The sequence below is a fragment of the Loigolactobacillus jiayinensis genome (assembly GCF_003946445.1).
Taxonomy (GTDB): domain Bacteria; phylum Bacillota; class Bacilli; order Lactobacillales; family Lactobacillaceae; genus Loigolactobacillus; species Loigolactobacillus jiayinensis.
This window is the reverse complement of record NZ_RHOF01000024.1, coordinates 1-57,348: the sequence shown is the minus strand read 5'-3', so window position 1 is coordinate 57,348 and position 57,348 is coordinate 1. Positions and strand designations below refer to the sequence as shown.

The window sequence follows — 57,348 nt, the reverse complement described above, 5'->3', positions numbered from 1 at the left end:
CTAGTAAGTGTTGCACTTGGGTTGACAATTCGGGTATTTTTTTGTTTGTACCTGTTTACTTAAGCATCTATCAGCTATGACTATTTTTGTTCAGTTCCTAAAATTTCAGTTTTTTGATAGTACCACATTTTGATTCGATCTAAAATCAAGGTTGCCAGCACAACGATGACCAGCACTGCTAACAGCCAGGGCCAACTAACTTGAGTGGTTACAAAACCAGTCAAGGCCATGATCGTCGCCAAAACAATATCAAGTAGCACCACCCAACCCACTGATTTGCTCGGGGCATATTCCCAAAAATGATCACGGGTTCGCGTCATGATGATTGTCGTCATCGCACTGTAAATCAAGTAAACAAACATCAATGTGCTAATTTCCCCTGCATTTAATTGCGCGACGGCTAAATAATACCAAAACATGGCTAGGCCAATAACGACCCACGCTACCGCAAAAATACCAGCAATTTTAGCTAGTCGGCCTAGATTCCAGCGCTCTGGAACCCGAGTTGGCCACGCACGGTCCGTCCCTAAAGTCAGGGTCACACAATCATTCATGATCACAATAAAAACAATTAGATTTAATGAAACTGGGAAAAAGCCAGCAAAGATAAATCCTAAGGTCAGCAGTGCAGCCAACTGTGCTGTCCGTGACAACTTGGTAATCGTCCAAGTCATCATCCGCCGATAGACACGGTGCCCGCTGTCGATCACTTTGACGATATCGGCTAGGGTTGCACGTGTTAAAACAACTTTAGCCGCTGACTTAGCGATATCCGTAGCATTAGCAACTGCGATACCAACATCGGCGCGCTGTAATGCTGGTGCATCGTTAATGCCATCACCAGTCATACCAACGACCAGGCCTAATGCTTGTAATTTTTTGACGATAGCTAATTTATCTTGCGGATAAACATTCGCAAAGCCGTCAAAAGCAAGTGGGTCCGTTTGGGCGTCTGTCAGCGTTCCAATCCGTGAGCCAATGCCCACTTGGGTTGCGACAGCTTGTGCCGTGACCGCTGTATCACCTGTTAATAGCATAATTCTTACGCCACGGCTTTGAATAGCTTTGATTGCCGCAACTGCATCAGACCGCGGTTGATCAACTAATTCGATCAAGCCAACAATTTCTGGTAATTCGGTTGTTTGTAGAGCTACTGCCAAAACGCGCGCACCATGACGAGCCAGACTAGTGAGTTCCTGCTGAAAGTTGGCCGGAACCGTCGCCGTTGCCGCAACAACATCCGGTGACCCTAAAATAACCTGCTGCGGCTGACCATTTTCTAAATAACTGGCCTTGGCCGTCTTAGTTGTAGGATCAAATGCAGTAAAATCGGTGCGCTGAAGTGGCGTTATTTTTTCAGTCATCGCTGCGTTAGTCACCGCTACACTAACTGAATCGGCAGCCGTTTCATCCGTTGCGGTTAGCGCAAAGCGTAAAATTTGTTGCTTTGAGAAATGCTGCAATGCTTTAATTTGACCAACTGCTGGCTGATTATCCGTAATTGTCCCAGTTTTATCGATCAATAAAACCGCCATATTTGCGGCTTCCTGAATACCCGTTAGTCCAGTGACTAACACTTTTTCTTGGGTTAAGTGCTTAGCTTCAAGTGAATTGGCAACCGTAAAGCTAGACGGCATCGAAATCGGAATTGTGGCAATAAATAAAATGACTAGAAAGGGCAATAAGTCTTGCCAAGCAGTCCCACGAAATACAGCCGCAATAACTAGCATAATGGCTAAAACAACATCCACATAGGCCAAATAGCGCACAATATTAAACAACAGTTGCTGCAAACGCCCAGGTGCGGTCTCGGTCCGTGATAATTTGGCGGTTTTCCCATAAGCACTATTAACGCCGGTTTGGGTAACGCGCCCTATCGCTTCGCCGTGAACAACTGTTGCTGCAGAATAAAGCGTGCCGCCATTTTCTTTTAAAATAGTTTTGCTTTCACCGGTTAGTACCGCTTCATCAACCTCAACCGCGCCACTACTGATTACCAGGTCAGCTGGCACAATATCGCCTGCACGAACGTGGACAATGTCGCCTGGCACCAAAACTCGAGCTGCTTGAAATTGCCATTGCCCATTTCGTAATAGCCTGGCCGTCACGTTTAGTTGCCGTTGTAACGTGCCGACAGCTTTTTTGGCGCGTTGCTCTTGAATCTCACCATCAACGGCTGAAAATAATAGTAAGGCGAACACGAAAAAAGCTTGCGTGCCTTTGCCTAACAATAGCTCAAAAATCATTGCTGCTTCCAATAACCACGGCGTTGGTCCCCACATTCTCTTCAAAACCCCAACTAACGGTTGCTCGCTTGTTGTCGGAATTTCATTGTAGCCGTGCTGTATTTGGTACTGCTGAGCAGCTCGATCACTTAGCCCCGATCCAGTATAAGCCGCTTCAGACTGATTGCTTTTAGATTGCTTCAATGGATCACACCTCCTAAACTAATTTCAGCACTTATTTGAAACCCATAAAAAAGAAAAGACGCCTACCTAAAGAGAAATTCTCCTTAAGTAGACGTCATCAATTACTCTAAGTAATAGTTTGCGAACGTCATCGCTGTTTACATATTTAAAATACCACTTACGCTCGCAAGTGTAAATAAAATTAGTTTATTGCATTGACCGCAGTTGCTTAGGTTCGCGTAAAATAAAGTGACCTAATACCGCGATCACCAAAAAGAGTGCCGCTACGCTACAAACGCCAGTCCAGCCAAAGTGACTCCACGCCAAGGTGCTAAACCACGTGCCTAGCGCCCCACCAAGAAAATAGCTGAACATAAAAATTGAATTATTCCGGCTGCTAGCTTCACGATTTAACGACTGCACAATGGCTTGATTCGAAACCTGACCAAATTGTGTTCCTAAATCCAGCAGAACGATGCCCACCATTAAGCCAATAAAAAAGTGGCCTAAGCTAGCAAAAATCAGAAAAGCGACGGCAGAAAAAGTAATCCCCAAACCAATCGTTATCCGTGGTGAATAGCGGTCAACTAAGCGGCCAATAACTGAAGCAAACAACACCCCAGTGATTCCTAGCAAGCCTAACAAGCCAGCCACATTACTGCCGAAATGATACTGATCAGCTAAGTAAAAAGCCAAGGTTGACCATAAAACATTGGAAACGCCGAATAAGCAGAAGCCATTAATAGCGGCACCTTGTAAATATTTTTCCTGCCGTAATAATCGCGGTAATGAGCCCAACACCCGCCCATAACGTAGATCCTGCTGGGCCCGCAAATCACGGGGTAAATAGCGGTGCAAAATCAATAATAAAATAATCCCAGCCGCCGCGGCAATGAGATAAACATATTGCCAACGCATCACGCTACCCAGCAAGCCACTCACTGAACGTGATAACAAGATCCCAGTCAGCAACCCACTTAACACATTACCAAGCACTTTCCCTTGATGCAACGCTGGTGCTAATGAAGCCGCATAGGGAATAATGATCTGCGGTGCAACCGAAGTAATCCCAATTAACAACGAAGCGATACCGAAAATCGTTACAGTCGGCGCCCAAAAAGCAACCAATAAGGCAATGATCGATAAGGCAGACATAACTTGTATTAAGTGATAGCGATTGAAAATATCCCCTAAGGGCACGATCAGTAACAAACCAAATGCATAACCCAGCTGCGTTAACATTGCAACTACACCAACCGTTGCCTTAGATACTTGAAAACTAGCCGCAATTAAGCCTTCGATCGGCTGAATATAATTTAGATTGGCCACAATAACCCCAGCGGCGATTGCCATTAATAAAACAGTTTTACCTGATAATTCTTTTTCTGAATTCAAAATTAACCCTTCTTTTCAATTAGAATTTACCAACAATTTCAAAATTCTAATTATAGCGAAAAAGGATTTTCAATACGCATGATCAACCAATGAAATAAACGATTGTTTAACATGTTGCAGCCTCCATTATAGTCGCGCTAGCTTTAGTTAGGCGCTAACAGTAAAAGTAATTTTGCGACATATTTTAGTATAACGCAAGGTTGGTCACTATTAAAATAGTCTTACTGATTTGACGCTACTTTCATGAAATATTTGGGCAATATCTAGCTTTTCGTGCTAAAGTACCGCTACACAAAATTAAATTTTAGTGATAAACTAGTGCTTACATTATAGTTTTCACATTAATTTGTAACTTTACGGGAGGGGTTAACATGGATGAACTTTTAATTGGCTTATTTGCCATTTTTGGCGGTATGGCCCGCTATGGTGTTGACCAATTCGTTGTTTTTGGTCATTTACCGCTGGCCACTTTTTTGATCAACTTGATTGGTAGTTTTTTATTGGTTTTTTTGACCAATACTTTGGCTCAAATCGACGGTTTCCCGGCGCAGTTAACGCTGGGTATCGGGACTGGCTTTGTGGGTGCCTTTACCACTTTTTCTTCTTACATATTAGAGATCATGCAATTATACCAAGCCCATGCCTATTTGTTGGCCACAGGCTATGCACTGTTAAGCCTGATTGGCGGCGTTATCGGTGCTTATCTTGGTTTACGTGCTAGTCGCCTTGATCTAATTCATTTGACTAAGCGGGAGGCGAGCAAATGACAACTTATTTCTTAGTTGGCGGTGGCGCTGCTGTTGGTGCAATTTTACGTTATGATGTCACAAAATTGATTAAACGCTACGCTCTCAGCCGCTTCCCGTTTGCCACCTTGGTAATCAATCTACTAGCCGCGTTGATTCTGGGCATTTTAGCCAGTCATTTCGGTACTGATGCTAATGCTTACTTATTGCTAGGTACCGGCGCTTGTGGCGGCTTTTCTACCTTTTCCACCATGAGCTATGAAGCCTTGCTTTTACAACAAGAAAAATACGGTCGGCTAGCGTTACTTTATCTAGGCTGTTCCCTGATCGGCGGTATTATTTGTGTCGTGATCGGCTTAACGATCGGCCACCTTTTTTAAGACAGACTTTAACCCTTTTCAGCGGAAACGTGGTAGGATAAAGGCGTAAAATATAAAAGCAATGGTGTTTGCTAAAACCGCGTCAGCTGATAACACCTAGGTCTCTTTCTGTGGACCTAGGTGTTATTTTTTTAGGGGGAATCTAAAATGGCTGAACAACTAATTAGAATTACTTGTGGTACTGCCGATCGTACTGCACAAAAACAAAACTTACTCCAAGCCCTCAGTCAACTGCTACAACGTTATAATGTCGGCTTTACCATCCGAAAAAGTAACGCAAGTCTAGATCAACAGGATGACTTACACAACGATGAATTTGATGGTACCACCACAGATAACGCAACAGTAACCTTAGAAAGTATTGTTGCGGCACCAACTGCACAACAGTTGCAACAACCGCTCCAGCAGTTAATGAATCAGCAAGGTCAGTTCACCATCATCGACAGCGCCGCCACTGCCCCAGCCTATTTGCTAAAAATTTTCATCAAACGCACTCATCATTTTATCGGCATGGATGATGCTGACAAATTACTTCATTTACTCCAACAGCAACAGGTTGAATGGGCAACGGTTAGCCAGGCCATGGCAGGTTATAGTCGTGATCAAGTCGTTTGGCAAGCCAAAGTTGGCCATCACAATGCGCCACTGATCATTGAAGCAATTGTGCCGCAAGCTTTACGCGCAAAATTACAGCCACAGCTGGACGCGCTAACAAAAAACGGCGCCCTATTTTGGACGCCAGTTATGCAATATTAACCCATAAACCGCAAAAATGGCGCCCAGCACTGGACGCCATTAATTATTTAGTTTTTTCCATCGTCAAGCGATAACTGATCCAAGCAGCAAACAACCCGATGATCGCCAACACTGCGATCAACCAGTAATCGACCAAAGCCCCTTGCGCAGTACTCACACTTAAAGCAATATGTTTCAGTTGGAAAACACCAATAACCGCGGCAAAAATATTGGTGCCCAATGAGCCAGCATACTGCTGCGTCATATTAAATGTCGCGTTGATGTCGGCTTTTTGCTTAGGCTGTACTTGAACGCTAGCGTGACTGATCGTGTTACCAAACGCCATGTTGAAACCTAAACGTAGAATAAAGTAAAAGGCGATCAACAGACCCACCGTTAAGTTGTGATCATAAATAACGAACAACGCGGCCCCAATTAGAAAAATAGCGTGGCCGATCACAATTGGTAATGGCGTCTGCAAGCGATCCATCCAGCGGCCAGCTAATGGTGCGACAAGCACACCGAGTAAGGCCCCCGGCAATAAAATCATCCCAGCGACAAACGAATTTTGCCCAAGAATATATTGTGCTACTTGTGGAATAACAAATGCTAAACCGATATTGATGAATTGCAATAAGAAATAGCCTAATAAATGCCAGCTGACGATGCCATTTTTCAAAATCGAAAAGTCGATCAAGTGCCGGCTAGAATGCTGGTTATAAATATAAAAACCAAGCATCAATATAATGCTGACCAGTAATAAGCCCCAGAAATGCCAGCTGAGAAAGCCGACCTTAGCCGCACGGTTAAACGTATAGTCAACTAAGAATAAAATCAATGCCAGTATACCAAAACCCCAGAAATCAAACCGATCTTGGCGCGCCAATGGCTGTAAGTCCAAATTAAACAAACCAATAAAGAAAATGATCACGATCAGCGGCAGTAGTAACCAAAAAATCATTCGCCACGACCATGCTGCGGTCAGTAAACCGCCATAAGTTGGGCCTAACGCAGGGCCCAACGCAATCAGCATTGCGGCCATACCGTTATAAGTCGCTAAACGCCGCGGTGGTACTGACGTTAAAATAATGTGGAACATCAGTGGAATCGACAAGCCAGTTGAAAAAGCCTGAATCAAACGACCTAATAGGATAATTGGGAAACTAGGCGCTACTGCACTCAATAAATCACCCAGCGTAAAACAAGTAATTGCGACTAAAAATAATGTTTTAACCGGATAACGTTTAATTAAATGGGCCGACGCAATCATGGTTAAAGTCGTTAACAGTAAATAGCCAGTGGTCAGCCACTGAATCGTTGCCAAGTTAACGTTCATTTGCTTGGTCAAAGTCGCAAAGGTTACATTAAGCGATGTTTCCACCAAAGTTCCCATAAAACTCAATAATCCCGTCGCGATAATACTTAAAATTGTCGCGCGGGAAAGACGCTGTTGCATCATTCATCCCTGCTTTCAAATGTAAGTTTAACTAAGTATTTGAAAAAAAACGCCACACTCAACTCAAGTGTGACGTCACTAACTTATAGCAAATACTTATTTAATTAAGGGCATCCGTAAAGATACCTATGTTGTGTTGCCTGCAACGACTATCTTGTCAGTACAGCATTCCTTGCAAAATACTACAAGCAGTCGTTTGAGGCCCAAGTCAATACTAAGTAGTATAGCGCTAAGCTAATTAATCTTCAACGGGCATTGCTGTCTTAGCAACCATTTTTTTCGGTAAAATTTGATTCAGCACAATAGCCAATAACGCACTGACCGCAATTGGTGAGCTAAGTAAATATTGAATCATTTGCGGTGCTTCCTTGGTTAATTGACTTGGAATTAAAATTAATGCCAAGGTCATAATAATTGGAATTCCAAGAATATAAAGATCACGTTCAGCAAATTCTTGCTGGCGAATCACTTGCAAACCACTCAACATAATCGTTGAACAAATAATGGCGAAGACCCCGCCGATAACGGCAGCTGGAATTGCCGCTAGAAATGCCGCTAATTTACCAATAAAACTAAAACCGATAAACCAAACGCCGGCGGCAACAAAGGCTTTTTTACTGGCAACACCGGTAATCGAAACAACGCCGGCATTGGTTGAGTACCCCGTTACTGGTGTTGCGCCAGCCAAGGCAGCAATCAAGCAACTGATACCTTCGCCAATAATACCGCGATTCCATTGCTTATCTGTCATCGGTTGATGCAATACAGCGCTCATGGCGAACCACGTGCCTGATGTTTCCGTCAACAACACTGCATAAATAATGACCATAGTCAAAATCGCCGATAATGAAAAATGAAAACCGTAACTGGTCACCGCAAAATGCGGCAAACTAAACCATGGCGCAGCCGCCACTGTTTTAAAAGAGAAACGCCCCATCGCGGCTGCAATAATTGACCCACCTAACAACGCAATGATGATCGAACTCACCTTAAAAATACGTTCCAACCGCGGAAACCGCAAACTGATTGCAACGCAGGTAACTAAAATGGCAGCAGTCAACACACCTAGTAAAACATTCTGATTTAAATTACCACTTGCATGAAAAATATTATCGTTTAAAGCCGAAGGAATTAGTGATAAACCAACTACGGTAATGATCGTTCCACCGACTAATGACGGCACCAATTTACGAATGATTTTCTGAAAGAAACCAGTTAGGCCAAATAGAATCACTAAAACAGCGCCCACTAACAACGAGCCGAACACTGTGGCTAAGCCGTTGCGGCCACCACCATTAGCTAAATAAATACCCGCAATGGCACCAATTGGTACAAACGAAGGTCCCTGTGTCATAGGCATTTTCATAAAAAACTTAGTTTGCAAAATGGTTCCAATCCCCGCAGCAAAAAAAGTGGCTTGAATCAGACCCATTTTAGCATCCATACTCATTGCCAATAACCCAGCAATGATAAACGGTGGCACGTAAACATCCATTGCTAATACGTGCTGCAGCCCTAGCACTGCTGCAGTATGATTCTTCAGCGGTTCATCAGGTCCGATAATTAAATTTTTCTCGCTTGCCACAATGTTTTCCTCTATTCCACAGTATAAGGTTAAGTTATTAGCTAAGGAACGCTAATAACTTTTGATGTTCCTGATATTTAACCAAAAATCTATTTCAGAGCACTATCCAACTCGCCTAATCATTCGTTTATTACCCTAGTTTAAGTCGATAAATGATTTTACGTTCGTATTTACCGGCAATAGACGAACAAATAGGTTGAAAATAGTATAGTGCTACGATTAGGAATATTCAAGGCTGAATTTACATTTAATGTTCGTGTATTGGCTAAAAGCCATTGATATCAATAAAAACATTTTTTATTTTCTGAAAAAGCGCCACTAGCAAAAATGCCAGTGACGCTTACTTTGATTTTAAATAGATAGTTGTTACGAGAAATGTAAAAAAGCCCCAAAATCTGTTAAAACATCAGAAAAATCAGCCACTGTGCTAGCGCGATTCCAATCGCGTTGCAATTCACACGCTAGTTGCGGAATACTTGTTGGTTGTGCCCCAGCATTTTCTACCCGTCGCAATGCAGCATCGTGTGCAGTTTTAGTTGTGCCACCGACAGCATCGACTACTGGATAAACATCAAAACCTTCACGTAATGCATCCATTGCCGGGAAAGTTAGACAAGCTTCCGTCCATAGTGCAGCAATAATTAATTTCTTGCGCCCAGTTTTTTTAACCGCCGCATAAAATTCTTCATCCTCCCAAGCATTGATTGTTGTACGATCATAGCTGGGAACATCAGGCATCAATGTTTTAAGCTGTGGAATTGTATCGGGATTTTTATGCGTCTTAACATTAACTGTGGACAAAATAATAGGAATTTTGAAAGCTTGCATCAACCTAATCGCATAGCTCACATTTTTTACCATTTGCGAGCGATTCATTGAATTGATTGAATTAACTTGAATTGGTTGATAGTCAATGAGTAAAAAGGCAGCATTTTCCGGGGTCAATAAATCGTCCTTAAGTGGGTCACGGCGCTGTTCACTAGTCATAAGCTTTACTCCTTTATGATTTCTAAAATACAACAACCAGATTTGTTCTACGACAGCCATTGTTTTACTACAGTGATCATATAATCCTACAGCTGAAAAAATTATTGCGAAAGCGTTTGCTTCATTATATTACCATTGGGGCCACATTTGACGCTACTATCTTTGCTCGGAGCTAATGGACCAAACACCGAACTCAATATTTTAGCTTTTTCTATGCTATATTTAAAGTGTTCTAATGTGAAAGGAAGCTAACTAATGAATTTACAAACTGAACTAATGGCCCGTTTAGATGCCGCTGAAGCTGAAATGATCGCCATTCGTCGACATTTACATGCGCATCCCGAATTATCATTTCATGAGCAAAAAACTGCAGCTTACATCAAACAATTTTATCAAGACTTAGACTGCCAAGTACATGATTGCGGCACTGGTTATGGCATCGTGGTGGATATCGATAGCGGTCGGCCGGGACCTAAATTAGCATTGCGCGCCGACTTTGATGCGTTGGCAGTACAAGAAGACAACGATTTACCTTTTAAATCACAGAACCCAGGCGTTATGCATGCTTGCGGTCATGACGCCCACACCGCTTATTTACTGGTGCTGGCGAAAAATTTGATTGCACTAAAGGACCAATTGCGTGGCTCGATTCGTATTTTGCATCAGCCGGCTGAAGAAGTTTCTCCTGGTGGTGCCAAAAGTATGATTGCTGCTGGCTGTCTTGATGGCGTTGATAACGTGATTGGTGCCCATGTAATGACCTCGATGGCTACCGGCACGATTGGTTATCATTTAGGCGAGAGTCAAACTGGCCGCTCAAATTTTACCGTAAAATTCATCGGTAAAGGCGGTCATGCATCGATGCCGCAATTGGCCAATGACGCCATTGTCGCCGGTAGTTATTTTGTTACCGCGCTACAAACCGTAGTTGCACGTCGAATTGATCCTTTCGCAACGGCCAGTGTGACCATCGGCTCCTTCGATGGTGTTGGCAGTTTCAACGCCATTAAAGAAAGCGTCACGATCAAAGGTGACGTTCGCGTTATGCAGGAAAGCACGCGTAAATTAATTCGTGCGCAAATTGAACAAATTATTCACGGCGTTGAGGCCATGTTCGGCGTCACTGCACAACTGGATTACGACGACAATTATCCTGTATTAGTTAACGACCCCCAATTAACACAACAAGTTGTCGCTGCGCTAAACCAAGCTGCACTTCCAGAAATCAGCGCGGTTACCGATTATGGCCCCCAAGATCCGTCAGAGGATTTCGCCTATTACGCACAACAGGTGCCAAGCTGTTTCTTCTATGTTGGTTGTATGCCGACTGACCATCTTACTCATCCTCATCACAGCCCGAACTTTCTGCTGAATGAAAAAAGCATCCTGATTGCCGCCAAAGCAGCTGGCACGGTAACCCTAGACTACTTGCTGCATTAGTACTTTAGCTGTGTTATGACAGTAATAATGCTATGCTAGAGCTACAATTATATTAAGAAAGTAGGCGCTACTTATGCCGAACAAACCGACGACTTGGTTCGCACGACTTTTTCTCAATAATAAGGGAACCATCTATCTACTTAATATTTTATTAGGCTTAGTGGTGATCTGGATCGCCACTAAATTAACTTGGCTACTTGATCCGCTAGGTCAGTTTTTAGCGACGATTGCGCCGCCTTTTATTGTTGCTGGCGTTTTATATTACTTAATGGTGCCACTGGTCAATTTATTAGAACGCCGTTGGCACGTTAAACGTGTGCTGACGATTGCCGGTTTATTTATCATCTTAGTGTTGCTCATCAGCTTAGGCATGCGCCAATTTATTCCTGCAGTGCAACAACAGGTACAAAGTTTTGCTAGCTCAGCACCGCAATATTGGCGTGAGCTGACCAAAGTCGTCACTAATATTGCCGATGAACAGCACTGGCCTGACTTTATTGATATGAATGAGATTGGTAATGATATCACGAAATTCTTTGGTGGTAAAAACGGCAACTTGATCGACGGTACTTTTTCCCAGTTAGGCACGATCATTAATGCCGTTGGTAATATTGTGATCACGCTTGCTACTGCTCCATTTTTGCTTTTTTTCATGCTCAAAGACGGCCGTCATTTTCCAGATTATGTGGCTAAATTATTGCCTAGACGCTACCGTGCCACCTTGTTAGATCTACTCAATGAAATCAGCACTAAGGTCGGCCAATATATTCAAGGCCAGATCACGGTAGCCTTTTTCGTCTCCATTATTTTTATGGTTGGCTATAGCATCATCGGCTTGCGTTTTGCTCTAGTTCTAGGCTTACTAGCAGGCCCATTAAATTTAATTCCTTATCTTGGCTCCACCTTGGCCATGATCCCAGCCTTGATCATCGGTGGCCTAACTTCGCTGCAAATGTTCTTTGCTGTTATCGTTGTCTTCTTCATTGAATGGCTGTTGGAAACTCAAGTGATCTCGCCACTGGTGATGGGCAGCAATATGGCGATGCATCCAGTCACCATCGCAATCGTGCTATTAACTGCTGGTAAATTATTTGGCTTAGTCGGCGTTATTTTAGGCATCCCCGGTTATGCTGTCTTGAAGATCATTATCAGCCGCCTATTCAATTGGTACCGTAAACATTCAAGTTGGTACAATCCTAGGTCTAACGATGAGTCCTGAATGGGAAGTCAATGAGAATTTGCCTATAATTTGCTAAATCTACACAGAATTTACCCAACTATTTCTTTGATGCTGTATAATTTGGTAATGTAATTACGTGTTAACTATCAAAATGCGCTACCACGCGTTATTGGGAGCTATTAACTCGTATATTCTCAATATATATTGAACGGGTTATAACAATTAATTGGAGGCATTACTTATGGGACTGCGTGAACGCAAAAAAGCGCTCAAGCGGCAGGAGATCGTTGCTGTCGCGATGCACTTATTCGACGAGAAAGGCTTTGATAAAGTAACGGTTGCCGAAATCGCGAAGCAAGCCAGTATCGCACCAAAAACGCTATTTACTTATTTCAAAAGCAAAGACGATATTATGTTCAACAACGAAACCACGTTGCTTAGTGGTGTTCGTCATCTAATTCAACAACAAACATCCGTTGCTAACTTATGGCCAGCATTTCATCAATTCACTGAAACCTTGCCGACCGATGAAACCACGACCAATTTAATGCTGATCACGCGTGAACTTATGGCCAACGTGATTCGCAATCCTGAGCTTAGCAATCGTTTATTACAGATGTGGGCCACTTATGAGGCGGGTATTCAGGCAGCCTTGATCGACCAACGCTTAACTGATTCACTGACCGCGCAAGTATTAGCCCACCAAATGGTTTTAGTTCTAGAAATCATGTTTAAGGAAGAATTACCTGCTGATCTCTGGGTCACACGCGTCACGCGGGTATTTAACGCAACCAGCCAAGTTGCAAGCTTAACTAACGAAGTTGATATGACAATGTAATAACGATAAATTCAGAACTTGCTGCTATTCTTGGCAGAAGTTCTTTTTTTGTTCAGCGCTATCCGCTATTGCTTATTTTCACCGAAGACACGTTGAACGCTGAAATCAAGCGCCACTTGGAGAACATTTTTAGGAGTTGTTAAATTCAATTAACTGTTTTGACCAAAACAGCCCCTTCCCTTATACTTCAGTTATGCGAAAAAAAGACGAAAAAAAATATAACCAGATCATCGATAGTACCACTGAGTTGATTCTACAAGTTGGCCTAAGTGGCATTACAATGGCTAAGATTGCCGCCACTGCCAAAGTCTATCCGTCCACGATTTATATTTATTTCACCGATAAAGAAGATTTACTGCGCCATGTTTTCCAGCATCAACGCGCTGAGCTACAGCAATATTTGGCTGAAAAATTAAATTTAGTCTCAACTCCTGCGCAACAAGTACAAATCTATATGCGGGCACTTTATCAATTTACGCAGGACCAATCGCGCCAACTGGCAACCTTACAACAGTTTCTCGATTCACCATTGTTGGACCAATTATCAGTACCCGCAGCTGAACAAAACTTAATTTTTCCTGAATTACAAGCCGTAATTGAGCGAGGCCAAATGAACGCTATTTTCCGGCCGCTTCCTGTCCCATTAGCTATTTTATTGATCAACAGTGATGTGTTACAATACGCTCATGCTGTTCACATGCACCTAGTCGACCCAGTGGTACAACCACTGGATCAGTTGCTAGAACTAACGCTGACTTGGTTAAATAATCCTAAATAACTAGCCGCAAAACTGCATCCTGTTGCTCAGCATGGTACAATTTTAGACACACCCGCTTTGATAAAAGGAGCTTTTTGAATGAGTAAAGACGATAAACCAACTAGTCGGATGGCGCGGCACGCCGCCAAGCAAACCCGCGCCCAACGTAGTAACGCTAAGCAAACAACGCCACCGCCGCACAATACAAAACCAATTAGTGCCGTGCATGATCAACCACGCCAATCATTTATCACGCGTCATCGCTGGTCCCTGATCATTATCGTCGTGTTGATCGTCGCTTTCGGTGTTTACGCTGAATTTTCCAGTATTGCCAACGATAACCAAGCTGCAGAACCAACGACTGCGGTTGCCAGCGAATCTAGCAGTGCCGTAGCTAGTTCAAGCGAAGCAACCAGCCATAAAGCTAAATCAAGTAGCTCAACTACTGATAGCAGTGACACTACTACCGATAGCAACTCAACTGATAGCAGTTCAGCCGATAGTAGCGCTGACAGTAGCGCTGACAGTAGTGCTGGTGGCGATGGTAAAACCTTCTCCTCAACTAGTGAAGCTGTTGCCTGGGGACGTGCCAACGCCTCAACCTGGATGGCTGAAGGCTACAGTAATTTTACCGTCAGCCCCAATGGTGATGGCAGCTATACGATTGAATATACAAAATAAGCGGTGAACGCTTATTTTTTTACGGTAATAAATTGTGTACAATTAGAATTCGTGTTATGATAGGGCTATCAAATATAATGATGAGGTGAGTTAATTGAACGTTACAATGCATGGTGATCCCTTAACAACTGTTGGTACAGCTCCTGAAGTCGGTAGTCAATTACCTGATTTTAAATTAACTAATAAAGATGGTAAAACACTGACAGCAACAGACTTTACTGGTCAAACAACTTTGATTAGCGTTATTCCTAATATCAACACTAGCGTCTGCAGTGTCCAAACCAAACACTTTAATGGCGATGCTGATAAGGTGCCAAACATTCGCTTCGTAACCGTCTCCACTAATACTAACGCCGAACAAGCTGATTGGTGTGCTGCAGAAGGCGTTAAGAAAATGGAAATGCTCTCTGACGCCGAAGAAACATTTGGTCGTGCAATGGGCGTTTTCATTCCCGAAGCTGGTATTAATAGCCGTTCAATTTTCATCGTTGATGCTAACGGCAAAATTGTTTACCGTGAATTGATCAGCGAACAAACTAACGAACCTGATTACAGCGCTGCACTTGATTTCTTGGCAAAACTGTAACTCATTATAAAAACAGCTAGACCGCCGCAATGGTAGTCTAGCTGTTTTTTGTTACCGCCATGCAATAATGCTAAGCGGCTATTTTAGTACGTGTTTTCCGTATAGTAAACGGTGTCTAGGCCAAAGGTGTTATATAATTGGCTATTTTTTCCGTCAAATGTCGGATTTAATGCGTTCAACTTGGTTTCTTCATTGTTGACCTTTTTCGCTGGCAACGCCAATTCTTGTCGTAATTCACTGGACGTTTTATTTAAGGCTGCCGTTGTGGCAATTTGATAAGAGCTGCCATTGATCCAAGCATCAGTGCCTTGTAATTGCTTAGAGGAAATATGGTCCATGTTGTGGCGGTATTTTAGGCCCCCACGAACGAGTTGGCTAAATGGGACATCCGTCCGCACGTTAGGCTCTAGTGCTTTCATTAATTTCTGATAGCGCGCTAAACCATCCGTTGACGCCAATTTCTTAGCTACAGCACGAATCACAGCTTGCTGCCGTAATTGGCGCCCATAGTCACCCTTAGGATCGTCATAACGCATCCGGGCATAACTCAAGGCTTCCTTGCCGTTCAAATGGTGCGTGCCTTTTTGGATCGTAATATTATTAAACGTAAACGTTAAATTACTAGTGACGGTAACACCGCCGACAGCATCGACCATGGTTTCTAGGCCACCCATGTTCATGGTTAAATAATAGTCGATTGGAATACCCAGCAGCTTACTGATCGACGCCTTAGCCATTTTAGAACCGCCTAAATTATAAGCGGCATTCAGCTTTTGCATATTACGCTTTTTATCGCCAACCATTTCCGTCAATGTATCGCGCGGAATACTGTGCAATACCGTTTTATGCGTTTTTGGATTGACCGTCGCCACCATTAGCGTATCTGAGTTTCCTTTATCAATTCGACCGTCAGCGCCTGTATCGACACCAAGGATCAGCACGGAAAATGAGCGTCCGTTTTTGATGGCATTGGCGGGTGTTTGCCCATTAGTCGCGTACATCTTATTAAAACTCGTTTCGGTGACGTGATAAATGCGGTACACAAAGACACCACCGCTGACTAAAATAATCGCCAGTAGCGTTAGGATGGTCCAGCGTATCCAATGATGCTTTTTCGGCTTACTTCGTTGCATGCATTTACCGTCTTTCTTCAGAATAACTCATTACAGCCTACCACAATTAGTCCAGAAAACTCAAACGCGTTTTGGTTAAATTAGTGTAAAATTCACCGTTTGCGCATTATTCGGCCTAAGCCAACACTCAACAACATTAACAAACCAGCTGCACCTAGCCAGAACCAATCACTATATTGCAGCATGACGTAACCCACTATTATGATCACTACTACATAAAACAATACGGAAATTAAACGCTGCATCTAATCCTCATTTCCAGGCTTTTGCAAATAGCCCATTTCATTGAGCTGTTTTCGAATAGCTTTCATTGATTCAGCCGACGCGCGGTGACTTTTCTCCGTCACTTCAGTTACTGGTGCAACGGGCTTTTTAACTGCCGCTGCAGGCTTTTTTGTCGTTGTAGCAGCGACTGGATGTAGCTGTGTCGGCGTCAATTGATCCATCGTGCGGTTCAATGCTGCGTCAACAAAGACATTACCTGCGTTAGTAGCGTGCCCCTTAGTCCAGCGATAATCAAGATGCTTAAACTCGCGTAAAAGCTGGGCTAATTGTTGCCATAATTCCTTGTTGGCTAACGGTTGATTGCCGCTACGTTGCCAACCACGCCGCTGCCAGCCGGCTAACCAATTTTTAGTGATTGCATTTAGCACGTAGCGCGAATCCGCGATGACCACGATGGGCAAAGCAGTGCCCCAGGTCGCTTTAATTTTACGTAAGCCTTCGACTAGCGCGGTAATTTCCATTTTATTGTTCGTTGCACCAAACTCGCCAGCTGAATCACTAACTTGTTGGCCTTGGTACTCGATTAAATAGGCCCAAGCAGCCCTGTCGCCACTTTTAACGTGGCCGCCTTGAACGTTACCCGTATTACGTGAACCGCCGTCAGTGTAGATCTGAATAGCATTTGCCGGCAACGGCTGATTCTCTGTCGGTGCAGCCTTGGCTGCTTTAGCTGTTGACGCGCCTTCTTTCAACCACGCTTCAGCAGCTGTTTTGTCGGTAAAGCCTTTGTAACGCGCACCTTTGAAGCCTTCAACAAACCGCTTGGCTTCTGTCCAAGTTGTATAAAAGACGCCAGTTTGTCTACCTTTGGCGATGGCGTAATATTTTTTTGCTGCCATTTAAGTCATCCTTATCTAGTGAGTTTCGTCTAGTATCAGCCACCTAGTTGCGTGACCTATATCTATAGAATATCATCATTTTGCACGCAATAAAATTAATTTCTGGTGACTTATATTTCACAACAGTACTTAAAACATTGTGTTTGTGTGTTTCCGATACCCAACGTTCCCCGACGAATTACACTCACCAAAAAGGCGCTTATCATTCGGCAATACCAACTCACACGCCAGACAAAAACTCCTTTCTAAACAAACAGACCGTAATGATTGGTCTGCCTATCTACAAAGGAGTAGCGTCTAAAGCAACTATTCGATTACTTTTTCAGGCTTTTAAAGCAGTTCGAAGCCAGCCCCAGTCAACGCAGCTTTAACGCCAACTTCGTCTGTGGTAGCAACGTGCAATTCAATCAACCGAATATCCGCACGATCAGTGACCATCAACGTTAAAATATTGTAGTTATGCTCAGCTAGTGCATCGCTGACCTTGGCTAGGAAGCCAGCCACGTTTTGGGTCACTTTAATCGTGACGGTGGTGCCGCCTTGATCGTAGCCCGCAATATTTAGGAAAGCATCGAAAATATCGTTATTGGTAATGATCCCAACTAACTGGCCATTATCAACAACTGGCAGTACCCCAATTTTGTAATGACGCATTTGGTAAATTGCATCTTCCAAAACGGCAGCAGCCGGTATAGTCCGTACATCCTTTTCCATCACGTCAGCGACCGTGGTTTTATTCAGTAAATAATTAACTTCATACACTGATAAACTAGTGGCTTTTGATGGTAAAGCGGCTTGAATGATACCTTCCGTCACTAAACCGACTAATTGACCGCCGTCCAATACTGGCAAGCGATGAATGTCATTTTCCTTCATCAAGTCGACAGCATCGTTGATCCGCGTTTCTGGCCGCACAGTGATCAGTTTTTTCGTCATGTAATCTGCTACACTCATACTTCCTAACCCCCTAAGTAAGCTTTCTGTACGTCATTGTTGGCGAGTAATTCTTTCCCCGTACCACTCATCAAAATGTTGCCTGTTTGCAACACATAGCCGCGATCCGCAATCGCTAAAGCCTTGGCAGCATTTTGTTCGATCAATAACACGGTAGTACCTTGCTGCTGAATAACACGAATAATATCGAAAATTTCGTTGATAAAAATTGGGGCCAAGCCCATTGATGGCTCGTCTAACAAAATCAATTTTGGTTTGGCCATTAGCGCACGCCCCATGGCTAACATCTGTTGCTCGCCACCAGATAACGTGGCCGCATCCTGATTGCGCCGTTCCTTCAAAACAGGAAAACGATCGAAAACCATATCAAAATCAGTTTTAATACCATCACGATCTTTACGCAAAAAAGCACCCATTTGCAAGTTTTCAACCACGGTTAACCCAGGAAAAATATGGCGTCCTTCTGGTACTTGTGAAATACCTGCAGCAACAATTTTCTGCGACTTATATTTTTGTATTTCTTGGTCTTCGTAGGTAATCGTACCACCAGATGGTCGTAACAAGCCAGAAATCGTCTTTAGAATAGTCGTTTTACCAGCACCATTTGCGCCGATCAACGTGACGATCTCACCTGTATTAACTTCAAAATTAACTTTTTTTACCGCTTGGATCACACCGTAATTGACGGACAAGTCAGTCACTTTCAATAAGGCCATTACTCGCCACCTCCTAAGTATGCGTTGATCACGCGCTGGTTACCTTGGATCTCTTTCGGCGTACCTTCTGCAATCAATTTACCGTATTCTAAAACATAGATTCGTTCTGCTAAGTTCATCACTAAAGACATGTCGTGTTCGATCAATAAAACAGTAATATGAAATTCAGACTGAATTTGCTGGATCAACCGTGTCAAATCAGCTGTTTCTTCTGGATTCATCCCTGCTGCTGGTTCATCGAGAAATAAAATTTTTGGTTTGGTGGCTAAGGCGCGGACAATTTCCAAACGCCGCTGCGCCCCATAAGGTAAGTTACGCGCTAACGTATCCAATTGGTTTTCCATTTTAAAAATACTTAGCAGTTCAACCACTTGCTCGTGTAAGGCTGCTTCTTTCTTATAAAAACCCGGTAAACGGAAGACACTTTCTATGAACCCTTCCTTGTTTTTATCGGTCATAGCGATCAAAACATTTTCTTCCACAGTCAGATCCTTGAACAAACGGATATTCTGGAAGGTACGTGCCATTCCGGCTGCCGCAATTTTGTACGGTTTTTGTTTGTTCAACACTTGCAGACCATTGTCAGTCTGCAAACTAACTGTCCCCTCAGAGGGAATGATCACGCCAGTCAACAAGTTGAACAGCGTCGTTTTACCAGCACCATTTGGTCCAATCAAGGCAACTAATTCATTATTGTCTAAATGCATGGTGACATCGGAAACGGCAGCCAAGCCACCAAAGTTTTTGGTCAAATTTTTAACATCAAGTAAGGCCATGACTACGCATCCCCCTTCGCTTTTTTATGGGTAAATAACCGGCGAACGGAGAATTCCCATGTACCTAACAGGCCAGATGGTTTGAACACCATGATCAAGATCAGTGCTAAGGAATATAACACCATCCGTAACGTCCCAAAGTTTTGCAAAACCATGTCCAGCAAGCCCAGAACAAAGGCGGCCACAAAAGTCCCAGTAATACTACCGATCCCACCTAAAACGACGATGATCAAAATATTGATCGACTCCATGATCCCGAAATCAGTTGGATTGATCGTCTGAATATAGTTTGCGTGTAACGCACCACCAATACTGGCAATTGCGGCACCTAAGACAAAGGCGATGATCTTGTATTTAGTGGTATTGATACCGATTGATTCAGCGGCAATTTCATCTTCACGCACAGACATAACGGCACGACCATTACGGCTATGAACAAAGTTAACGATGATCAAGGTTGTAATAACCACTAATACATAAACCGTGCCCCAATTTGCTAACATGGGGATATTGTACAACCCAGCAGGTCCGTTAGTGATTTTCAAATTATTTAAAATAATCCGAATGATCTCAGCCGCACCCATCGTTGCAATGGCTAAATAGTCACCGTTTAACCGTAAAGTTGGGATCCCAACGACTAAGGCAACAATCCCAGAAACGATAATACCAACTAATAAACCAATTAAAAAGCCACCAACCGTTGGAATGGCCTGCGTTACTAACGCAGAACTATAAGCGCCTAACGCCATAAAGCCCGCGTGACCCAATGAAAATTGGCCGGCAAAACCAATGACTAAGTTCAAACTAGTCGCTAAGATAATATTGATGCCGATTAAAACTAAGGTTGTTTCACCAAACTGATCGATCACACCAACCATTTCTAAAGCGTAGATCAAGACATAGCCGACAACCGCTATGGCAAGCCAAATGGCATTGTATTTTAAATTCTTTTTCATCGCTGCCACCTACACTTTCTCTTTGATATTCTTACCTAAGATACCGGCAGGGCGAACCAATAAGATAATGATCAAAACAACATAAACCACCGCATCCTTGAAGGCGGAAAAACCTAACGCCTGCGTGGCTGTTTCCAAAATACCGATGACGAAGCCACCTAATGCGGCCCCTGGAATCAAGCCGATCCCACCTAATACAGCGGCAACAAAGGCTTTGATCCCAGGCGTCATTCCCATTAATGGATCAATTGAGTTGTAATATAACCCAATCATGACACCAGCAGCGCCGGCTAAGGCAGAGCCTAACGCAAAGGTAAAGGAAATGGTCCGATCAATATTGATACCGATCAATTGTGCTGCATCAGGATCAACACTGACAGCCCGCATTGCCTTACCCATTTTTGTGCGGCGAATAATTAATTGCAATAAGATCATTAATACAATGGAAACGACTAAAATCAAAACTTGAATATTGGATACTTTAATGCCAAACAAATTATAGCTTTTAACATCCATGACTTGTGGAAAACTACGTACGTTAGAACTGAACAAGTACGACATCCCATTTTCCAACAGGAACGAAACACCGATTGCCGTGATCAACGCGGCAATTCGTGGTGAATTGCGTAGCGGTCGATAAGCTAAATACTCGATGATCACCCCAGCTAAAGCACAAAAGACCATTGCTGACAATAAGGCGGGCCAGAAGCTAAAATGCCACTGATGAATGACGTAGTAGCCCCAGAACGCACCTAACATATAAATATCGCCATGAGCGAAGTTGATCAACTTGATGATGCCGTAAACCATGGTGTAGCCCAGCGCTAGCAAAGCGTAAATACTACCTAATGATAAACCATTCACCAGTTGTTGTAAGACTGTCTGCACAGGCAAGTCCCCCTTAATAATTTTAAAAACGATTATAATTATGAGCTTGTGATTAATTTACCCGTAATTAGATTACTAATTATCCATTAAGCTAAGAAACGCTGAAAATCATGCTTTTCAGCAATGAGTTTCAGCGATTCTTGAACACTACGATTAAAATAGTGATGCTATTATTTAACTGCCGTAGCGCTAACTTCTTTACCCTCTTCAACCTTAGAAATGATAACTTGCTTTTGCGGGTTATGTTTCTTGTCCATGGTGATCGTACCAGTAACACCCTTGAAGTTCTTCAAGTTAGCTAAACCAGTAGCGATTTTAGTGGAATCAGCTGATTTTTGATCTTCAATTGCTTGTTTGATCATGTAAGTTGCATCATAAGCTAAAGCATCAAAGGTCCCAGCTTGTTCGTGGTAAGTCTTCTTGTACAAGGCCATGTAAGCTGCTGCCTTAGCGTTATTGTTGGCCTTAGCATCAAAATGGGTCGTGTAATAAATGTTAGTCGCATTTTCTTTGCCGGCAATTTTAACTAATTTTGGATCAGCGAAACCATCAGCACCTAAAATTGGTTGCGTAATACCCATTTGCCGTGCCTGCTTAACGATCAAGCCTGCTTCAGAATAGTAACCAGGAACGAAGATGGCATCAAAGTTCTTGCCCTTCATTTTTGTTAATAAAGCTTGGAAATCTTTATCGCCAGCCTGATAATATTCAGTTTGAACAACTTGCCCCTTGAACTCTTTCTTGAAGGCTTTCGTTAATCCTTGACCATAATCAGTCGACTTATCAGCTAAAATAGCAACTTTCTTCAACTTCATATTGTTATAAACGTATTTAGCTAAAGCCTTACCTTGATAACTGTCTTCAAAACAAGACCGGAAAATATAAGGCTGCACCTTACCATTCTTTTGTACTGTTAAAGCATCTTGCGTCCCACCAGGTGTGATAAATGGTACCTTGGCTTTAGTCTGGTTAGGTAAAGCAGCCAAATCGGCACCAGATGTGATTGGGCCGACAGTAGCAACAACTTTACTTTGGGTTGTTAAGTTAGAGGCAACGGAAGCAACTTGTGAGTTATCGCTCTTATTGTCTTTTTGAACTAACTCTAGTTTCAGCTTCTTGTTACCGACCTTGACCCCACCGTCTTTATTGATTTGCTTGATGGCTAATTTAGTCCCACGTTGCATTGCTTGCCCATATGCAGCCGCGCTACCAGAAAGCTCAAAGTTACCACCAATTTTGATCGTATTACCTGATTGTTTGTTGCCGCCGCCTGCAGCACTCCCGCTGCCACTACACCCAGCTAATAATAAGCCAGTTGCTGCGACGGCGCCCAGCATGGCGAAAAATTTTTTACCTTTCATATGTCTCCATCTCCTATGTATTAATAAATTAGAATTCTAATTTGTTTTTAATAAACTAACATAAATTCACGTACTCGTCAACGTGAATTCTCATAATATTCACAAAAAGTTGATAGTAAGTCCCTATATATCAGCATTTAAGTTTTTTTGATTATTTTATTTTCTAATCAAATTCACACTTATAATTTGGAACGTTGATTTAGGGCATAAAAAATAAGTAAAGCGCAAAAGTTAGACTTTTTCTGCACTTTACTTATTTATTTAGCTTAATCTAGTTCTGCGCGCTTTTTGAAACTTAATGTGAGTAAACAACTGATCAATACGCAAACTGCTGCAATTAGATAGGTTGTTTTGATCGCCTGCAACGAGCCTAACTGTGTGGCTACCTTGCGACTATGCTGCGTCACCAATTGCGCGATATTATTTTTCTCTAAAACACTCATAATTCCGATCAATAAAGCTGTCCCAAACGAACCCGCAATCTGGCGAATCGTGGTGTACATCGCTGAACCGTCGGGGATGATCGCCTGCGGTAACGAATTGAACGCCTCAGTCTGAATCGGCATCGTCACCACTGACAGTCCTAACTGCCGTACAGCCTGTGCAGTCGTGATATAGGCAAAACTAGAATGCAAGGTTACACGGCTTAACATCAATGTTCCCAACAATAAAACTAGCGTCCCACTGAAGGCAAGGTATTTTGCGCCCCATTGATCGTACATGCGCCCACTGATTGGCGACATAACGGCAATGATTATCGCCCCAGGTAACATTGCCAAACCAGAATAAATAGCACTGTAATGCATGATATTTTGAATATACAATGGTAGCAGCAACATCCCACCGTACAACGCCATCATCAAAAACACATTAACGACGACAGCAATAATGAAATTATGACTTTTAAAAACATTAAAGTTCAGTAACTTGTTACTAATATGTGTTTGTTGGTAGACGAAGATCACGACAATGATCAGTCCAATTACACTGAAGCCTAACACGCTTTTTGATAAAATAGGTGCCCCACCAGCATTACTAAAGCCTAACAATAATGCGCCCAGACCAAGACTCGATAGAACAACACCACTCCAATTTAGCTTTAGCTTTTTACTTTCACCTAAATTGCGCAACATGAATGCTGCAAAAATAATGTCTAAAATAATCAGCGGCGCAACCAGATAAAATAGTGACCGCCAATTGTATTGGACAACCAAATATCCAGAAATCGTTGGTCCTAACGCTGGGGCAAAGTTCAAGGCTAAACCAACCCAGCCCATTGCGGTACCACGTTTATTTGCCGCATACATGTTCATGATTGAAACATTCATGAGTGGTGCAATTACCCCCGCACCAGCAGCCTGGATCATCCGGCCACTGATCAAAATCAGATAACTAGGTGCCAGCCCCGCAATGATCGTCCCTAGCGCAAAAACACTCATTGCTGCCAGATAAAGTTGCCGCGTCGTGAACCGTTGAATCAAATAGGCCGTTAGCGGCACCATGATCCCATTGACCAGCATATACCCATTGGATAGCCACTGCCCTTGAGCAGCGGAAATATTAAAGGAACGCATAATACTCGGTAAAGCGACATTCATCAAGGTCTGATTTAAAAATGCCAAAAACGTCCCCATAACCAAAACTAGCATTATCCGCTGGTTGCTCTTTGTCGTGCTCACTAATCGATACCTTCTAACTTTTTCAATAATGCTGTCTGCGTGGTCAAAAGTGCTGCTAACTTATCAGTATCCAGCTCGTTAACTGGGGCCAACTTTGCCCAAAAATCGGCATAAGTCGCCTTGTATTTCTGCATCCCTTTTTCGGTTGGACTAATATTGATCTTACGCTTATTCAACGGGTCACGTTCCTTCGTCACTAGCGCTTCAGCTACCATTCGGTCAACGATCCCCGACGTGGTACTGCTGCCAAGTCGTAACGCGTGCGCAAGGTCTTCAAGTGAGCTGGAATTTTTGGTATTTAATGCGCCTAAGGCAATCACCCAGTTCTCCGTCAATTGTTGTTTAGTTGCTTGAAAATAAAAAATACGCCGTGTTTCTTTGCGCAGCGAACGCAACGACAGAATCAAATCTTTAACTTGTGTTTCGTTTTTCAAATCAGTTCTCCTCACAATAGTTCGTATGCGAACATTTCGTATACGAACTATGCTACACGTTTTAACTACTGATTTCAAATTATAATTCCTTATTTCAGGATAAGAAATTTTGCTACAGTTCAGCCAGGCTACTTATTGATCCAGAATCTCATCTTGAATCAGTCCAGCAGCTTTCATAAACATATGAGTTACTACTGGTCCAACAAATTTAAACCCGCGATGTTTCATATCGTGGGCAACTTTACTGGCTAAACTTGAGCGCGTTTCAACTTCATCTGGCGTCACGTAAGTGATCAATAGTGGCACTTGCTCAACAAACTGCCAGAGATAATTGGCAAAGCTGCCGAACTCCTTTTGCACCATAATAATTGCTTGAGCATTGGTGATAGTCGCCTGAATTTTACGTGGATTACGAATCATTGCTGGATCTGCAGCGATTCGCTCCACATCGATTTCACTAAAGGCAGCTACCTTAGTAATGACCATACCAGCAAAATCACGCCGATAAAGCGGCAACTTACTGGCCGCTGCCTGCCAGCTTAGGCCAACTTGAAATACACCAACCGTTAGCAATTCAAATAAAATATGATCATCATGCGTCGGTGTCCCAAAATAGGCCGAATATTCAGTCACGCCGTTACCCGTCCAATCATTTTGATCGTTTTTTTGCATCATTATCGCCTCCTTAAAACACAAAAAAACCGCAGGCCTTGATGCAGCCTGCGGATCGATACTAGCGGAAGACAACTTCCGAGACCAATTTTCAGTGATTTAGCGCAATCACTATAGCTTTCGTGATAACCTGATCCCGCGATCAGCGCCGTTCGCTAGTTTCACCTAGCACGATACGATTCGTTACCCTAATTGCCTAACTAACTTAGCGCAACGCTGATTGTTTTTCTACGCAATCTCACGTTGGCGTCTACAGGTGACGACTAACTCGTCATACCTTGATTAGTCTCTCCGTCTTCCTTAATTTAAATATAGCAGGTCTTGCACTCAATTGCAAGCGATTACACCCAGCTAATCCTTTGCTGTTTTGCGTGTACTGGGATCAAATTTTTTCTCGAAGAAACCAAGCACTAAATCAGCGATAATTGCCATTAAAGCAGTTGGCAATGCCCCTGCTAAGATAATGGCACCACCGTTCGTCGCATTAGTCCCACGAATAATAATATCACCTAGACCACCAGCACCAACGAAGGAGCCAATCGCGGTGATACCGATAGCCAGTACCAGTGCATTACGCAGGCCAGCCATGATCACCGACAGCGATAACGGTATTTCAATCATCCGTAACACTTGTACACGCGTCATCCCCATCCCTTTACCTGCATCTAACACGTCACTATTGACGTTGACCATACCAGTATAGGTATTTTTGATGATTGGCAACAGCGCATAGAAGAACACCGTCACGATAACTGTATTTACGCCTAAGCCCAAGCCTAACATAATAATCGACAACATTGCTAAGGATGGAATTGTTTGAATCACATTGGCGATACCGATCACCCAACCACTCAGCTTGCGATTACGCGCAATAAAGATGCCGATTGGAATCCCAACAATTGCTGCCAGCAACACCCCATAAATTGAAATTAAAAAATGACGATTAAACTGCTCAAGCACATACATCCCATTATGCGCAAAATAATAGAAAAGTTGTTCTAAGATATTCATACTTTGCATTAATCGTCACTCCTTTCAAAATAATTATGTTTTTGTAAGAACTGCTTCGCAACAACTGCTGGTTCTTGCAAGTTATTATCGACTTGATAATTCAAATGCTGCATTGTTGTCACTGAAATTTTACCATTTAAACGATTCAAAATTCCTTTTAATTGTGGATGACGCTTCAAGGCCGAATCATTCACGACAACACTAGCATTGTATGGTGGGAAATAATTTAAATTATCTTTTAGTAGCTTTAAATTATAACTAGCGATACGCCCATCCGTTGAATAACCTAACACGGCGTCCATTTTACCACTCGCTAAGGCATTATAAACTAGACCAATCTGCATTGGGTACACGCGGCCAAAGCTGAAGCCGTAATCCTTCTTAAAACCAGCATAGCCGTCACCCTTACGATTCATCCAAATCTGATCGATCCCAACCTTCATGCTAGGGGCAACCTTTTTCAAGTCACTGACCGTATTCAAATTATGTTCCTTAGCAAACTTTTGCGTGACCATAAATTGATACGTATCGGCAAAGCCGTAACTCGGGAAATAAGTCATATGGTACTTACTTTTAAATTCTTTTCGCACCGTTTGGTCAACCTTGGCCGGATCAGTAACACCAGATTCATTTAATACAGTTTGAAAATCCGTCCCGTTATACCGAATAGCAGTGAGATCAGCATCGCCACGTTTTTGCGCATTGAAACTGACCGTGCCAGAACCAAGATTACTGATTACCGTCGTATGCAAATTAGAATAGTGTTCAATCAATTGTTGTAGCATTGCCGCCATGATCTGCTGTTCAGTCGTATTCTGAGCCGCAATTCTGACTGTATCTTTGCTGTCACTACTAAGACCAGGAAAACCGCAGCCTGACATAACCATAACCAAGGACAGAAAGAGTAGCGTTAATTTAAATAATTTAGATTTACGCATTAATTTCCCTCCTGTTTCGTTCGTGGCGTTAGCAACAACTCCAACCGACCAAGCAAGAAGTCAACAATCAAGGCCAAAATGATTACCGGAATTGAGCCACCTAAAATTAAATCTGGCCGGTATAAATTTAAGCCATTAAAAATGAAATCACCAAGTCCGCCAGCGCCAATATATGAAGCTAACGCAGTCCAAGCAATCACATAAGTAGCCGACAAACGCACACCAGCCATAATCACTGGTGCTGCCATGCGTAACTCGACGCGCATGATCGATTGTAGGTTACTCATCCCCATCCCCTTAGCTGCATCGCGCAATGTTGGGTCAACATTTTCCATACCCAAATAAGTATTGCGTAGAATTGGCAATAAAGAATAGATGAATAGCGCCACAATAGCTGGTAGTGCCCCGATCCCAAATAATGGAATCATCATTGCCAGTAAGGCCATCGCTGGCACTGTCTGCAGAACACTAGCCAAGCCAATGGTAAAGCCCGCGATTCTTTTATAGCGAGTCAGTAGCACGCCTAATGGAATCGCCACGATAACCCCTAAAAATAGAGCAATCGCCGAAATATAAATATGCTGCCAGGTTTTTAACAGTAATTGGCCGCCAAATTCTTGAAAGAATGCGATCACGCTTGATCACCTGCCTCGGCTTTATCCGGCTGATCCGCTTTTTCTGGTTTATCGGATTCACCCCAAAGCGCATCGTACACCATATCGACCAGCGTCGCTCGGGTTACGATACCAACCAAGTGATGGTCATGATCAATTACTGGTACGTTTTTAAAACCACGCTTCAAAATCCGCTCAACTGTATCACGAATAACTGAATCTTCTTTTACATAGAAGATGTTTTTATCCATAATATCGCCAATTTCTTTACCGGTGCCGTAATATTGGTTGATTTGTTCAATCCCAACGAAGCCGCGCAGTACGCCGTCATCATCAGTCACTAGTAGCGTATCAACACGCTTGTTATGCATTTCGCCTAACGCTTCTTTAAGTGTTTGCGATTCACGGGCAGAAACGGCCTTAGTCGCAACCTGACCGACAGTCGTAATACTAGGCCGCGCTTGGATCAAACGATCTTGACCAATCAAGCTTTCTACAAATTCATTAGCTGGATGACGTAAAATATTATCCGGTGTATCCACCTGAACTTGCTTACCATGCGACATGATCACGATTCGTGTCGCTAAAGTTAGCGCTTCGTCCATATCATGGGTCACAAAAATAAAGGTTTTGCCCAAACGCTCTTGTAGATCCTTAACTAGATCTTGCAAAGATTCACGTGTGATTGGGTCCAACGCACCAAAGGGTTCATCCATTAAAATAATATCCTGATCCGCTGCCAATGCACGGACAACACCAATTCGTTGCTGCTGACCACCAGAGAGCTCAGCCGGATAGCGATCCAAATAATCTTCAGGTAGTTCGGCCATTTTAATCATTTCTTTGGCCTTTTCGTTACGCTTTTCTTCGGGCCATTTTAATAATTTTGGTACTAATACAATGTTTTCCCGAATCGTCATATGGGGCATTAAACCAACGTTCTGAATCACATAACCGATTTTTCGCCGTAATTTTACCGGATCCATCTTGGCAATATCTTCACCATTAATTTCAATCGTTCCTGAAGTTTGATGAAGCATGCGGTTGATCATCCGCATCGTCGTTGTTTTACCTGAACCGGACGTCCCGATAAAACAAATAAATTCGCCTTTTTCAATTTCCATATTAAAATCGTCGACAGCCTTTGTGCCGCCATAAATCTTATTCAAATGCGACATTTTTAGTAATGTCATTTGCTCATCACCTTCTTAAAAATCTAAAATCACGCTTCTTATGGTAAACATATTTTCACTTTAATTGCAAAAATTTACGCGGCTAATGCCATAATTTAAGCCGTATCATGTTCGTTCATACTCTTATTATCAAGTAACTAATGGACAATTGCAAATTAGCACTCTAAATGTTTGAGTGCTAATTACTGGAAATCTGACCAACTTTGACTATAATAGAATTTGTAAGGTAATCAAATACCTACAAAATAAAAAAATAACTGGAGGCTTTTGTTATGGCAAATGATTTAATGAATCGGCAAAATGACTTAATGGATTTTGGCGCAGGTCGCTTCTTCAATCGGCTAGCGCATGGCTTCTTTGATGATGGCTTCCAAGACCCTGATTTCAGTGACGCAATGCGCACTGATATTAAGGAAAACGATAAAGCTTACACCGCAACCATTGATTTACCTGGTATTGATAAAAAGAATTTGCAGATCGATTATCAAAATGACATTCTCACCGTGAGTGCTAAAAATGAAAAGAAAACTGACGAGCGTGACGAAAACGATCAATTAGTTCATCGTGAACGGCGCTACGGTCAATTCTCACGGCAATATCAACTACCCGGTGTTGCTCAAGATAAAATTACGGCTAAGTACAATGATGGCGTTTTGACGATTACGCTACCAAAATCTGCTGAAGCCACTAAACATCAGATTGAAATTCAATAAACCTTGGTGCTGAAATAAGTTCATTTAACCTAATTCCCTGTGAGACCGTGATATAAGTCAATTTATATCACGGCCTCATTTTTGTTGGCGCAATTAAAAAAGATAGCCGCCGCTATCTTAATAATATGTAGTCATAACTCGCGTGCCGCACTAATGCTTGCCAGTAAAGCCCCTGCTGCAGTCAACATTAAGCTCAACCAATGAATCTCTTCTACATTATGCGGTAAACAAATAATAAACAAATTAATGAACACCACTGCCAGCCAAAAATCAAAACGCTTCAGAAATCGCATCGTGCCGCCTCCTGTTTTAATATAGTAAGTCCCGAAAACTATCGTGCCCATTCTAGCGCCAGACATGACGCCGCTTTTAATGGACATGCTAACTTTTATCGTTAGTTTTAGCTTAACAAAAAATTAAGTTTTCGCCATCACGCTTATTATTGATTTTCAGCTACGACTTTAGCATGAAACTAAAACATGCCTTGGCGGCTACTTTTGGGACCTATTTCTACTAATTCAATAGGTGCATATTGGCAATAGTCGGTTCAGCTACAGCTTAAAAACCATAGAAGTAGCGCAAAGTCTATGAATCCGCTAAACTAATGGTAATAGAATTTATTTACTGGAGGAATTCGTATGGGCTTACTTATTAATTGGCTGATCATTATTGTGGTTGGTTTTATTGCTGCCATTTTCGTGGCGGCTGAATTTTCCGTACTCAAAGTGCGACCATCTTACTTAAAAGGCTTGATTGACAACGGTAATCGTACCGCTAAAGTCACGCTGCATCTATTAGAAAAGTTAAACGATACGCTATCAACGACCCAAGTCGCAATCACCTTCACGGGTATCTTAATGGGGGCCATTGGGGAAAGTACGTTGTCGGAAACGATCGTCTTGCTTTTCGCCCAGTTTGGTGTTGACTTGCCGGAAAATTGGCTACTTTCAACTGTTAGTATCATTGTTTTAACCTATTTGGAAGTTGTCTTAACCGAATTAGTGCCTAAATCGATGGCCATTGATCGGCCTAACAAAATCGTGCTCTTGATCACCCGCCCCGTTAGTGGGTTTCAAAAGATTGCCTTTCCGCTAGTTTGGTTTATGAATCTCTCGGCCGCGGCTGTGTTGAAACTACTCGGCTATACGGTGGCAACCGAAAGCGAAGATATTTTCACTCAAGCTGAAATTCTTGGCATTACGCGTGAAGCTGTCCGCGGTGGTACGATCGATCCTGACGATGCAACCTTTATCTCCCGTGGCTTTGATTTCAATGACCGCGAAGCTAAGGATGTTATGGTCGATCGAACGTCCGCCAGCTTTATCAGCGATCAAAACGATGTTGCCGCTGCCTACCAACACTACTTAGAAACTGGCCTGACCCGCTTTCCAGTGATGGTTGAGCAAAACCGTGATCAAGTTCGTGGTTACGTCTACGCCTATGATTTGGCTAAACAAAACGCCGTCGATCCCAGTGTTTCCGTACAAAAACTGATTCGACCAATTGCGCGCGTTCCAGAAAATATGCTGATCAACGAAATTTATCGAATGATGGTACGCACTAAGTCACCATTTGCGCTAGTTACCGATGAATACGGTGGTACTGCTGGCATTGTGACCGATGAAGATATCAATGAAGAATTACTCGGCGATATTCAAGATGAAAATGACCGCGATAAAGATTATGTGCAAAAGCAAGCTGACGGCAGTTACCGCGTCAATGGCAAGATCACCCTTAGTGATTTTGAGGTTGCCTTCAAAACGCGTATTCCCTCGCTTGAGGAAAGTAATGCAGTAACGCTATCTGGTTATTTACTGGAAAAGCAGCCCACTATCGGTTTGCACGAAGAATTAACTGTTGCGCCTTTTAACTTTGTTGTTGCCGAAGTGGGTGACAATCAGCACGTTACCTGGGTCACAGTGACTCGGCTACCAGAAACTAACTAATTGTTTAGTTATTGCCTTGTGCTCAATTTATTTTGGGCCAAGGCTTTTTAATTTGCCTAGTCGCTTGCTCATCCGCTAGCTATACAGCAGTTTACACAAGCAGTTAAAGTTAACGCCTGATTGCTTGTTCGAAAGTGCGTCTATGGAATATTTTCTGATCACGTCTAGTTGCCGGCTTATTCACAATGAGTGCACACTGAATGGCCGCATGCTATACTTTTAATAAACGTTAAAAGGTCAGGTACCCACTATGAAAAAATATATTTATCTTTTCCTTGGCACCTTCACTTTTGGCCTCGGCACAATGGGCATTGTGCTACCAGTTTTGCCGACAACGGTTTTTTATTTATTGACTGGGTTTTTCTGGTGCCGCAGTTCACCAAAACTCCATGCTAAATTAGTAAGCATGCCGCTTTATCAAAAATACGCCACACCTTTTTTAGAAAAGCGGATGACTCGTGCCGCCAAACAGCGAATGTTTGGCATGATGGGCTTAGTTTTCTTACTTTCAGCAGTACTAGTCGATCATCATTTAATTCGTATCCTGCTTGTTATTATCTACGTCAGCTTAGTTATCGGCATTAGCTGGTATCTGAAAAAACGGCCGACCGCCAAACCAGAAAAATAAAAACGTCCACCTAGCAACGGTAAAACCGTTAAGCTAAGTGGACGTTTATTTTTTAATATCTGACTGGTGCTAAGCCATTGTGAGCAACCTTGCCTTGTTGTTTTTTACGTAATTTCTGCACTTGCACTTCAGCATCGTGCTCCAAGCCAGCCCGTGTTCGTTTGGTTGCGTAAACCGTTTGATCCGCCCATACCATCTGTACGATTGAACCTAACAACAAGAGACAAACGAAAATTAACGGTAAACCAGCTAAGATACAAATCGTTTGGACGGTTTTGAAACCACCAACAACGACGATCCCCATTGAAAAGAAGATAAAGACCGCAACCCAGATCATCCGATTGAAGCGACTTGGATCTTGACCATTCTTTAATTTCAAGCTGGTCAGCGAGGAAACAATAAATGCTGACGAAGAAATGGTTGTTGCTAAGAAAATAAAGCATGACAACGCATAGAAAATTAAAACGGCAACTTTAAATGGCAAAGTACTCAAAACTTTAGCGATGACGGCAGCTTGCCCTTGATTATTTAAAATAGCAACCAAGTTCACAATACCGCTATGTTGTAAGTACAACGAGTAGCCACCAAGAATGGCGTAGAAACTCATACAGCCAAGAGCGCCAAATAACAACATCCCGACGATGATCTGTCGAATTGTCCGTCCTTTGGAGATCCGGGCAATGAACAACCCAGTAAATGGCATGTATGATAACCACCAACCCCAATAGAAAATTGTATTAGCGTTGGTCGTTACGGGGTTCTTGCCGACAAGCCCAGTACTTAACGGAATAAATCGTGTAACTAGGTGTCCTAAATTACCTAACTCTAAATGACCAATGAACTTAGTTGGACCTAATAATAAGACGAAGACTAAAAAGCCAACGGCAGTCCAAATATGAGCAGCACTTAACCGATCGATCCCACCTTCGAGACCAGCAAAAACAGTTAAAGCAAATAAGACAAATAGAATCGCAAACAATGCTAGCTTCAGCATAAAATTATCGGGAACGCCGGTAAAGCTATGAACAACAGTGGCCAAAATTGGAATTTCCAAACCAACGGAAGAACCGATACCACCCATAATGCCGACAACAACTAAAAAGTCGACAAACGTGCGCAGTACTTTTTTATAGCCTTGTTGACCATCAAGTAAGGTGATGGCCTCGCTTAAACGTTGTACAGAGCGATGCTTGTTGTACATGGCGTAACCGATAGCAATCGTTGCCGACGCAAACATCATCCACGCCATTGGGCCCCAGTCGAACTGACCAAACATACTGGCATCAAAATAAGCTAAATGCGAGAACGGCTTAACATTAAAAGCAGGATGTGCAACGGCTCGCAACGGATCGACCATGCTCAACATTAAAATACTAGCATCAATTGCTGTGGCAAAGACCATACTACCCCATTGAAAATTATTGTACTTTGGTTTGTCGGTCGCTTTGCCTAAGCGAATGCGACCAAAATGGCTGGTCGCTAAGTAAACAAAAAAAACGAAGTTCAGAATATATACACCGAAGAATAGCCAGCCCATATTAGTCGTAATGCCATCCATTAAAGACGCTAACCAATGCTGCAATGAATGGCCACCAAGTAACAGTGCCACCGACATTAACACGAAAAGACTTACAGTTGGTACAAAAACGGTTCGATCAATTTGTTTTGCTTTTAAAATTATAAACCTGCGCCTGAAAACACGTCCACAACTGACGTGCCCTAGAGGAAAATTACTGATTCGTCCTGGTACTGTGGCAAACTTTTGCCAACAGATTATAGCGCCATCTCAATCATTAAATAACCACTTATGCTATTTAACACAGGCGCTCCCAGTCCCCAGTCGTTAATTCCCGGATTCATCCTTGATCACCGGTACATATAGTGCCACGCGAGGTTACCCCCGTTCTAGGTGAGTTTCAGTCGCAGTATTGCCTTCTTTCTTTTTTTTGGAATTAAGCTTGCTCAATGCAATTGAGCGCAAGGAATTCGTGACCAGAATGGGTAAAAAGGCCTGTCGATTGTGGTGCAGTCTTTGCAATATGGCGATACGCCACCAATCCACCTTTTTAGGCCCGTTTCCACTAGTTGTTTTCAATAAAGTTAGTGAAAACGGGATTGGAAAAGCAAATTTTATCAACTTTTCCAATCATTCTCTGTAATTATAATTGCTTAATGATACGCGCTGGATTACCGGCGATCACGACCTTGTCTGGGAACGATTTTGTAACAACAGAACCAGCACCAACAACAACCTCATTGCCTAACGTAACGCCAGGCAACACGGTAACACGGCCGCCAAACCAGCAACTATTGCCAATCGTGATGGGCGCGCCCATTTCAACATCTGCATCACGCCGCGCCGCATCTAGCGGGTGGACTGGCGTATAAAGGCCGACATTAGGGCCAAAATAGCAGTGACTGCCGATAGTGATCGGGCAAGTGTCTAAAAACGTCATGTCGTAGTTACCGTAGAAATGATCGCCAATGTGAATATTGAAGCCATAATCAAATTTAAATTCACTTTCGACGAAGAAGTCATCACCGGTATCTGCTATTAACGCCTTAAAACGCTGGTTACGGGTTTCATTGTCAACGATTGCGTTGATTTCTTTTAACTGCTGGCGCATAAACTTACGGCGCTCGACCAATTCAGGGTCAAATTGCTGATAAGCTTCACCGGCAGTCATTTTTTCTCGCTCTGTTTTATTCATCATATTAACACCATACCATACTTCCAACTAAATGTTTAGGGTAGCAGAAAAGTTACTGCTGACAAAAGGCCAAATAGTAGCTGACTGCCGCTACAGTCTGTGCTGACTGCACTGTACCAGTTTTGATCAACGCAATTAAATCAGCTAATGGCACCAATTGACTATTAACAAATTCATCAGTATCAAAATTAGTAGCTACTTTTTCATTTGCATGCACATGAGCCAAAACTAAAGTAACCCGTTCATCAGTAAACCCTTCTGACGAGGCTACAGTCGTCAGCACTTGTAGATCATGCGCCACGTAGCCAGTTTCTTCACTTAGTTCGCGCGCTGCTGCAGTGGTTACATCCTCATTTTCGTTTAACAAGCCGGCTGGCAACGCGATACTTTCCTGATTAACGCCAGCCCGATACTCACTATTGACCACAACTTGTTGCTTGTCAGTCAAGGCTAGGATCGCCACTGCTGGTCGATGCAAAATAACGTCGCGGGTCACCATCATTTGATCTGGCGTTTTAATTTGACGCTGAACTAAGTCAAAAATATAACCATGATAAAGCTGTTGTTCCGTGCGTACTTGGCCAGGTTGGCCGGCATTCTTAAAATTTAACAATTTGATCAACCTTTCGTTTACAAGTAAAAAGGCTACCGGCAAATTAGCGGCAGCCTTGAAGTCTATTATAGCGATTTAACTGGCTTTTTTAAACGTAACAAACCAATTCCGGTGAAGCCACTTAATAATGACATCACTGGACACAGCAAGCTGAAGAAAACAAACGGTAGATACTCTATAGTAGGAACACCTAATGTGTTGGCCAAAAAGACCCCACCAACACCCCAGGGCACTAGGTAATTGATCACCGTACCACCATCTTCCAGTACACGACCTAGGGTTTCGTCGCTTAAGCCACCTTGATTGAAGGCTTTTTTAAAGGCACGACCTGGTAAAATAATTGATAGAAACTGTTCACCAACAAATAAGTTGACCCCAATACAAGCCGCTAAACCAGCTAGAATCAATTTACCATTATTATTTAATCGTTGTGCAATTGGTGTCATGACTGCTTCGATCAACCCAAACTTAACTAGCAAGCCACCAAGTGACAAGGTTAAAACAATCAAGGCAACTGTTGGCATCATACTAACAATACCCCCACGCGACAATAATTTATCAACACTACCGCTACCGGTGTGTGCAACAAAACCGTCAGTAATGATTGTTGCCAAATTTTTCAAGCCTAAATGTGGTTGTTCCGCTAACAATAATCCAGCGGTTACAAACACATTTAACAGCATCGTTGGAATCGCTGGTACCTTCAACGCAGCACAAGCAAACACTAAGATAATCGGGATCATCGCCCAAAAAGAAATAGCAAAATGCTGGTTCAAAATACTAACCGTTTGCTGGATCCGCGCCAAACTAGCATTAGTGCTGGTATGGCCTAGGAAACTAAAAATAATCAACGTGATCCCACCAGCAGGTAGAATCGACCAGTATAGATTGCGCATATGATCAAATAAATCAATATCAACCACGGCAGCAGCCAGATTATTGGTTTCCGATAAGGGCGACAACTTGTCCCCCATGATCCCGCCGGAAATAATCGCACCAGCGACCATGGCTGGATTCAAGTTCATTGTCATCCCCATACCGAAAAACGCCAAACCAACCGTAGAAGCAACAGTAAACGTACTACCAACTGCCGCCCCCACTAAAGCACACACCACAAAAACAGAGGGCAAGAACCAGCGAACACTGATCAATTTAAACCCAACTACCATCAAGGTGGGAATCGTTCCAGCAGCGATCCATGTACTGATCATCGCACCAATCAAGATAAAAATAAAAATCGGTATGATTCCTTTTTCAATTCCTTCAGCGATTCCTACGTTGACGGTAGCCCAATCAGAATGACGCCATTTGGCCCAAATCATGACTAAGCTCATCGCTAACATAACTGGCACTTGCGGTGACAAGCCAAACCCGATCACACCAATACCCATGACGGCTAACACAATAATTAAAACGATCAACGCTTCAGTAAAACCTAATTTTTTCATTTTGTTCTGCATATTTTTTCTCTCCTCATCTTCACTACTGATTCTTCAACTGATCAGCAGCACCGATAACGAGCCTTACCACCACAATGTTGTTGCATCGCGTTCTCCTCCAATAAAATCAATTTCAAATAAATTAATACACGCCTTTTTATCCATTCTGAGTATAAAAAAAGTCCCTGCTACAAATAAATGTAACAGGGACGACTGATGCCGTGGTACCACCCAGATTGCGCTTAACACGCCACTCTGCAAGCAGATAACGGCGCTCGAATTCCGTTTGAACACAGAACGGTATTTGGTTAGCTTATCCTGATCGGTTCGCAGCAACCACCGACTTCCTGACACCCAGATAAACGAACTACTTTTTGTCCTGTTAAGTTCACTTTTTAAATTACTTGTAGCCTATCATCGAAAAACAGTACTGTCAACTGTAATTTATTTCAAGCGCGTTTGCTAGCGCGCTGATTTTTATTGTTTAATTCATTAACAAAGTAAAAATCTAGTTATTTTTAAGCTGCAGCTGCTCTTTTTTTCTATCTCATCACACACTTACACAATATGTTCAAATAAATCTTTGCAACAAAAAGCAGTTCAATCCACCAAACTATTGTTATAGTAGAGTTAGAAATGGGGGAATTATTTTGGTTCAATTAACTAAATTAACCGATACATTCACTTTAAATAATGGCACTAAGATTCCAATCGTCGGTTTTGGTACGTGGCAAACGCCAGATGGTGACGTTGCTAAAGAATCCGTCAAAGCTGCAATTGCCGCTGGTTATCGCCACATTGATACTGCCTTCGCCTATGGCAACGAAGTCAGCGTTGGTGCAGGCATCCGTGAAAGTGGCGTCAACCGTGAAGACTTATGGGTCACATCTAAATTAACTGGTGAAGACCACGGCTATAAAAACACTGAAAAAGCCATCGATAAGTCATTAACTAATCTTGGTCTCGACTATTTAGATCTCTATTTAATTCACTGGCCAAATCCAATCGCTTTTCGTGATGAATGGATCGAAGCCAATTCTGGTTCGTGGCGTGCAATGGAAGAAGCGCAAACTGCGGGTAAATTACGGGCAATTGGTGTCTCTAATTTTCGGCCAAAGCATATCGAAGAATTGCTTAAAACTGCAACGGTTACGCCACAAGTGAATCAGATTTTCTTAAACCCTAGTGACTTACAGGCAGAAGTTGTTGCCTACAATAATGACCACAATATTTTATCCGAAGCTTATAGCCCACTCGGTACTGGTAAAATTTTCAATGTACCTGAGCTCAAAGTGATTGCGGAAAAATATCACAAGACAGTCGCACAGGTTGTTCTGCGCTGGTCATTACAGCACGGCTTTTTACCATTGCCAAAATCAGTACACGCTCAGCGGATCCAAGAAAATACACAACTATTTGATTTTGAATTAAGCACGGCTGATGTTGCTGCAATCGATAAACTACATGGTGTTGCCGGTGTTGCCACCAATCCAGATTCAATTTCTTGGTAAGTTAAAATCGCCTTTTAAGGCGGTTTTTTTGTTATTGTGCTAACGACCTTAAATTGTTCCCATAAATAGTTATGCAAATCACATGCAAAGTGCTACAATAACAACGTACATTCAGGAAACGTTCTCAGCAAGCGTTTCTAATTTTACATATCAAAGGAGCTGGATGTAATGAATAAATTAGGTCGTAAAATCGTAACGTTGGCAGCTGCAATCTTAATGGGCGGCTCAGTTGCAACGTTCTCTGCTGTTGGTGGGGCTAAAGCCGCTACCGACAATAACCAAGTTGTACTGAAACAATTGGATACTGCACCGCACGGTAAGCAAGCATTTGCCGTCACTACTGTTGCCATGAAAGGTGACAAGATTGTCGCTGCTTATATTGACGAATTCCAATTCGTTAAAAAAGGCACCGATGGTATGACCCCAGTACCAAATAGTACCAAAGGTTTCGCTAAAGGCGTTAAGAACAAGCAAATGTTGATTTCTAAAGCGACTAACGACGAAGCTTATAGCGGCTTAATGAAAAAAGAAGCTAAAGCAACTCAAGGCCGTTTACAATCACTTGATGCAATTGAAAAGTATGCTGTTGGTAAAACAGCTAAACAACTCAACGCTGCCTTAGCTAAGAACAAGAAAATGCAAGACAAAGTCATTTCTGGCGCTACTTTAGCTAGTACAAACGGTTACGTTAAGTCAATCGCACAAACAGCCACTAAGGGTTACGCAACTGCTGGTACTGATGTAACTGACGACAACATTACTTTGAAACAAGTTGAAGCTGCTCCTCACGGCACTGATTCATTTGCCGTTACAACCGTTGCTATGAGTGGTGATAAGGTTGCTGCTGCCAGCATCGATGAATTCCAATTTGTTGACAAAAAAGGCTTCACAGGTGTGCCAAACAGCAAGTCCGACTTCGGCAAAGCTTATCCTAAAGGCAAAGTCTTAATTTCTAAACAAGTTAACGACAAAGCTTACAGTGCTTTGATGAAGAAAATGGGCAAGGCTAAACAAGATCGGATGACTTCCGTTAATGCCATCACCAAGTATGCGGCTGGCAAGACTGCCGATCAATTGAAGAGTGATTTAAATGCTCATTCTAAGATGACCGACGTTGTCTCTGGTGCTACACTTGAAGATACTAACGGTTATGTTCAATCAATCGTTGATGCCATCAACAAATAAAATCTAGCGTAACTAAAAATCCTGCCGTTACTGGCAGGATTTTTTTGTTGATTTAATTTGGATTATTCCGCACTACTTATTCATTTGCCGCTTCGACAATAGTTTTAATATAGCCATTGGTATCTTCTAAGGTTGCCCCAGAAACGACATCAGTCATTTTATCATGGGCATTTAAATCATTTTTTAGTTCTGTAGCGGTTTTACCAGCCGCATATTTAGTGATCGCATTGATCGATTTATTTCGCGATTGCGTTGCTTTAGCTTCGTCCTTCATCAACTTACTATAAGCTTTATCATTCGCTTGTTTTGAAATCAGGATTTGGCCTTTGGCATAGCTATCGCCAAATTCTTTGTTGCTATTCGGTACCCCTTTGAACCCTTTTTTAGCAACAAATTGGAATTCGTCAATCGCAGCGGCAGCAATTTTATCGCCACTCATAGCCACCGTGGTCACCGCAAAAGATTTATTGCCATGTGGTGCCCCATCAATTTGTTTCAGCGTAATATTATCATCGGCTACACTGATACCTGTGGTCGTGAAGCCTTTAGTTGCTGTGGTAACCACCGATTTTACATAACTATTGGTATCGGTTAAAGTTGCCCCAGAAATCACCTTTTTCTGTAAGGCTTCCTTCTTTGCTAGTGTTGTTTTAAGTTCCTTCACCGTCTTACCTACAGTGTATTCTTCAATCGCAGTCATTGATGCAGAGCGTGTCTTTGTTGCCTTGCCCTCTTCTTTCATCAACTCACTATAGCCTTCATCGTTTGCATCCTTTGAAATCAGCATTTGTTTCTTTTTCATGCCCTTAGCAAAGTCACCATCACTATTGGGTACTGGCGTCATGCCGTCAGCCCCTTTTTTGACGAATTGGAATTCATCAATGTGTGACGCAACAATTTTATCCCCACGCAGTGCTACCGTCGTAATTGCAAAAGATTTTTCGCCATGTGGTGCAGTGGTCATTTGCTTCAAAACGACTTGATCAGCACTGGCAGCTTGTACCTGCTGTGTCTTACCCAAAAAGGCTACCGGACTGGCCATTAGAACTGTTGCTACAACAACCAAAGCTTTTTTACCTAACCCATACATAGAACGTCAGCTCCCTATAAAATATTTTTTGTTGGCGCTTACATATTGCTTGTCACAATTTTACCATGAACTATGTGCAATACCTAACAAATTTTTAAATTTAATATACTTTCCAACCGCGTACTAAAAGCTGTAGAATAGTAACAAGAGCAAAAATAAATTGCTGGGGGGAATTTTTCCGTGGATATTGAAAAATCACTGGACTATCAAAAACGGTTTTTTACTAATTTTGCGGCGGCTTGGCAAGACCACTCCGATCTTGATCTTTACCGTGGAATTGACGCAACCGCTGATGCACTAAGACTCGACCTCTCCGAAGTTCCAGGCTACATCTTAGCCTACGATAAACAAGCACAAAGTGAATTGCGTGCTTATTTGCAAAAAGGCCTCATCGAATGGTTGCAAACTTACATCCCCTTCTTTGAAGTCAGTGCTGACGGTATCGTCATGTTTGGCGACTGGTATCATCGGCGGCAATTTGGTGTGCTCGATGTTTGGACACGCCAAATTATGCAGTATTCTGAAGCTGAGCGTCAAATTTTACCTGATTTAGAAACTTACGCGGCTGATCCTGAAAACTATCTCAAAAAGCGTTTAGCTAGTTTGCACGACGATGCCTATAGTGAAGCTGATCATTTACAAAGTCGACTTGAAAAAGCACAAGCTGCTGTAGCGGCTGAACCTGATGCCCCAACCCGCAGTAACCGTGATCGCGCTGGTGGTGGTTTCAAAGGTCTAATGAAAAATTTTATTGACCAACCTGAAGAAGATGCCGCAACCACACCAGTACAACCTAGTGGCGATGGCAGCGAAGTAGCAACGTTACAATCACAATTAAGTGCTGCCCGCGCTGAAGCTCAAGCTCGGTATGATGAAGAAAAGCGCCAGATTCAAGTTGAATCCGCCGTTACTAATTACGAATATCAAGCCATTATCAGCCAATATAGTTCATTAAAACAATTTGAAAACTCACTACAACATATTTCCGATAGCTACATGGCAAGTTTGGCAGCTGGCCCACAATTAGCGACACAAAGGGAGAGTGACGACGACAATGCTTAATTTTAAACAACCACAATTACGTGATGTTATCGAAGCTCCTGCTGATATCGCTAAGATTCGTACCAGCTTGGCCCGACAATACCAACAAAAGCGCCAAGTTTTCACTGACAAGGCACACTGGGCGCATAATGATGCTGCTTTATTTGAATTTGGTGCCAGCTATACACGTCTGTTCATGGACAAGTTATGGGAAGCACTTAGTGACGATAAGGTGATCGGTAAGTCAGACTTATTAGATCATCTATGGTTAGAAGTCGTGCAGCAAGAACAGGGCACCACAATTAACATTAACTATGCCGATGAGTCAGGTGCCAATCATTTATTATTTGCCATTGATCAAGCACTGCATATGCAAGCCCATTTAACGGCCCACGAACTACCTGTTCTAGCCGATATTAATGGTGATAAAACTGAAAGCCTGATCACGGAAAAAATGTTTCCTGCTATGTTGCAACTGATCAAGTTGCTGTACGCTGCTGATCTGCGCTTCTTGTCACCAAAAGAAACTGTATTGCAGCCAGTTAATGACCTTCATTTTGGTGTTAAATTCCCTGATGCGAAGACCTTCACGGCAACGTTAAAAGTCAGCAATAATGTCGCTATTCCGGTTAAAATCAATGTGGAGATCGGCAACTACGATGTTCGCAGCTTCCAAGTTGTCGATGAAACCGGCAACGACGTCACCACGGCTGGTCAGCCACACGTCACTGCTGGTGGTACATTTAGTTGGGAAGCACAACATTTACCAGAACTGACTAACCAGACTTTGACGCTAACCGTTGAAGCTGTTGCCATTGATACGTTACCTTGCCTAGATAATTTATTTGTTACTGCATCTAGCAATAACATTTTAATGCGAACTGGCGCCCAAATTGGTAGCTTCCAATTAGAATTACCTAACCAACAAGAATTGGGTATCACGGTCAACTCACAAGATGAGACCTTGACACTACACTATCAAGATCCTGATACGCAGATTTATGAGCTATCCAAAATCTATCCATTCTTTGGTGAATGGCTGGAAGAAACTTTAAAGACAGCAATCATCGTTTAACCTTTGATAGTAAGGCCCTGTAGCTTAGGGGCTTTTTTGCTACCCACATCTAAGGAGATATAAAATGAAAATTGGTATGTTAAAACAGCAACCATTTCTAATTGATAGTTCTACTAGCGGCCACATCATCACTAATTACGCAACGATTCCAGCCGCCCTACAGGCCACAACAGCAAAATGGCAATTAGGTACCGCACAAACTTTTACACCTGACCAGCTGACCGCACCAATTCCAGCAACCAATCAGATTTTTGCTATTGGTATGAACTTTTTAGACCACTCTAAAGAAATTCATATGGAATTGCCTAAGGTCCCCAGCGTGTTCACAAAATTCAGTAGTTCGTTGGCCGCACCTAATACGACCGTTGCCACACATGGCGCACAAACTGATTGGGAAACTGAATTAGTGGTTGTGATTGGGAAAGGTGGCCGCGATATCAACGTTGCCCAGGCCGCTGATCATGTGGCTGGCTATCTGGTCGGTGAAGATCTATCTGACCGTGAAGTCCAATTTGCAAACACCCCGCCCCAATTTTCGTTAGGTAAGTCATTTGCCAACTTTGCGCCAATTGGTCCCTGGTTAACAACACCTGATGAAATGACGGCATTAGATCAAGCTGTGATCACTACTAAAGTTAATGGTGAAATCATGCAACAGGCACCACTTAGCCAATTGATTTTCACGGTACCAAAGCTGATCAGCTATCTGTCCAGTATTGTTGAACTACAACCTGGTAATTTGATTTTCACCGGCACGCCCAGCGGTACTGGCGTCGGCCATGAGCCACAAATCTTCTTAAAACCCGGTGATCAAGTCACTGGTGAAATCACTGGTTTAGGTCAGTTAAATCTGACCATGCGCTAGGCTTATAAGCACAAATAACCCACCGAAATTAAATTTCAGTGGGTTATTTTTTGTGCTATTATTGTGCCTTGATTTGCTGAATGATTCCGCCTAGCTTATAACGATTTAAAATGCCTACTTATTTATCGCCATATCCCTGCGGATGGCTTTGTTTCCAGGCCCAAGCAGTACGAATAATATCTTCAACATCATCATATTGTGGTTGCCAGCCTAAGACTTTACGCGCCTTTTGGCTATCAGCAACTAGTGAATCAGGATCGCCACCACGACGAGGCGCAATTTTAGCAGGAATTGTCTTGCCAGTGACTTTACGTGCAGCTTCTAACATTTGCTGATTAGAAAAACCAGTGGACGAACCAAGATTAAAGGCTTGGCTTGGGTTGCCAGCTTGGAGGTACGCCAAAGCTAACATATGCGCGTCAGCTAAATCTAGAACATGCACATAATCACGCACGTTGGTCCCATCAGGTGTCTTGTAATCACCACCGAAAATTTGTAATTCATCGCGTTGTCCGGCAGCGACTTGTAAAATAATTGGAATCAAATGCGTTTCAGGATGATGATCTTCACCGATGCTGCCATCGGCTTTGGCGCCGGCAGCGTTGAAATAGCGTAACGCAACGAACTTAATGCCATAAGCTTCATCAGCCCACCGGATCATGCGTTCCATTGCTAATTTACTTTCACCATAGGGATTGATTGGCTCTTGAGTATCTGTTTCCGCAATCAATTCGTTCTCTGGCTCGCCATAAGTAGCGGCCGTTGAAGAGAATACCATGTATTTAACGCCTTGCTCCTTCATTACTTCCAGCAAAACGATCATGCCATAGATATTGTTGTCAAAGTATTTTAACGGATCCTTCATTGATTCGCCAACCAATGAAAAAGCATCCATATGAATAACGCCATCAATTTTTTCCTGCTTAAAAACGTTGGTCAGAAAAGCTTTATCCCGGGTATCACCTTGATAAAAGCGTGCTTGCTCATTAATTGCAGCTTTATGCCCCGTTGATAAATTATCGACAACGACCACATCATGTCCTTTTTCAATTAAACGATCCACCATATGTGAGCCAATATATCCGGCACCACCTGCTACTAAAATTGCCATACCTGCCTCCTACTTGAAATTAAAATTAGTTTTAGCGCGTTGAGCCGCATTAAACCGATTAACGAACTTATTGTAGCACAAAGTTACCCGCCAAAAATTAAATCATAACTACTTCAGTATCGGCTTGATAATGCGCTAATTGATCAGCAGCGAGCTCATCTGTGATCAGGTAACGCGCATCCTGTAAACGCGCAAAGGGATAAAATGCTGGATGCTCTAGCTTGCTATGATCAGCCAAGACAATACACTCCTGCGATTGCGCCATCGCGATTCCTTGGCAGCGGCCCTCTTCGGTGACAACATCCATCAATTGGCCGTTTGCGATGCCATCTGCACTAACTAAGGCGTGGTCAAAATTCAGTCGCTGTAGCGTATCTTCAGTGATCCCACCGATAAATACGCCGGAACGCTGGCGCAAATTGCCGCCAATCAACGTGATTTCATAACGCGGATGGTGCTTAAGCAATACGTTGAACACGGTTAAACTGTTAGTCGTGATCCGTAAATAGTCTTGCTCAAAATAGTCGCTTAATAATGCAATCGTCGTCCCGCTGCCTAAATAGATCGTCTCACCTGATAAAACATAGCGCGCAGCTGTCTTAGCAATTTGCCGTTTTTCAGGTAAATTAAGATCCTGCTTCTGTTCAACCGATAAATCATTAAATGCAACTGCTTGTACACTTTGAACCCCGCCACGGACCTTAGTGACTTTTTCCGCACTAGCCAATTGATCTAAATCACGGCGTACAGTCATATCCGATACAGTTAGCAACGCGGCTAATTCAGCAATCGTGGTGAAGCGTTGTGAATTAACCACCGCCAAGATTTTTTCTTGACGTTCACTGATTAACATAGACCCACCTTCTTTACGATAATACCGTTTTAAAATATTATAGCTACCATAAAATCCTATTGCTCTAAGTGTAACTTAGGCCTTCTGTTTAGCGCAAGGTAAACCTAATTAGCTTACGTAATTTTAGAAAATTGCGTGGCTGGCGAGATCCATTTTTACGTTTATCTAGAAAAAATTAGCTCGCCAACGCGCCACTGTCGCTCGTTTTTAACAACTAAATTTGAAAAGCATCAGGAACTTAGCACTTAACCGCCCAATAGAACGTGCTTCCCGTTGTCGATTGAACTATGGCAAGGACCGCCAAGTTCAAGTCGCACTCGTTCCGTCCACTGGCGACAGAATGGAGACTAACTTACTCAGCTTGCAGACAAAGTTCAGAAAGAACCAAAATTAGTTTTATCGCACGCTAATTTTAAAGCTTTTTTCTTGGCCATTTTTAAAATAAAAGACCAACTGTTTATTACAAATTATCACAATTACACAAATTATTTTATACACAATTTTATACTATATTCACCGTTCAGCCCGTCAGAGCACAAATTTAACCTGTACAATAATTTACATTTAAAATACTTGCTTTTTTTCTGACGCAAATAGGTTCACAAAACAACAAAAACGCGGTATCCTGTGACTATCGGGAAATGATAGCGCTTTCTATATTTTGACACATCATTTATAATGGGGATAGTTAACAAATTTTTGTACCTATCTGGTTTGGTCATATTATTGTCTATTGGCTTAAATTTAAGGAGGAGATCATTTTGGCAGAAGAGCAATACATTCTAGCAATTGACGAAGGAACCACCAGCACGCGGTCGATTATTTTTGATCATCAGGGACATAAGGTTGCAGATTCACAGCGCGAGTTCCCACAATATTTCCCGCAGCCTGGTTGGGTAGAACATAACGCCAACGAGATTTGGAATGCAGTGCTATCAACGATTGCAAATGCTTTTATCGAATCAAGCGTTAAGCCAACGCAGATTGCTGGTATTGGGATCACCAACCAACGGGAAACAACAATCGTTTGGGACAAACAGACTGGTTTACCAATTTACAACGCCATCGTCTGGCAATCACGCCAAACAGCTGATATTGCCGCTCAACTCAAGGAAGACGGCTATTCGGATTTAATTCACGACAAGACTGGTTTATTGATTGATGCTTATTTTTCCGCTACAAAAATTCGCTGGATTCTCGACCATGTTGAAGGCGCTCAAGAACGTGCGGAAAAAGGCGAGCTCTTATTCGGTACTATTGATTCTTGGATCGTTTGGAAACTCACCGGTGGCGATGTTCACGTCACTGACTACTCCAATGCCAGCCGGACTATGTTGTTCAATATTCATAATCTAACTTGGGATGATGAAATTCTCAAAATTATGAATATTCCTAAGATTATGTTACCGGAAGCTCGGCCAAACTCCGAAATCTACGGTAAAACTAAGGATTACCATTTCTACGGTAGTGAAGTGCCAATTTCGGGCATGGCTGGTGATCAGCAGGCAGCACTCTTTGGCCAAATGGCTTTCGAACCAGGAATGGTTAAAAACACCTACGGCACTGGCTCCTTTATCGTCATGAATACCGGCGAAAAACCGCAAATGTCGCAGCATAATTTATTAACTACGATTGGTTATGGTATTAACGGTAAAGTTTATTATGCGCTAGAAGGTAGTATTTTTGTGGCTGGTTCAGCAATTCAGTGGCTTCGTGATGGCATGCGTCTGATCAGTACTGCCCCCGAATCAGAAAAACTAGCTAATGCATCAACTGACGACAATGAAGTTTATGTAGTCCCTGCGTTTACCGGTTTAGGTGCCCCTTACTGGGATCCCGATGCACGTGGTTCTGTCTTCGGTATCACGCGCGGCACGACTCGCGAAGATTTTGTTAAGGCAACGCTGCAAGCAGTCGCTTACCAAACGCGTGACGTGGTTGACACCATGAAACTAGATTCTGGAATCGATATTCCTTTGCTAAAAGTCGATGGTGGCGCTGCTAAGAACAATATGCTAATGCAGTTCCAAGCTGACATTTTAGATACACCGATCCAGCGTGCCCATGATCTGGAAACAACCGCATTGGGTGCTGCTTTCCTTGCTGGGTTAGCAGTTGGTTATTGGAAAGATCTCGATGCTATTAAGGCTGAATACGCTGAAGGCGAAACTTTCCAACCAAAAATGGAAGCTGCACAACGGGATAATCTATACAGTGGTTGGCAAGAAGCCGTTGCCGCAACCCAAACTTTTAAGCACAAATCATTGAAAAAGTAACTTTTATCAAATGTCCGTATCATAAGTTAACGCTGTTACGTCAGAAGAGGCTGTCCCATAAAACATTTATGCACAACCTCTTTTACTATCCAAAAAATTAACATTTATTGCGCATAGATAGCATTTTGCCAGGTGAAGGAGGCAATTAATATGGCTTTTTCTGCAGCAACACGTCAAGAAAATATTGCTCGTTTAAAGGCGGAACACTTAGACTTGTTAATTATCGGCGGTGGGATAACTGGTGCCGGCGTTGCGTTACAAGCTAGCGCAATGGGAATTAAGACTGGCTTGATTGAAATGCAAGATTTCAGCGAAGGAACTTCCTCACGTTCGACCAAGTTAGTTCATGGTGGTATTCGTTATCTGAAAACATTCGATGTGGAAGTAGTTGCTGATACCGTTAAGGAACGGGCAGCAATTCAGCATATCGCACCACATATTCCGCGACCTGACCCAATGCTGATTCCTATTTATGATGAACCTGGCGCAACGTTTACCATGTTCTCGCTTAAGGTTGCAATGGATCTTTATGATCGTTTAGCTGACGTCACTGATCCTAAATATACAAACTATACCCTTTCCCGCGACGAAGTTTTACAACGGGAACCACAACTCAAAGCTGAAAACTTGGTTGGCGGTGGCGTTTATTTGGACTATATCAGTAATGATGCACGCTTAGTAATTGAAAACATCAAGCAAGCCCAAGTTGATGGTGGTATTATGACCAGCCATGTGCAGGCAACTCAGTTACTACATGATGAACAAGGTAACCTCATTGGTGCCCAAGTCAAAGATTTAATGACTGATGAGGAATTCACCGTTCATGCGCGTTTAGTGATCAATACGGCTGGCCCTTGGTCTGACTTTGTTCGCCAATTAGACCCTGATGCTAAAATCACGCCACAAATGCGACCAACTAAGGGCGTTCATTTAGTGGTCGCCGCTGACCGCCTACCGGTACCGCAACCCACTTATTTTGATACCGGTGATCAAGATGACCGTATGGTTTTTGTAGTGCCGCGGGCAAATAAAACTTATTTTGGCACTACAGATACTGATTATACTGCTGACTTTAAGCATCCCGTTGCAACGCGTGAAGACGTTGATTATCTGCTTGCTATTATTAACAATCGTTATCCCGATGTTCACTTGACCATTGATGACATTGAAGCCAGCTGGGCCGGCTTACGACCACTAATTGCCGCTAATAGTAGCTCTGATTACAATGGTGGTGATTCCGGTAAATTATCTGATCAAAGCTTTGCTGCTGTAATTGATGTCGTCAATAACTACGAAAACAAGCAAGCGACACGCAGTGATGTTGAACAAGTTTTAAAAAATGTTGACAGCGCTTTAAGTGAGCATAAATCAAATCCTTCTGCTGTTTCTCGTGGTAGTGATCTGTCCGTAGCAGATGATGGTCTGATCACCTTAGCCGGCGGAAAAATTACTGACTATCGTAAAATGGCAGCTGGTGCAATAACGCTGATCAGTCATTTACTGGCCAGTCGCTTTGACGCTCACTTCGACCCAATTGACTCCAAAGACTTAGCTGTATCTGGTGGCGCACTTGATTCCACAAATGTCGATGCAGCATTGGCTACTTTAGCACAACAAGGCCAAGCTAAAGGCTTACCGGCAGCAGATGCATTACAACTTGCTAATCTCTACGGTGCCAATGTAACGCACGTTTTTGCGCTAATCGATGAACTTTCCGCGGCGCCTGGTTTAACGTTAGCTGAAACACTAGGCCTACGCTATGCGCTAACCGAGGAAATGACGTTAACTCCCGTTGATTACTTGTTACGCCGAACCAATCATATTCTATTTCAACGTGAAACGTTAGACACGGTCAAAGTCGGCGTCGTCAACGAAATGGCGCGCTATTTAGGCTGGCAGCCAGCTGAAAAACAACAACGATTAGACCAACTAAATCAAGCAATTGCTGAATCCGATTTAAGTCTGCTTAAAAACAACAACTAGATGAGGTGACCTTATGAATAATAGTCTATCGCTACAACTGCTCGGTGAATTTATTGGCACATTAGTTCTTGTATTACTTGGGGACGGTGTTGTCGCTGGCGTCAGTTTAAACAAATCAAAAGCTAAAGATGCCGGCTGGGTCGCTATTACTTTAGGTTGGGGCATGGCCGTAACCTTAGGCGTTTACGCTTCCGCCTTTCTCAGCCCCGCCCATTTGAATCCTGCTGTATCATTAGGGATGGCCGTTGCTGGTAATTTGCCTTGGTCGTCGGTATTGCCTTACTCAGCAGCACAAATTGCTGGTGGTTTTGTCGGTGCTGCCTTAGTTTGGATCCATTACGGACCACACTGGCGGGCAACTAAAGACGAAGCTACGATCCTCGGTATTTTCTCAACTGGTCCTGCAATCCGCAGTTATTTTGCTAACTTCATCAGTGAAGTTATCGGCACGATCGTCTTAGTCTTTGCCCTTTTAACTTTCACTCGCGGCAACTTCACTGACGGCTTAAATCCGCTGGTCGTTGGTGTGTTGATCATCGCGATTGGCCTGTCATTAGGTGGAACGACTGGGTACGCTATCAACCCTGCCCGTGATCTGGGACCGCGTCTCGCCCACGCAGTTTTACCAATCGCCAACAAAGGCGGTTCTGATTGGGCCTATAGTTGGGTGCCAATCATCGGGCCAATGGTCGGTGGTGCAATTGGGGCCGCACTTTTCCTTTTAATTCCGTAAACAAATAATGACAAAAGGCTATGACAACAACTTTATTGTCATGGCTTTTTTGTCCCCTAAATAACCATAAAACCAAAATGATATAAATCGCTTACACAAAATAAAATTTAGGTTGGCAAACTTTTTATAATGTGTTATAGTAAACATATGAGCGAATACTCATATAAAATTGAGAGAGGCCGTGGTCGTTTGACTATTACACAAAAACAAACACCATTTATTATTGGTATTAGTCTCAATCTAATTTATATTATTGCTGAATTAGGTTTTGGTTTTTCAACAAATTCAATGGCTTTAATCGCTGATGCTAGCCATAACTTTAGTGATGTACTGGGCTTGTTAGTTGCCTGGTTAGCTGTCTGGCTCAGTCAAAAAGCGCCAACTGCTAAACGAACTTATGGTTACAAAAGTGCGTCGATTTTAGCGGCTTTATTCAATGCCGTTTTCTTATTAGTTGCGATTGGCGGTATTATTATCGAGGCCTTACAACGATTGCAAACACCAGCAGCACCGCATGGCTGGACCGTCATTATCGTTGCCTTATTAGGCGTGATCGTCAACGGTATCACCACCTTCTTATTCCTGCATGGCCAAAAAGATGACTTAAATATTAAGGGCGCTTTTATGCATATGGCCGCCGATACTGGCGTTTCATTAGGTGTCGTCATCACTGGGATCATCATGTTGCTCACTGATTGGAGTTGGCTTGATCCCGTAGTCAGCTTGATCATCGCCGTCGTCATTTTGATTGGTACTTGGGGCTTGTTGCGCGATGCCATCAACCTTTCCTTAAATGGTGTCCCAAATAGCGTTGATGTGGCGGCAATCACCAAATGCATTGCCGCACAGCCCAGCGTCTCCAAAGTCCATGACTTACATGTTTGGGCGATTGGCACAACTGATAATGCATTAAGTGTTCACTTGGTGCGTAATACAACTGATAATAATGATTGCTTCTTAAATGATTTAGATCAACAATTACGTGCCAAGTACAATATTCAACATATCACCATTCAAGTTGAATATGGGACCTGCCAACAACTCGGCAGTGTAGAAAATTCGATTTAAGACATGCTTTCATGGTAGAATCAGAGCAACAACATACCAAAAAAGGATGATTTTATGCAAAGACTACAACGTTATACATGGCTTCGTGCCTTAGTTTATTTTATCTTTGGACTGATTATCACACTGTACCCGCATCCTGTTTTCCGTTTTGGCGTCTACGCAATTTCACTTTATCTATTAATTTCTGGAATTATCAGTATCACTAGTAGTCGCCAAGCACGACAGCAAACAAATTTCTACTCACTAGCTTTTTTTAGTGGTGCGTTTAAGATCATTGCCGCGCTTTTCATTTTGATTTTTGCTCGTGGCATTGTCAGTATCTTACCCATCTTTCTCGGTATTATCTTACTGATGTACGGTATTTTCAAATTTGGCCAAGCTTGGAATCAACGTCAAGTTGTTAATGTTAAGCCCTGGGGCGCGTTGATCTATAGTGTTTTGGTGATCTTAGCTGGTGCCTTTTTACTCTTTAATCCATTTAAAAGTGTCTTACTTGGCTTCCAAATTTTTGGTGTTATTTTGATTATTATGAGTATTGGTGAAATTGTGACTTGGTGGCAAACTCGACACCAGTAAAAAAATGATCGACTATGGCGTTTTGCCGTAGCCGATCATTTTTTATTTGATCTGTTTTAATTTAACATGATACCGCCGACCTAAAATCAACGGAACGGCTTCGATAGTGACATCACTAAATTCTAGGCCAAACCATTGTACCGGTGACGCGGTATGATTTTGTAGCCAAATCCGTGCACCAATGATCAGCCGCTCCCAGTTAGAAATATTCGTCGCTGGTGACAGTAATTCACGTAGCACAACAAAGCGAAAATCACCAACATGGCGATCGGGGATTGTCGTGTATCGTTGTGGTTGATAATCAATTTCGCCTTCACGCATAAGGTCTTGAATAATCTGGCGAATGTAGACGTTGATCCACTGATTACGCCGAAAACCAAGATATAACGTCACATTGACCACACTTTTAGTATCCATCATATCAACTTTATATTTTAACGTATACGGATCATCAGTGATCACCACCGTGACAAACCAATAAACCCGCGCCCGCTTTGGTCGTTTATCTAAAATCGAGTACAACATGCTGCGCTTGATCATATGGCCAGGCTTCATTTTAGCCATGTAAACTAAATTTGTTGCGTACAAGGGTACCGTTTCATCAGCTGATAATTCAACTAATTGATTGCGATATGCCAATAATGACACGTACTCACGCTCAGATTCATGCCGGTCACGAATCTTGTTACCATAATACCAGATTGCCATAACTGATAAAATCAAGCACGTGATCAATACTGTCACATACCCACCATGAGCAAATTTAACCACACTAGCTATGAAGAAAATCACCTCAACACTACCGAAAAATAGCGCAATCAATAGGGCCACTAAGCGATTAATTTTTTGTTCAAGATAAGCATGCAACAGTAATGTCGTCATCAACATCGTCACTGTGATGGCTAAACCATACGCTGCTTCCATATGCTCGGAAGTACGGAAAAACAACGTTACCGCTATCGTCACCATACACAGTAGCCAGTTGACACTCCCAATATAAATCTGACCACGCTCAGTGCTCGGGTATTTGATCAGCATGCGCGGTAAAATTTTCAAACGAACTGCCTCAGATACCAGCGTAAATGAACCAGTAATCAAGGCTTGCGACGCGATAATTGCGGCCAGAGTAGCCACAATGATCACAAATAATTTTAGATTAGCCGGAATCACTTGGAAAAAGGGATTGGTAAAACCAGTTACAGCTTGTGAGTGATAATTGCGAATTAACCAGGCGCCTTGGCCAAAATAGCTCAGCGTCAGCATACCGTAAACAAACGGCCAACTAGCGTAAATATTTTTCTTGCCTACATGGCCCATGTCCGAGTACAATGCCTCGGCCCCAGTTGTCGCCAGAAAAACACTACCGAGAATAAAAATACCGGCTTTATTAGTGGGACTAAACAACGTTTTAATCGCATAAACTGGTGACAACGCCTTAAGCACCTCAAGGTTTGGCAATAAATTGGCCAAGCCAATCACGCCGATCAAAGCAAACCATAAAAACATGATTGGTCCAAAAGCCTTACCAATCGTTGCAGTCCCGAACCGCTGGATCATGAATAGTAGCAACAAAATAATAATTGTGGTAAAGACAACAACAGTTTGATCTTGGCTAAAAACTAAATGGCCAAACGCTTGTCCTTTCAGTCCTTCCACCGCACTGGTCACTGTCACAGCTGGCGTCAACGTTCCGTCAGCCAATAGCGCAGCGCCACCAATCAACGCCGGAATCATTAACCAGCGAGCGTGCTTATGGACTAAGGCGTACAACGCAAAAATACCACCTTCACCATTATTATCTGCCCGCAATGCAATGAGCACGTATTTCACCGTTGTCACTAACATCAGCGTCCAAAAAATCAACGAAATACTGCCAATAATATAATCTGGTGTGGCGTGCTGTAACCCGCCAGCATCAGCAACAATCGCATTCATAACGTATAACGGCGACGTACCAATATCCCCATAAACGATCCCCAGGGTAACTAAAACGCCAGCCACTGATAATTTATTGCGTAAACTGCTTTTTTGCATTAACCTTACCTGCTATTTTCTGAAAATTTGTAACAATGTATCTAGATAATAACACTTTTTATTCAGTTCTTACAAAATTCCGCCATGTACTTCAGCAACATCATGCACCATCAAAAATGCACTAGAATCAATACTACGAATTTGTTTGATCACATAGGGATAATCCTGGTTTTCTACCACTAGCATTAACATTTCCCGTGCATCACCGCTAAAGCCACCCGTCACCTGCAAAGCAGTTAAGCCGCGGGCCATATCGTCAACTAGCAACGCTTTTATTTTTGCTTCCTGCTCACTCATCACGTAAATAACGCGTTTGCGATCTAGGCCAGTTTCAATATAATTCATCAATAGTGACGTCACGACTAACGATAATAACGCCAACGCAAAAGCTTCAAAATTAGTGGTAAATAAATTACCTATACAAATCAAGCCATCGATCAATAAAAGACTAACTGCCGGCTTAATCTGAAAATATTTCTTTAAAATCATTGGCGGCACTGTTGTCCCACCGCTGGAAGCGTCCATCCGGTACAATAACGATACCCCTAGCGCAAAAACCACGCCACCGACGATGACAGCCAATAATTGATCTTCAATGACCTTAACTTGCGGCGTTAGGGCTAAACATAATGGTAACGCAAAGCTACCAAATGCGATTCGCAATACAGTTGCTCGCTCTAAGAAAAAATAGGCAATAATTAATAAAATAGTATTTAAGACTAATACTACAGTTGAAACTGACAAGCCAAATGCAGCTTTCGCTAAAATGGCGATCCCAGTCACACCACCAGCCGCAACGGCATGAGGCGCATAAAATAAGTTGATACTGACAGCGATGATTTCTAAAGCAACAATCATCAGCAGAACTTGACGAATTTGGAAACGGGTAATACGTGGCATTTAGCCACCTCATTTCTTCAGGTTACCTTCTATTATGACAGAAAAGTTGAACGATGTCCTAAAAAGGGCGCCCTGATTGCCGCGCATCAGTACAAAAATTAAGGTACATCAGTGTAGCCAGCCATTAAATAGACAAATGATCCGCGCAAAATCACCTTTAATCTACGCAATAGCTGACACCCAAATACGCCACATTTAACGTAGCGTGCTGGTGTTGCTACTAAAAAAGACCTGCCTCCCACTAAGTAGGAAACAGGCCATCACCATTAATCTAAATGGCTTTATATTTTAAAATTGTCTACTATAATTATTTAAGCCTAGTACCAGCCATTTGCTTGCCAGAATGATTGTGCTGCAGTCCATGAACCATAACGTGAAGTCACATAGTTGTTAGCAACTGCTTCTTGGTTAGCTGCTGAGTAATCACCATTTAAGTATGAAGAACTTAATTGATATTTACCAATATACTGACCGTTTGTAGCTGTGTAGCTACCACCGGATTCCTTATTAGCAATCCATGCTTTAGCAGCTTCATCTGAGCTCGAACTAGTTGTCGTTGAAGCTGCAGTTGTTGAAGCTGCGGTCGTAGTTGTTGCTGCGGCTGTCGTAGCTTGTGTCGATTGTGTTTGTTGTTGCACTGGCGCTGCTTGTGTTGTCGTTTGTGTTGCTGCAGGTTGTGCTGCAGTTGTTGTCGTTGTTCCAGGAAGCGTATAAGTTTGCCCCGCATAGATTAAATGTGTGCTTGAGCTGATGCTATTTACTTGTTCAAAGGCAGTAATAGAAACGCCATTTGCATTAGCCAACTTAGCGACCGTGTCGCCCGATTGAGCAGTTACTGTAGCCGCGCTTGCCTGAGCAACGCCACCAACGAATAAACTAGCGGCACCAACAGTAGATAAAACTAACATTTTAATACGGTTACTTAATAAAATAAAAATCACTCCTAAATTGGGTTTGTAAGATTTGTTTGTTAATAACGACGTTCACGTGAATGCTGATTTAATTTAATCAACGAGGATGATTATAGCAACTCGCTGTGACAAACAAATACCTAAACCATTACAGAACGGGATTTTCATGCAATATTGTCATGCTGTTGTAATCTCTTGCAACACTTTTTTTCCACTTAGACCATACGTTCCTAATCTACAGGTCTTTTTTACACTTATTTTTAGATTACAAAAAAGCCGATTTTAGGCGTAAAATAAAAAAATAATTATCATTTTTAGATTAGAAAATGATTAAAAGTAAGATTTTTAGCTTGAAATTGTCTTTTTAGGCTTAAATTTAAGCCTAAAACTAAAAAACCTTTCACCAATTAGGCTCTATACTTTATCCTGTTGATAGATTGCTCAAAGTGGTAATCTATTAGCG

General features: G+C 42.6%; 53 protein-coding genes and 1 riboswitch. Of the genes, 22 read left to right on the top strand and 31 right to left on the bottom strand.

Going from position 1 to position 57,348, the window contains the following annotated elements; all coding sequences use genetic code 11:
- Positions 1-80: 80 nt before the first annotated feature.
- Together EKM80_RS07450 and EKM80_RS07445 are read right to left on the bottom strand one after the other, a co-directional pair.
- Positions 81-2,429 carry an HAD-IC family P-type ATPase gene (locus tag EKM80_RS07450; protein WP_125552490.1) on the bottom strand — a complete coding sequence of 783 codons (2,349 nt, stop codon included), beginning with the start codon at positions 2,427-2,429 and terminating at the stop codon, positions 81-83.
- An 81-nt stretch (positions 2,430-2,510) separates the two neighbouring features.
- Positions 2,511-2,573: riboswitch (Fluoride riboswitch) on the bottom strand.
- A gap of 42 nt (positions 2,574-2,615) precedes the next feature.
- A complete protein-coding gene (locus tag EKM80_RS07445; RefSeq protein ID WP_125552489.1) occupies positions 2,616-3,803 on the bottom strand; it encodes an MFS transporter in 1,188 nt (395 codons plus the stop codon).
- Between the two features lie 371 nt (positions 3,804-4,174).
- Between EKM80_RS07445 and EKM80_RS07440 the strand changes: the two genes are divergently transcribed.
- From EKM80_RS07440 to EKM80_RS07430, 3 genes are all read left to right on the top strand, one after another.
- Entirely contained in the window at positions 4,175-4,570 is a 396-nt protein-coding gene (locus EKM80_RS07440) for a fluoride efflux transporter FluC (RefSeq protein WP_125552488.1), read from the top strand.
- Positions 4,567-4,929, top strand: a complete 363-nt coding sequence (locus EKM80_RS07435; RefSeq protein WP_125552487.1) for a fluoride efflux transporter FluC — start codon at positions 4,567-4,569, stop codon at positions 4,927-4,929. Before EKM80_RS07440 ends, EKM80_RS07435 begins: the two co-directional genes overlap by 4 nt.
- A gap of 147 nt (positions 4,930-5,076) precedes the next feature.
- Positions 5,077-5,685 carry a DUF190 domain-containing protein gene (locus EKM80_RS07430; RefSeq protein ID WP_125552486.1) on the top strand — a complete coding sequence of 203 codons (609 nt, stop codon included), beginning with the start codon at positions 5,077-5,079 and terminating at the stop codon, positions 5,683-5,685.
- A 43-nt stretch (positions 5,686-5,728) separates the two neighbouring features.
- Here EKM80_RS07430 and EKM80_RS07425 read toward each other — a convergent pair whose 3' ends face one another.
- The 3 genes from EKM80_RS07425 to EKM80_RS07415 all read right to left on the bottom strand — a co-directional run bounded on the left by EKM80_RS07425 (position 5,729) and on the right by EKM80_RS07415 (position 9,692).
- Positions 5,729-7,123, bottom strand: coding sequence for an MFS transporter (locus tag EKM80_RS07425; RefSeq protein ID WP_125552485.1), 1,395 nt, complete (start codon positions 7,121-7,123; stop codon positions 5,729-5,731).
- A gap of 235 nt (positions 7,124-7,358) precedes the next feature.
- A complete protein-coding gene (locus EKM80_RS07420) occupies positions 7,359-8,705 on the bottom strand; it encodes a uracil-xanthine permease family protein (RefSeq protein ID WP_125552484.1) in 1,347 nt (448 codons plus the stop codon).
- A 366-nt stretch (positions 8,706-9,071) separates the two neighbouring features.
- A complete protein-coding gene (locus EKM80_RS07415; RefSeq protein WP_125552483.1) occupies positions 9,072-9,692 on the bottom strand; it encodes a hydrolase in 621 nt (206 codons plus the stop codon).
- A 255-nt stretch (positions 9,693-9,947) separates the two neighbouring features.
- On the opposite strand from EKM80_RS07415, the gene EKM80_RS07410 reads away from it, so the two are divergent.
- From EKM80_RS07410 to tpx, 6 genes are all read left to right on the top strand, one after another.
- Positions 9,948-11,132 (top strand): amidohydrolase, encoded by a 1,185-nt coding sequence (locus EKM80_RS07410; RefSeq protein ID WP_125552482.1) that lies wholly within the window; start codon positions 9,948-9,950, stop codon positions 11,130-11,132.
- A 73-nt stretch (positions 11,133-11,205) separates the two neighbouring features.
- Positions 11,206-12,351 (top strand): AI-2E family transporter, encoded by a 1,146-nt coding sequence (locus tag EKM80_RS07405; protein WP_125552481.1) that lies wholly within the window; start codon positions 11,206-11,208, stop codon positions 12,349-12,351.
- Positions 12,352-12,553: 202 nt separating this feature from the next.
- Positions 12,554-13,150 (top strand): TetR/AcrR family transcriptional regulator, encoded by a 597-nt coding sequence (locus tag EKM80_RS07400; RefSeq protein ID WP_125552480.1) that lies wholly within the window; start codon positions 12,554-12,556, stop codon positions 13,148-13,150.
- 136 nt (positions 13,151-13,286) lie between these two features.
- Positions 13,287-13,928, top strand: a complete 642-nt coding sequence (locus EKM80_RS07395; RefSeq protein ID WP_225418835.1) for a TetR/AcrR family transcriptional regulator — start codon at positions 13,287-13,289, stop codon at positions 13,926-13,928.
- A 78-nt stretch (positions 13,929-14,006) separates the two neighbouring features.
- Positions 14,007-14,588 carry a hypothetical protein gene (locus EKM80_RS07390; RefSeq protein WP_125552479.1) on the top strand — a complete coding sequence of 194 codons (582 nt, stop codon included), beginning with the start codon at positions 14,007-14,009 and terminating at the stop codon, positions 14,586-14,588.
- Between the two features lie 94 nt (positions 14,589-14,682).
- The gene (gene tpx, locus EKM80_RS07385; RefSeq protein WP_125552478.1) at positions 14,683-15,174 is read left to right on the top strand and encodes a thiol peroxidase; all 492 of its coding nucleotides are present in this window, start codon (positions 14,683-14,685) and stop codon (positions 15,172-15,174) included.
- 83 nt (positions 15,175-15,257) lie between these two features.
- Here tpx and EKM80_RS07380 read toward each other — a convergent pair whose 3' ends face one another.
- From EKM80_RS07380 to EKM80_RS07310, 15 genes are all read right to left on the bottom strand, one after another.
- Positions 15,258-16,307 carry an LCP family protein gene (locus EKM80_RS07380; RefSeq protein WP_125552477.1) on the bottom strand — a complete coding sequence of 350 codons (1,050 nt, stop codon included), beginning with the start codon at positions 16,305-16,307 and terminating at the stop codon, positions 15,258-15,260.
- A gap of 245 nt (positions 16,308-16,552) precedes the next feature.
- The gene (locus EKM80_RS07375; RefSeq protein ID WP_125552476.1) at positions 16,553-17,431 is read right to left on the bottom strand and encodes a ribonuclease H family protein; all 879 of its coding nucleotides are present in this window, start codon (positions 17,429-17,431) and stop codon (positions 16,553-16,555) included.
- 330 nt (positions 17,432-17,761) lie between these two features.
- A complete protein-coding gene (locus EKM80_RS07370; protein ID WP_125552475.1) occupies positions 17,762-18,385 on the bottom strand; it encodes a CBS and ACT domain-containing protein in 624 nt (207 codons plus the stop codon).
- Positions 18,386-18,390: 5 nt separating this feature from the next.
- A complete protein-coding gene (locus EKM80_RS07365) occupies positions 18,391-19,101 on the bottom strand; it encodes an ABC transporter ATP-binding protein (protein ID WP_125552474.1) in 711 nt (236 codons plus the stop codon).
- Positions 19,101-19,877, bottom strand: a complete 777-nt coding sequence (locus EKM80_RS07360; protein WP_125552473.1) for an ABC transporter ATP-binding protein — start codon at positions 19,875-19,877, stop codon at positions 19,101-19,103. Before EKM80_RS07360 ends, EKM80_RS07365 begins: the two co-directional genes overlap by 1 nt.
- A 2-nt stretch (positions 19,878-19,879) precedes the next feature.
- Complete coding sequence (locus EKM80_RS07355; RefSeq protein ID WP_164509517.1) at positions 19,880-20,833, bottom strand: branched-chain amino acid ABC transporter permease; 954 nt, start codon at positions 20,831-20,833, stop codon at positions 19,880-19,882.
- Positions 20,834-20,842: 9 nt separating this feature from the next.
- Complete coding sequence (locus EKM80_RS07350) at positions 20,843-21,721, bottom strand: branched-chain amino acid ABC transporter permease (RefSeq protein WP_125552471.1); 879 nt, start codon at positions 21,719-21,721, stop codon at positions 20,843-20,845.
- A 170-nt stretch (positions 21,722-21,891) separates the two neighbouring features.
- Positions 21,892-23,082 (bottom strand): ABC transporter substrate-binding protein, encoded by a 1,191-nt coding sequence (locus tag EKM80_RS07345; protein WP_125552470.1) that lies wholly within the window; start codon positions 23,080-23,082, stop codon positions 21,892-21,894.
- A gap of 266 nt (positions 23,083-23,348) precedes the next feature.
- Positions 23,349-24,731: an MDR family MFS transporter gene (locus tag EKM80_RS07340; protein ID WP_125552493.1), complete on the bottom strand. Its 1,383-nt coding sequence runs from the start codon at positions 24,729-24,731 to the stop codon at positions 23,349-23,351.
- Between the two features lie 29 nt (positions 24,732-24,760).
- Positions 24,761-25,195: a MarR family winged helix-turn-helix transcriptional regulator gene (locus EKM80_RS07335; RefSeq protein ID WP_125552469.1), complete on the bottom strand. Its 435-nt coding sequence runs from the start codon at positions 25,193-25,195 to the stop codon at positions 24,761-24,763.
- A 132-nt stretch (positions 25,196-25,327) separates the two neighbouring features.
- Positions 25,328-25,867, bottom strand: a complete 540-nt coding sequence (locus tag EKM80_RS07330) for a DNA-3-methyladenine glycosylase I (protein ID WP_125552492.1) — start codon at positions 25,865-25,867, stop codon at positions 25,328-25,330.
- Between the two features lie 351 nt (positions 25,868-26,218).
- Complete coding sequence (locus tag EKM80_RS07325) at positions 26,219-26,887, bottom strand: ABC transporter permease (protein WP_125552468.1); 669 nt, start codon at positions 26,885-26,887, stop codon at positions 26,219-26,221.
- On the bottom strand, positions 26,887-27,816 hold the full coding sequence (locus EKM80_RS07320) for an osmoprotectant ABC transporter substrate-binding protein (protein ID WP_125552467.1): 930 nt from the start codon (positions 27,814-27,816) through the stop codon (positions 26,887-26,889). The genes EKM80_RS07325 and EKM80_RS07320 overlap by 1 nt, the downstream gene beginning before the upstream one ends.
- Positions 27,816-28,451, bottom strand: a complete 636-nt coding sequence (locus EKM80_RS07315; RefSeq protein WP_125552466.1) for an ABC transporter permease — start codon at positions 28,449-28,451, stop codon at positions 27,816-27,818. Before EKM80_RS07315 ends, EKM80_RS07320 begins: the two co-directional genes overlap by 1 nt.
- Entirely contained in the window at positions 28,448-29,623 is a 1,176-nt protein-coding gene (locus EKM80_RS07310) for a betaine/proline/choline family ABC transporter ATP-binding protein (protein WP_125552465.1), read from the bottom strand. The genes EKM80_RS07315 and EKM80_RS07310 overlap by 4 nt, the downstream gene beginning before the upstream one ends.
- A gap of 272 nt (positions 29,624-29,895) precedes the next feature.
- On the opposite strand from EKM80_RS07310, the gene EKM80_RS07305 reads away from it, so the two are divergent.
- Positions 29,896-30,336: an Hsp20/alpha crystallin family protein gene (locus EKM80_RS07305; RefSeq protein WP_125552464.1), complete on the top strand. Its 441-nt coding sequence runs from the start codon at positions 29,896-29,898 to the stop codon at positions 30,334-30,336.
- 131 nt (positions 30,337-30,467) lie between these two features.
- Here EKM80_RS07305 and EKM80_RS14840 read toward each other — a convergent pair whose 3' ends face one another.
- A complete protein-coding gene (locus EKM80_RS14840) occupies positions 30,468-30,629 on the bottom strand; it encodes a hypothetical protein (RefSeq protein WP_164509516.1) in 162 nt (53 codons plus the stop codon).
- 345 nt (positions 30,630-30,974) lie between these two features.
- On the opposite strand from EKM80_RS14840, the gene EKM80_RS07300 reads away from it, so the two are divergent.
- Together EKM80_RS07300 and EKM80_RS07295 are read left to right on the top strand one after the other, a co-directional pair.
- Positions 30,975-32,282: a hemolysin family protein gene (locus EKM80_RS07300; RefSeq protein ID WP_125552463.1), complete on the top strand. Its 1,308-nt coding sequence runs from the start codon at positions 30,975-30,977 to the stop codon at positions 32,280-32,282.
- A gap of 250 nt (positions 32,283-32,532) precedes the next feature.
- Positions 32,533-32,910, top strand: a complete 378-nt coding sequence (locus EKM80_RS07295; RefSeq protein WP_125552462.1) for a YbaN family protein — start codon at positions 32,533-32,535, stop codon at positions 32,908-32,910.
- Between the two features lie 52 nt (positions 32,911-32,962).
- On the opposite strand, the gene EKM80_RS07290 is transcribed toward EKM80_RS07295, so the two are convergent.
- From EKM80_RS07290 to EKM80_RS07275, 4 genes are all read right to left on the bottom strand, one after another.
- The gene (locus EKM80_RS07290; protein WP_225418836.1) at positions 32,963-34,570 is read right to left on the bottom strand and encodes a BCCT family transporter; all 1,608 of its coding nucleotides are present in this window, start codon (positions 34,568-34,570) and stop codon (positions 32,963-32,965) included.
- A 499-nt stretch (positions 34,571-35,069) separates the two neighbouring features.
- Positions 35,070-35,621 carry a sugar O-acetyltransferase gene (locus EKM80_RS07285; protein WP_125552491.1) on the bottom strand — a complete coding sequence of 184 codons (552 nt, stop codon included), beginning with the start codon at positions 35,619-35,621 and terminating at the stop codon, positions 35,070-35,072.
- 52 nt (positions 35,622-35,673) lie between these two features.
- Positions 35,674-36,234 (bottom strand): NUDIX hydrolase, encoded by a 561-nt coding sequence (locus tag EKM80_RS07280; protein WP_125552460.1) that lies wholly within the window; start codon positions 36,232-36,234, stop codon positions 35,674-35,676.
- Between the two features lie 65 nt (positions 36,235-36,299).
- Positions 36,300-37,694 carry a Na+/H+ antiporter NhaC family protein gene (locus tag EKM80_RS07275; RefSeq protein ID WP_125552459.1) on the bottom strand — a complete coding sequence of 465 codons (1,395 nt, stop codon included), beginning with the start codon at positions 37,692-37,694 and terminating at the stop codon, positions 36,300-36,302.
- Positions 37,695-38,323: 629 nt separating this feature from the next.
- Here EKM80_RS07275 and EKM80_RS07270 point away from each other — a divergent pair.
- Positions 38,324-39,184, top strand: a complete 861-nt coding sequence (locus EKM80_RS07270; protein ID WP_125552458.1) for an aldo/keto reductase — start codon at positions 38,324-38,326, stop codon at positions 39,182-39,184.
- Positions 39,185-39,352: 168 nt separating this feature from the next.
- Positions 39,353-40,369 carry a hypothetical protein gene (locus EKM80_RS07265; RefSeq protein WP_125552457.1) on the top strand — a complete coding sequence of 339 codons (1,017 nt, stop codon included), beginning with the start codon at positions 39,353-39,355 and terminating at the stop codon, positions 40,367-40,369.
- Between the two features lie 76 nt (positions 40,370-40,445).
- Here the strand turns inward: EKM80_RS07265 and EKM80_RS07260 are convergent, their stop codons facing one another.
- Positions 40,446-41,459, bottom strand: coding sequence for a hypothetical protein (locus EKM80_RS07260; protein WP_125552456.1), 1,014 nt, complete (start codon positions 41,457-41,459; stop codon positions 40,446-40,448).
- A gap of 180 nt (positions 41,460-41,639) precedes the next feature.
- Between EKM80_RS07260 and EKM80_RS07255 the strand changes: the two genes are divergently transcribed.
- The 3 genes from EKM80_RS07255 to EKM80_RS07245 all read left to right on the top strand — a co-directional run bounded on the left by EKM80_RS07255 (position 41,640) and on the right by EKM80_RS07245 (position 44,440).
- Positions 41,640-42,521, top strand: a complete 882-nt coding sequence (locus EKM80_RS07255; RefSeq protein ID WP_125552455.1) for a hypothetical protein — start codon at positions 41,640-41,642, stop codon at positions 42,519-42,521.
- On the top strand, positions 42,514-43,575 hold the full coding sequence (locus tag EKM80_RS07250; protein ID WP_125552454.1) for a hypothetical protein: 1,062 nt from the start codon (positions 42,514-42,516) through the stop codon (positions 43,573-43,575). Before EKM80_RS07255 ends, EKM80_RS07250 begins: the two co-directional genes overlap by 8 nt.
- 64 nt (positions 43,576-43,639) lie before the next feature.
- On the top strand, positions 43,640-44,440 hold the full coding sequence (locus tag EKM80_RS07245; protein WP_125552453.1) for a fumarylacetoacetate hydrolase family protein: 801 nt from the start codon (positions 43,640-43,642) through the stop codon (positions 44,438-44,440).
- Positions 44,441-44,558: 118 nt separating this feature from the next.
- On the opposite strand, the gene galE is transcribed toward EKM80_RS07245, so the two are convergent.
- Positions 44,559-45,551 (bottom strand): UDP-glucose 4-epimerase GalE, encoded by a 993-nt coding sequence (galE, locus tag EKM80_RS07240; RefSeq protein ID WP_125552452.1) that lies wholly within the window; start codon positions 45,549-45,551, stop codon positions 44,559-44,561.
- Between the two features lie 97 nt (positions 45,552-45,648).
- Positions 45,649-46,404, bottom strand: a complete 756-nt coding sequence (locus EKM80_RS07235) for a DeoR/GlpR family DNA-binding transcription regulator (protein ID WP_125552451.1) — start codon at positions 46,402-46,404, stop codon at positions 45,649-45,651.
- Between the two features lie 761 nt (positions 46,405-47,165).
- Between EKM80_RS07235 and glpK the strand changes: the two genes are divergently transcribed.
- From glpK to EKM80_RS07210, 5 genes are all read left to right on the top strand, one after another.
- Positions 47,166-48,680, top strand: coding sequence for a glycerol kinase GlpK (gene glpK, locus EKM80_RS07230; RefSeq protein ID WP_125552450.1), 1,515 nt, complete (start codon positions 47,166-47,168; stop codon positions 48,678-48,680).
- 150 nt (positions 48,681-48,830) lie between these two features.
- Entirely contained in the window at positions 48,831-50,663 is a 1,833-nt protein-coding gene (glpO, locus tag EKM80_RS07225; protein ID WP_125552449.1) for a type 1 glycerol-3-phosphate oxidase, read from the top strand.
- Positions 50,664-50,676: 13 nt separating this feature from the next.
- Positions 50,677-51,396, top strand: a complete 720-nt coding sequence (locus EKM80_RS07220; RefSeq protein WP_125552448.1) for an MIP/aquaporin family protein — start codon at positions 50,677-50,679, stop codon at positions 51,394-51,396.
- 189 nt (positions 51,397-51,585) lie between these two features.
- Positions 51,586-52,464, top strand: coding sequence for a cation diffusion facilitator family transporter (locus EKM80_RS07215; protein ID WP_125552447.1), 879 nt, complete (start codon positions 51,586-51,588; stop codon positions 52,462-52,464).
- A 54-nt stretch (positions 52,465-52,518) separates the two neighbouring features.
- Complete coding sequence (locus EKM80_RS07210; protein ID WP_125552446.1) at positions 52,519-53,040, top strand: DUF308 domain-containing protein; 522 nt, start codon at positions 52,519-52,521, stop codon at positions 53,038-53,040.
- Positions 53,041-53,082: 42 nt separating this feature from the next.
- Here the strand turns inward: EKM80_RS07210 and EKM80_RS07205 are convergent, their stop codons facing one another.
- The 3 genes from EKM80_RS07205 to apf form a co-directional block, all read right to left on the bottom strand.
- A complete protein-coding gene (locus EKM80_RS07205) occupies positions 53,083-55,074 on the bottom strand; it encodes a KUP/HAK/KT family potassium transporter (protein ID WP_125552445.1) in 1,992 nt (663 codons plus the stop codon).
- Positions 55,075-55,143: 69 nt separating this feature from the next.
- Positions 55,144-55,974, bottom strand: coding sequence for a YitT family protein (locus tag EKM80_RS07200; RefSeq protein WP_125552444.1), 831 nt, complete (start codon positions 55,972-55,974; stop codon positions 55,144-55,146).
- 317 nt (positions 55,975-56,291) lie between these two features.
- Positions 56,292-56,882, bottom strand: a complete 591-nt coding sequence (gene apf, locus EKM80_RS07195) for an aggregation-promoting factor (RefSeq protein ID WP_125552443.1) — start codon at positions 56,880-56,882, stop codon at positions 56,292-56,294.
- Between the last annotated feature and the right edge of the window lie 466 nt (positions 56,883-57,348).

What these genes read in the sequence shown, in the direction of transcription:
- apf (WP_125552443.1), bottom strand. Translation starts at nt 56,882, where the DNA reads ATGTTAGTTTTATCTACTGTTGGTGCCGCTAGTTTATTCGTTGGTGGC.
- EKM80_RS07300 (WP_125552463.1), top strand. Translation starts at nt 30,975, where the DNA reads ATGGGCTTACTTATTAATTGGCTGATCATTATTGTGGTTGGTTTTATT.
- EKM80_RS07435 (WP_125552487.1), top strand. Translation starts at nt 4,567, where the DNA reads ATGACAACTTATTTCTTAGTTGGCGGTGGCGCTGCTGTTGGTGCAATT.
- EKM80_RS07430 (WP_125552486.1), top strand. Translation starts at nt 5,077, where the DNA reads ATGGCTGAACAACTAATTAGAATTACTTGTGGTACTGCCGATCGTACT.
- EKM80_RS07425 (WP_125552485.1), bottom strand. Translation starts at nt 7,123, where the DNA reads ATGATGCAACAGCGTCTTTCCCGCGCGACAATTTTAAGTATTATCGCG.
- EKM80_RS07260 (WP_125552456.1), bottom strand. Translation starts at nt 41,459, where the DNA reads ATGTATGGGTTAGGTAAAAAAGCTTTGGTTGTTGTAGCAACAGTTCTA.
- EKM80_RS07245 (WP_125552453.1), top strand. Translation starts at nt 43,640, where the DNA reads ATGAAAATTGGTATGTTAAAACAGCAACCATTTCTAATTGATAGTTCT.
- EKM80_RS07400 (WP_125552480.1), top strand. Translation starts at nt 12,554, where the DNA reads ATGGGACTGCGTGAACGCAAAAAAGCGCTCAAGCGGCAGGAGATCGTT.
- EKM80_RS07340 (WP_125552493.1), bottom strand. Translation starts at nt 24,731, where the DNA reads ATGCTAGTTTTGGTTATGGGGACGTTTTTGGCATTTTTAAATCAGACC.
- EKM80_RS07235 (WP_125552451.1), bottom strand. Translation starts at nt 46,404, where the DNA reads ATGTTAATCAGTGAACGTCAAGAAAAAATCTTGGCGGTGGTTAATTCA.
- EKM80_RS07405 (WP_125552481.1), top strand. Translation starts at nt 11,206, where the DNA reads ATGCCGAACAAACCGACGACTTGGTTCGCACGACTTTTTCTCAATAAT.
- EKM80_RS07250 (WP_125552454.1), top strand. Translation starts at nt 42,514, where the DNA reads ATGCTTAATTTTAAACAACCACAATTACGTGATGTTATCGAAGCTCCT.
- EKM80_RS07265 (WP_125552457.1), top strand. Translation starts at nt 39,353, where the DNA reads ATGAATAAATTAGGTCGTAAAATCGTAACGTTGGCAGCTGCAATCTTA.
- EKM80_RS07285 (WP_125552491.1), bottom strand. Translation starts at nt 35,621, where the DNA reads ATGAATAAAACAGAGCGAGAAAAAATGACTGCCGGTGAAGCTTATCAG.
- EKM80_RS14840 (WP_164509516.1), bottom strand. Translation starts at nt 30,629, where the DNA reads ATGCGATTTCTGAAGCGTTTTGATTTTTGGCTGGCAGTGGTGTTCATT.
- EKM80_RS07200 (WP_125552444.1), bottom strand. Translation starts at nt 55,974, where the DNA reads ATGCCACGTATTACCCGTTTCCAAATTCGTCAAGTTCTGCTGATGATT.
- EKM80_RS07355 (WP_164509517.1), bottom strand. Translation starts at nt 20,833, where the DNA reads ATGAAAAAGAATTTAAAATACAATGCCATTTGGCTTGCCATAGCGGTT.
- EKM80_RS07310 (WP_125552465.1), bottom strand. Translation starts at nt 29,623, where the DNA reads ATGACATTACTAAAAATGTCGCATTTGAATAAGATTTATGGCGGCACA.
- EKM80_RS07360 (WP_125552473.1), bottom strand. Translation starts at nt 19,877, where the DNA reads ATGGCCTTACTTGATGTTAAAAATTTGACCAAAAACTTTGGTGGCTTG.
- EKM80_RS07345 (WP_125552470.1), bottom strand. Translation starts at nt 23,082, where the DNA reads ATGAAAGGTAAAAAATTTTTCGCCATGCTGGGCGCCGTCGCAGCAACT.
- EKM80_RS07320 (WP_125552467.1), bottom strand. Translation starts at nt 27,816, where the DNA reads ATGCGTAAATCTAAATTATTTAAATTAACGCTACTCTTTCTGTCCTTG.
- EKM80_RS07305 (WP_125552464.1), top strand. Translation starts at nt 29,896, where the DNA reads ATGGCAAATGATTTAATGAATCGGCAAAATGACTTAATGGATTTTGGC.
- galE (WP_125552452.1), bottom strand. Translation starts at nt 45,551, where the DNA reads ATGGCAATTTTAGTAGCAGGTGGTGCCGGATATATTGGCTCACATATG.
- EKM80_RS07205 (WP_125552445.1), bottom strand. Translation starts at nt 55,074, where the DNA reads ATGCAAAAAAGCAGTTTACGCAATAAATTATCAGTGGCTGGCGTTTTA.
- EKM80_RS07275 (WP_125552459.1), bottom strand. Translation starts at nt 37,694, where the DNA reads ATGCAGAACAAAATGAAAAAATTAGGTTTTACTGAAGCGTTGATCGTT.
- EKM80_RS07375 (WP_125552476.1), bottom strand. Translation starts at nt 17,431, where the DNA reads ATGGCAGCAAAAAAATATTACGCCATCGCCAAAGGTAGACAAACTGGC.
- EKM80_RS07410 (WP_125552482.1), top strand. Translation starts at nt 9,948, where the DNA reads ATGAATTTACAAACTGAACTAATGGCCCGTTTAGATGCCGCTGAAGCT.
- EKM80_RS07380 (WP_125552477.1), bottom strand. Translation starts at nt 16,307, where the DNA reads ATGCAACGAAGTAAGCCGAAAAAGCATCATTGGATACGCTGGACCATC.
- EKM80_RS07330 (WP_125552492.1), bottom strand. Translation starts at nt 25,867, where the DNA reads ATGCAAAAAAACGATCAAAATGATTGGACGGGTAACGGCGTGACTGAA.
- EKM80_RS07210 (WP_125552446.1), top strand. Translation starts at nt 52,519, where the DNA reads ATGCAAAGACTACAACGTTATACATGGCTTCGTGCCTTAGTTTATTTT.
- EKM80_RS07325 (WP_125552468.1), bottom strand. Translation starts at nt 26,887, where the DNA reads ATGCAAAGTATGAATATCTTAGAACAACTTTTCTATTATTTTGCGCAT.
- EKM80_RS07365 (WP_125552474.1), bottom strand. Translation starts at nt 19,101, where the DNA reads ATGGCCTTATTGAAAGTGACTGACTTGTCCGTCAATTACGGTGTGATC.
- EKM80_RS07220 (WP_125552448.1), top strand. Translation starts at nt 50,677, where the DNA reads ATGAATAATAGTCTATCGCTACAACTGCTCGGTGAATTTATTGGCACA.
- EKM80_RS07440 (WP_125552488.1), top strand. Translation starts at nt 4,175, where the DNA reads ATGGATGAACTTTTAATTGGCTTATTTGCCATTTTTGGCGGTATGGCC.
- EKM80_RS07390 (WP_125552479.1), top strand. Translation starts at nt 14,007, where the DNA reads ATGAGTAAAGACGATAAACCAACTAGTCGGATGGCGCGGCACGCCGCC.
- glpO (WP_125552449.1), top strand. Translation starts at nt 48,831, where the DNA reads ATGGCTTTTTCTGCAGCAACACGTCAAGAAAATATTGCTCGTTTAAAG.
- EKM80_RS07415 (WP_125552483.1), bottom strand. Translation starts at nt 9,692, where the DNA reads ATGACTAGTGAACAGCGCCGTGACCCACTTAAGGACGATTTATTGACC.
- EKM80_RS07295 (WP_125552462.1), top strand. Translation starts at nt 32,533, where the DNA reads ATGAAAAAATATATTTATCTTTTCCTTGGCACCTTCACTTTTGGCCTC.
- EKM80_RS07370 (WP_125552475.1), bottom strand. Translation starts at nt 18,385, where the DNA reads ATGAGTGTAGCAGATTACATGACGAAAAAACTGATCACTGTGCGGCCA.